This is a genomic window from Natronorubrum texcoconense, from assembly GCF_900100335.1.
In the GTDB taxonomy this organism is placed as follows: domain Archaea; phylum Halobacteriota; class Halobacteria; order Halobacteriales; family Natrialbaceae; genus Natronorubrum; species Natronorubrum texcoconense.
On record NZ_FNFE01000010.1, the window covers coordinates 56472 to 109438 of the forward strand.

A 52967-nucleotide genomic window follows, 5' to 3' on the forward strand; every position below is an offset into this window, starting at 1 on the left:
CCGGCCCCGAGCGCGACGGGCAACAGGAGCAGTTCCGGGGCGATTCGTTCGGCGACCTCGTCGATCTCGGTGATCTCGGCGCCGGGCGGGACGAGGAACATCGCCTGAAACAGCCACGCGACGATGGCAGCAGCGATGATACCGCCGAAGACGCCGGTGAACTGGTAGCGCATGCCCGTAAAAAACACCTCGCGATCGTTGACGACCGTGCCGATGGACGCGCTCAGCGCCGGGCCGATCAGCGGCGCGATGACCATCGAGCCGACGACGACCGCCGGCGAGTCGAGCATGAGTCCGACGGTCGCGACGATCGCACTGATCAGCGTCATCGCCATGAACACGCTGAACGTCGGCGTCAGCTCGTCCGCCCTGGTCAGTAGCTCCTGTCGGGAGATCTGTTCTTCCTCGACGGTTTCGGTAGAATGCTCCTCCTGAAGCTGCTCGAAGTTGCGAGAGATCACCGTTTCGGCGTCCACGACGACCGTGTAGGACTCCTCGTCGATCCCCGCCTCCTGGAGCGAATCGAGGATCGGTTCGACGGCGTTCGTCGGCACCGGAAACGACACCACGGCGTCGTACTCGCGACTGCTGCTCTCGTCGGTAACGACGTAGTCGATCCCTTCCTCGTCTAACAGGTCGAGTATCGTCTCCCGACTCCCGATCGGGATCGTGACCTGAATGTGACGCATTTCGTAGGCCTAGTCGCTCGGCGCGAAAATCCCTGGGTCGGAAACTGCATGGCTTCAATGTGGGACGGCGGACTCCGCGGCGGTGCTGTCGCTTCGGTCGACTGACTGCACACTCACGCGTCCGGATACGAAATCTCGAGTTCGTCGCCGTCCTCCGGGAGGAACACCTCGCCGTCGAACACCTCGCGGGCCTGCTCGAGGTGGTCCCCGACGTGGCCCGCGTACCGGGAGGAGAGATGCATCAGGGCGAGCCGGTCCGCCCCCGCTCGATTCGCGATTTCGGCGGCCTGTCGGGCCGTCGAGTGAGCCGTCTTCGCGGCCCGGTCGGCCCGGTCGTCGGCGAACGTCGCGTCGTGGATCAACAGGTCGGGCTCGTCCGCGACCTCGATCGTCGCCGTCGTCGGTCGCGTGTCGCCGGTGTAGACGATCGAGCGACCGGGGCGAGGCTCGCCGACGACCTGGTCGGGGTCGACGACGGTGCCGTCCTCGAGTTCGACGGACTCGCCGGCGTGGAGCTTCGAGAACTTCGGCCCGACCGGAACGCCCAATTCCTCGGCGCGGTCGCGGTCGAAGCGGCCCTTGCGGTCGTCCTCAACGAGGGCGTAGCCGACCGACCGGGCGTCGTGGTCGGTCTCGAACGCGCGGACCTCGTACTCGTCGGCGCGGTAGGCGACGTCGCCGTCGCCCACCTCGTTGATCCGCACCGGGAACGAGGGTCGGTTGCCGAGCGCGTTCACCAGCGACTTCAGCTGACGGCGCGTGCCGTGGGGCGCGTGAATCGCCAGCGGCTCCTCGCGGTCGTTGAACGCCATCGTCTGGAGCAGGCCGGGAATCCCGAGGACGTGATCACCGTGGAGGTGCGTGACGAACAGCTGCGAGATCGAGAATCCGGTGCCGAATCGCATCAGTTGGCGCTGGGTTCCCTCGCCGGCGTCGAACAGCAACTGCTCGCCCTCGCGAGCGACGAAGATACCGCTCGGGTTTCGCTCCGTCGTCGGAATCGCCCCGGCCGTCCCCAGAAACGTCACGCGCAGTGGCATCGATTGCTGTTCGGTCCGGCAGGAGTATACGGGCTTCGGATCGTATCGATATCGAACTGCGCGACTGTTTTCAACGAGTTGCAATTACCGAAACGAGCGAATCACCTCGACGTTTTACATCGATGGACCGTGAAACGACTCGTAATGGCGACCGAGTTCGACCGGGAATCGTTCCGCGACAGCCACTACAGGAAGCCCCTATGAGCGCCAAATCGACACTGGGAACCATCAAACGCGTCGGCGCGATCCTGATCGCGATCGCGATCGTACTCGCCGCGGGAATCGTCGTCGGGCAGGCCCCCGCCATCTTCGGCGTCGAGGACGACCCCGAAGCATCGATCGAGTTCGAAGACCAGCAAGGCGACGGCGAAAGCGTCGTGATCGGTGAAGTCACCCTCTCGGACGGTGGTTTCGTCGTTCTCACCGACGGCGGTGACGAGCCGCTCGCCGTCTCCGACTACCTCGAGTCGGGCACGCACGAGAACGTGACGATCGAGCGCGCGGAGGACGCCGAGGAGGACCTCGTCGGCCAGCTCACCGCGACGGTTCATCAGGATACGACCGGCGACGGCTACGCCTACGAGGAGACCGAGGGCCAAGAGGATCGACCCTACCTCGAGGACGGCTTCCCCGTCTCGGACACGGCGTCGGTGACGACGACCGTGGACGACGACGCGCTGTCGGACTCGTTCACCGTCGACTCGATCGACGCCCCCGCCGCGGCGACCACGAACGAGACGATCGAGATCACCGCCGAGATCACCAACCCGACGGAGCTCCAGACCCAACAGAACGTCGAGTTCCGCCTCGGCGGCACCGTCCTCGAGCAACAGGTGCTCGAACTGGACGGCGACGAGACCCGCGAGGTGACCTTCCAGATCGACACGGTCGGCGCGCCACCGGGTGAGCAGCCGATCGGTGTCTACACCGACGCCGACGGCGCCGTCACGACCATCGCCCTCGAGTTCCACACCGATCCCGCGGTCGAGGTGGTTGACGCGAGCGAGGAGAACGTCACGACCGACGTCGCGATCCCCGTCGACGGCTTCGTCGGCATCGAAGCCGAGGACGGCGGTCTCATCGGGACGAGCGACGAACTCGACCCCGGCGAACACAGCAACGTCACGGTCGAGTTCGACGAGGACGTCGAGGTCGACGACGACGAGGAGCTCACCGCAGCCCTCTACGAGGGCGAACCGGACGACGACGAGCCGACGCCGTTCGAGGACGAGGACGGCGAGCCCGTCGAAACGACGTTCACGATCGCGGACGTCGCCGAACAGGAGGACGCCGAGGACGAAGAGAGCGAGACCGACGCGTAGCGCACGACAATGCGATACCGTCGGCTGCAACTGTACGAGCATTCAACGAGACGATCCGTCGAATGCACCGCACGGCTTGCAGCCGACAGTACAACCGACCGATTCTTACCCGCCCCGTCCCTACCGACTGGCGATGGACGCGCCGCTGTGGACCGACACCCACGCCCCCGAGCTGGCCGAGTTGCCACAGGACGACGCTCGAGAGTACCTCGAGCGCGCCGTCGACGAGCCGATCAACCTCCTCCTACAGGGCCCGCCCGGCAGCGGGAAGACGGCGGCGGCGCGCGCACTCGCCCGCGAAGCGCACGCGGACCCGGACAACGACCTCATCGAGATCAACGTCGCCGACTTCTTCGGCCGGACGAAAACCGAGATCAAGAACGATCCCCGCTTCGAGCAGTTCCTCGTCGGCCGCTCCTCGCTGTCCAAACGGGACATGATCAACCACGTCCTCAAGGAGTCGGCGAGCTACGCCTCCGTTTCCGGCGAGTACAAGACGATCCTGCTGGACAACGCCGAAGACGTCCGCGAGGACTTCCAGCAGGCGCTGCGTCGGATCATGGAGCAACACCACCGGACGACGCAGTTTATCATCGCGACCCGCCAGCCCACGAAGCTCATCCCGCCGATCCGCTCGCGGTGTTTTCCCGTCTCCTTCCGAGCGCCCTCGAGTCCCGAGATCGTGACGGTGCTCGAGCGAATCGTCGAACGGGAGGGCGTCGAGTACGAGTCGGACGGACTCGAGTTCGTCGCGGGCTACGCGAACGGCAACCTCCGGCAGGCCATTCTGGCCGCCCAGACGACCGTCGAGGACGAGGGCGAGCTGACGATGCAGGCGGCCTACGAGACGATCGGCGAGGTCGGGCTCGAGGACGAGATCGAGGCGATGCTCGACGACGCCGAAGCGGGGGCGTTCACGGACGCCCGCAAGGCGCTGGACGATCTGCTCGTCGACGAGGGGCTCGACGGCGAGGAGGTCATCGACTCGATTCTCGGCGTCGCTCGCAAACGGTATCAGGGCGAGAAACTGGCCCGGATACACCGACTGGCGGCCGACATCGAGTTCGAAATGCACGAGGGCTCGAGCGATCGAATTCACGTCTCGCATCTGTTGGCCGAGCTGGGACGGAACGCCTGAGCGACCGTACCCTCGTCGTAACGAGTGTCGGATCGGCGACCGCAGCTCGACGACACGTAAGATCACAGCGGGAAATTAGCGGGGTTGAAACCACGCAAATCGGTCGGAATCCGTACGCTGCAACGGTTTATTTATCGTATAGTAATCAACAACAGCGTGCTACGATCGGATACGGATGAACGACTCGTTCGACACGCTGTACGGGGCGCTGAACCGACTCGACGAGGTAACCGATCCGATCTACCTCGACGAGGAGGAAGAGGAGCACTTCGACGCGTGTCTGTACGCACTGGACAAGATGGCTGAAGCAGCCATGGAAGCGGACGCGCTCGGCGAAGCACACCGGCACCAACAACTCCGACTCGAGATGGCGGACGCACGGCAACGGGGTGAAACCGTGGAGATTCGACGCTCCGATGCGCTCCGACTATCGGTCGCGCTCCGCCGGTACCGCGAACGACTTCGCGACCGCGGGTACGTAGTCAGCGGCGCGGTCCTCGAACGAACCGTGCACGTCATCGACGAGAAACTCGAGGAGACGACCACCGGGACGACGAACGAGCGTTGACGGATCGTTCGACCGTACCGGTGCATCCAACGGAAGGAGTCGAGTGACAGACACGAATCAGCGGAGAGAGTCGAGTCAGCGACGGAAGTTCCCAGAGTGAGACGTGCGGTTCAGTGCGTGTTTTCTTCACCCCCTCGTGCGAAGAGGGTCGTATGCCGACCGTCCTCGAGACGCACATCCAGAACCGATTCCGCGTCCAGCCGAACCACGCGAACAACAACGACACGCTCCACGGCGGCAACCTCATGAAATGGTTAGACGAGGTCGGGGCGATGTCGGCGATGCGCTTCGCCGGCGAGACCTGCGTCACCGCCCGCGTCAACGAACTCGACTTCGAGCGACCGATCGGGATCGGCGACACCGCGCTGGTCGAGGCCTTCGTCTACGACGTGGGTCGGACGAGTGTCCACGTCGGCTTGCGGGCGTGGCGCGAGGAGCCGAGAAGCGGCGAGACCGAACGGACGACCGAATCCTCGTTCACCTTCGTCGCCATCGACGAAGACGGCTCCACGGTCCCCGTACCGGAGCTTCGGGTCGACTCCGAACGAGGCCGGGAGCTCCGGGAGCGAATGCTCGACGTCGAAGACGGTACGTAGTACGACGGGACAGTCGAAAGGCTGCGATCAGTCCCGCGCTACCGACTCCTCGTCCGCCTCCGTCGGTTCCTCGTCCCCGTTTTCGTCTTCCGGCTCGGGCGGCTGCTCGAGTTTCCGCAGTCGCGCCATCATGATACGGGTGTTCTCGACGTCCTCAACGGTGATGCGAACGCCGTCGTAGGTGATCTCCTCGCCCTCCTCGACGAGTCGGCCCGCGCGGTTGAAGATGAAGCCGGCGATGGTCTCGAACTCCTCGCCCTCCGGCAGATCGATGTCGAGAGCCTCGTTGACGTCCTCGATGTTGACCTCCCCGCGGACGATGACGGTCCGCTCGTCGACCTCCTCGATCGGCTCGTCCTCGCCCGTTTTGAGGATTTCGCCGACGATCTCCTCGATCATGTCCTCGACGGTCACCAGCCCCTCGGTGGTGCCGAACTCGTCGATGACGATCGCCATGTGCATCCGGTTTTCGCGCATCTCCGTCAGCAGTTCGTCGACGTTCTTCGATTCGGGAACGTGGAGCGTCGGCTGGATGAGATCGTCGAGTTCCAGATCCTCGGCCTCGGTCTCGCCGTAGTTGAGATCGCGCACGAGGTCGCGGATGTGGACGACGCCCTGTACGTTGTCGAGACTGCCTTCGTAGACCGGGATGCGCGCGTGGCCGCTCTGGATACAGGTCTCGATGGCCTCGTCGATGCTCGCGTCTTTCGGAACCGCCGTCATGTCGAGTCGCGGCGTCATGACCTCCTTGACGATGGTGTTGTTGAAGCGGAAAATCCGCGTGAGCATCTCGTGTTCTTCCTCCGCTAAGACCCCCTCGCGCTCGCCCGACTCGATCATCTCCTGGATCTCGTCGCGGGTGACGTAGGGTGACTCGATTGCGCCCGTCGACCCCGTCAGCTTGTTCACCTGTCGAGTGAGGTAATCGAAGAGGATGATGAGCGGAAACAGCAGATACTCCGTGGCTTTCAGCGGCTTGGAGATGCGAATCGCCCACGATTCGGTGTTCTCGACCGCGTAGGATTTGGGCACGCTCTCACCGAACAGCAAGACGAGGGCGGTGATCCCGAAGGTGGCCAGCAACACGCCGACCAGGCCGCCGAAGTAGATGGAGAGGATCGCCGTCGCGATCGAGGACATCGCGATGTTGACGATGTTGTTGCCGACGAGAATCGTCACGAGGAGTCGGTGTGGATCGTCCTTGAGGGCCTTGACGAGCTCCGCTCCCGGAACCTCGTCTTCGACCATTCCCTCGAGGCGGTGTTTCGGCAGGTTGAACATCGCGATCTCCGAAGAGGAGAAAAATCCCGAAAGCAGGATGAGGACAACGACAGCGAGCGTGCCGAGAATCGCCACGGTCGACTGTTCGAACGCGAGATCCACGATGGGTACGTCGTAGGCAGCAAACACGACCTCGAGCAGCGGAGACAACGCCATTGATGTCGTTCATAATAGCTGGATCGGTTAACCGTTTACCATTTATGGCCTGGTTCGCCGGCGACGACACGTTTACCCACTCGTTTCCCCAACGAACGGCTATGGGAGCAGCCACCAGTGCAGACGGCGAGGCGCCGATCACGTTCTACCGCCTGCAGGCGTGTCCGTACTGTGAACGCGTCGCTCGACTGCTCGAGGCGTACGATCTCGACTACCGCTCGCGGTTCGTCGAACCGCTCCACTCGCGGCGAGACGTCGTCAAGCGCGTCGCCGGTGTCCGCACCGTCCCCGTCGTGGTCGACGAGACCACCGGCGTGACGATGGCAGAGAGCGCGAACATCGTCGACTACCTCGAGTCGACCTACGGAGGCGAGAACTAATGCCGGACTTCGACGTCGTCGATCTCGGACCAACGGATCACCTCGAGCCGGGTGACGAAGCGCCTGCGTTCACGCGACCGCTGGTGACCGACGAGTTCTGGGAGGACCGGACGCTCTCCGAACTCGCCGGCGAGGGCGGCCGAACGATCGTCGTCTTCACGCCCATGATCGGCTCGTTCGTCGCCAAGTACGTCTGGGACGAACTCGACGAGCGCGAATGGGTCGACCGCGCGGATCGTGTCGTCGGCGTCACCGCCTCGACACCGTACGCCGTCTCGCGGTTCCTCGACGAGAACGAGTTGCCGGTCGGCATCTTCGCCGATCCGGCCAACGAGATCGCTGCATCCTACGGGATCGCCCACGAGCTGGACGGGATGGCGGGGATCAGCGAGCCGCGACTCGCGTTTGTCGCACTCGATTCCGATCTGACCGTCGAGGCCGCCTGGGTCGCCACCGAGTGGCCCGAGTTCCCCGACTACGACGACCTCGAGGAGCGGTTAGGGCTCGAGTAGTCGGTCGACTCTCGACCGAAACTAACGGCTGCACGCCGCCAGCGGACAGGGCGGTACGCTTTTGCCGCGGACGGGTCGATACTGACGCATGACCGCGGACGCAGACGCACTCGAGCGCGCAGCGGCGGCGATCCGTGCGGGCGAGCTAGTCGTGTATCCGACCGAGACCGTCTACGGACTCGGCGCTGACGCGCTCGATGCCGACGCCGTCGAGCGCGTCTTCGAGGTGAAGGGGAGAGACCGGTCGAAACCGGTCTCGTTCGCCGTCCCGACGTTCGAGACGGCCGTCGAGGAAGGGTACGTTCGAGCGAGCGAGCGCGAACGGGCGTTCGGCGCGGATTTTCTTCCGGGACCCGTGACGCTGCTCTGTGAGCGCACGGACGCCGTTCCCGACGTTCTCACGGCCGGATCGGATCGCGTCGGGGTCAGAGTCCCCGACTGCGAGCCCGCGCTCGCGCTCCTCGAGCGCGCCGAACGACCGATCACGGCCACGAGCGCCAACGTCAGCGGGGAGCCGAGCGCCCGGCGAGTCGACGAAATCGGGGACCGTGTGCTCGAGGAAGCGGTCGTTCTCGAGGCCGATCCGAGCGAGTTCGACGCGACGACCGAAAGCACCGTCGTGGACGTCTCCGCGGGGACGATTCACCGTCGCGGTGCGCTGGCCGACGAGATCGAGGCGTGGCTCGAGGACCACTGACCGACGATCGAACCGCTAGTCTGCTACCTGTTCGGTAGCGGAGGAGACGTGCTCGTCGCCTCGAGCGCCGGTCACGAACTGGCGACCGCGCCCGATCGACTCGACGAGAAACCGCACGATATTCGTCGGACCGGTTCCTGCGCACGGTGCGCGATAACAGACGATCAGCGACCACATTATCGCGACGCCGGCCGCGCCGAGCGCCGAGAAAGTCATCCCCATCGTCGCGTAGGTGAACGAGTAGACGGCTCCGATCGTCATCGAGGGAACGCTCGAGCCGAGCGGGATCCGCGCGGCGGAATCGCGCACCGTCGGCGCGAGAAAGACGATCGAGAGCACGCTTCCGGCGAGGAAGACCAAATCTTGCCACATCATCGGTAGAACGCATTACTCAGTTTCGAGTAAAAGTGTCTCGGTCTCGGACCGGTACCACCGACGAATCGTTTCGAGGGAGTACCACTACGGCTCAAAATCCGAGCAGCGAGCGCAGCGTTCGCGTCCGAACGCCACACTGGGTCGCAAACTCGCAGGCGTCGCACTTCGACCGATTGGTCGTCCGGGCCGGCGGCCCGTCGAGTTCACGAACCGTCCGGAGCGCGCGGCGATATCGGGCCTTTCGCCGCGTCGTCAGTTCGACGGACCGAATCACGCCGTAGGCGGGGTACTCGAGCCAGACGCGCTCGACTTGCTGTTGGTGTTCCCAGGCCAGCGCCTTCGCGGCCGCGACGGCGTGGACCGACTGAGGCTCCCAGACACCCTGATCGGGCGGTTCGCCGGTCGACACGAGCACCGGCTCGAGCGGCTCCTCGAGGACCTTGTGGACGACGCCGTGGCAGTCGCGGCCGCTGGCGTAGACGTCTCGAGCGCTGGGCTCTCGGAGCCGGCTCCAGTGACCGGCGTCGGCGAGCCGATCTCGCGTCGCGGCGAGCCGGTCGCGGTATCGAACGGGCGAGACGGCGATCGGGTCCGACTCGAGCGCATTTGCGGGGGCCTTGAGCAGTTCCTCGTACCGCGTCTCGAGGGCGCGAATCGACTCAACCTTCGGCGGCGGCTCCCGTTCGTACTCGTCGTCCGTCCGCTGGTAGTAGCACTTTCGCGGGCAGTAGGCAGCGGTTCGCAAGTCGCTGAACGAGACGTGGGCTCGAGACACGAACCGTCTGGCCGCCTATTTGTATATAAATCTCCGGACGGCGGTATCGATTCGCTGGCCGGTGGATGAGGAGTCGTGTAACGCGCGCTCACTACACAGACGAGAGTACTATTTTCCACCTCGGGTTCGCTCGCTTCATCTTCGCGCTTAGTGAACGGAGCCGTTTTGATGATGATGTGATGAGGGCGAGCATGTTGCTACCGCTGGCGGCGATGATTTCCACGACCTCCCCAACCGATTCGTTCGCGCCAGAGGCGCTCACTCATCCCTCGCACATGTTCGAGCCGCGGTTCACCGTCGGTTCACCACGGCTCAGCGCGCGCCACGGCAACTGTATGATCGGGCCGAAGTGGTAACGCTTCGGCCCGTACTGAACGTAATACGTGTCAAAATTGTCACTGGTGGATTTGATAGCTCTTGCGGTCAGAAACGGTGCATAGACGACCGTGTTTGTGTACGGTGCAAGCAGTCGTACCGAGCGCGTCGCTGGCGCGCTCGGCCTCCGCCGACCCGAGAGTGAAAATTCGTTCGCTAGAACTCGACGTCCGTCTCCATCCCTTCGGTCGCGTCCTCGAGACCGTCCTCGCGGACGTCGGTCGTCATCCGCTCGGAGAGGTCCGCGTCGGCGAGGAGACTGTCGAACTCGTCGCGGTAGCGGTCGTTCGCCGCTCGCGACTCGTCTTCTGCCGCAGCGACGCGGCGGTAGCGCCGGATCTGGGCGGGACTGACGTCGTACTCGTCGGCGAGCGTGGCGTCGTCTTCCTCGCGATCGCGGATGGCGGCGAGGTCGACTTCGTCGGCGTCGTCCTCGCCCACGAGGTGTAACGACAGCCGTGCCTCGAACACGTCCGCCGGATCGACGCCGAAGTCGGCGGCGATCTCGTCGTCGCTGTCACCCTCGTAGAAGGCCTTCGCGACGCCGATGAGATCCTCGTTCGACAGCGACGTCTCGAACGCGTAGCGTTCGCGCATCTGCTGGACGACGCTCTCGAGGCGTTCCTCGGTCGTTCGCTCGTCTCGCTCGAGCGACCCGCGCGTGTTCTCCTGGGATTCGGTGACGGTTTCCTCGCCGTCGGTGACGTCGGTGAAGATATCTCGGAGTTCTTCTGTTTTTTCGTTCATGAGTGGACACTCCCGACGGGTGGCTATTTAAGGCTGTTGCCAGCTAGGATTGGAGGATCGAGACCAACACGGACGACTATTATAAACTCGGAATCGTGGCAAAATTTTCGCAAGAGGGCGTAGCGGTTGTCTTCCGGTGAGTGTGGCAAGAATTAAGTCTCCGCCCCCCACGTCATTGTACATGAACGTCATAGCACAATCGGAGGTGGGACGGGAGACCTACCTGGGGATCGGCAGCGTCGGCTACGCGCTGTTCTATCTCCTCGTGGTGATCACGCTCGCCGTCTTCGCCTACGGACTCTACCAGCGGTTCAGCCGGTACACGCAGGGTGACGACGACCCGTTCGACCGTCTGGACGACCTCCCGAATCGAATCGTCAGTTCGGCCAAGATCGTTCTCTCGAACGAGAAGCAGTTCAACAGGGATCTCTACGGCGGCCTGATGCACTCGTTTATCCTCTGGGGATTCCTGACGCTGCTGATCGCGACCGCGATCATCGGCTTCGAGCAGTACACTACGGAGCTTATCTTCGGGATCGTCTTCTGGGAGGGCGACTTCTACCTCGGCTACCAGTTCATGGTCGACGCCATGGGCCTGCTGTTCGTCGTCGGGATCGGGATGGCCCTCTACCGACGCTACTGGGTTCAGAACCACCGTCTCTGGGGCCGCCACACCTCGAACGAGGACGATATCTTCATCTGGACGCTCTTTGGTCTCGGCGTGGGTGGCTTCCTACTCGAGGGCCTTCGCATCTACATCACTGGCATGCCCGAACACGAGGTCGTCAGCTTCGTCGGCTACGGGCTCGCGATGCTGTTCGGCGCGATCGGCATCCCCACGACCGAAGCGGCGATGAGTGCGGACTACTCCGCCGTCGCGAACCTCGGCTTCAACGCCGAGACGCTCCACTGGCTGTCCTGGTGGTCCCACTCGTTGCTCGCCCTCTTTTTCATCGCGTGGATTCCCTACGCCAAGCCGTTCCACATGATCTCCTCGTTCGCGAACGTCGTCACGCGCGACGAGAAGGCCGGCAAGCGGCTTCCGAACGTGCCGGCGGACCTCGACGCGACCAACGCCGAATCCATCGACGACTTCACCTGGAAGGAGATCCTCGACCAGGACGCCTGTACCAAGTGCGGTCGCTGTTCCTCGGTCTGTCCGGCGAAGGCGTCCGATCGACCGCTCGACCCGCGTGACGTCATCCTCGACCTGAAGAAGTACCGCGAACAGCTCGACGCCGGCGGCGAGGAGAAGCCGATGATCGCCGACGGCGGGACGAGCGTCATCAACACGGAGACGATGGAATCCTGTATGGCCTGCATGGCCTGCATGGACGCCTGTCCCGTCGAGATCGAGCACCTGCAGTCCTTCACCCGACTGCAGCGCCAGATGACCGACCAGGGCGACATCGCACCGAGCATGCAGGACGTCTTCCAGAACGTCATGCAGAACGGCAACACGTTCGGCGACTCGCCGCGCAACCGCGGCGACTGGGCCGACGAACTCGAGTTCGACGTCCCCGACGCCCGCGAGGAAGAAGTCGACTACCTCTGGTACGTCGGCGACTTCCCGAGCTACGACGAGCGCAACAAGCAGGTCGCTCGCTCGCTGGCGACGATTCTGAAGGAAGCCGATGTCAGCTTCGGCATCCTCTTCGACGACGAGAAGTACGACGGGAACGACATCCGCCGCGTCGGCGAGGAGTTCCTTTACGTCGAACTGGCCGGCCACCACGTCGAAACCTGGGAGGACTGCGAGTTCGACAAAATCATCTGCACCGACCCACACTCCTACAACACCTTCAAGAACGAGTATCCGGAGGTCGACTTCGAGGAGTTCGCCGACGATCCGATGATGCCGTTCGAGTACGAGGAGTTCTGGAACGAAGACGGCGAGATCGATGTCCTTCACTGGACGCAAGCGGTCGAGGAACTCGTCGAAACCGGTGCGCTCGACCTCACCGGCACCGAACTCGACTACACGGTCACCTACCACGATCCGTGTCACCTCGGCCGGTACAACGACGAGTACGAGGCCCCGCGTGAACTCATCAAAGCCACGGGCTGTGAACTCGACGAGATGCCCCGCAACCGCGACAACTCCTTCTGTTGTGGCGGCGGCGGCGGCGGTCTCTGGATGGACTTCGAAGAGGAGCCCAAACCGAGCGAAGAACGGATTCGGGAAGCGCTCGAGGACACCGACAACGGCCCCGACGTCGAGAAGTTCGTCGTCGCCTGTCCGATGTGCATGACGATGTACGAGGACGGCCGCAAGACCGGCGGCTACGAAGAGGAGATCGAGATCGTCGACATCGCCGAGCTCGTCGTCGAAGCGATCGGCGCGGCGGAGGAAGCGAAGATCGAAGCCGCAGCCGACTGATCGCGATCCCACCTCGCCGAGTCAGTCGCAGTTTTCTGTCGCCGTATCTCTGCCTAAACGAAGGCGTTTCTAACAGTCCCTACTGGACGAACTACACCGACGATGGATCGATTCGGTCCACGAGTCCGTCGAAGTCGTCGTCGAAGCTGAGTACAGAATCGATATCGTTCTGTTCGACGATCGCGATCGTACTCGCGTCCGTGAAACTGAGCGAGTGATCGTCGTATCTCTCGAACGTCTCGAGCGTCTCTTCGAACAGTTCCGAGTCGATCTGTTTCAGTTCGATCCGATCCGGATACTCTCCACGCCCGAGAATCCGCTGTCCGATAGTCCACGCAGCGTCGTAGCTGCCGGTGCGTTTCCGTGTAAGTGTCACCGCTTCGTCGATCACGTAGTCGCTCGTATACGGTTGTCCGAGACGTCCTGCCAGGACAGCACGCATCGCATCCGAGGCGGTTTCGTGTCTCGCCGCGGCACTGTCGTGCTGTGCGAAGAATACACCGGTGTCGATGAAAATGCTCATTCGCCGTACAGCACGGTGTCGATGTCTTCTTCAGTCGTTTCGATACCCGAGTCGACGGTTCCGGACAGCCACCGATCGATCTCGTCCTCGGACAACGGTTCGAACTCGTCACGGAACGAGTCGATCAACTCGTCTCTCGACTCGTACGTGCTGGTAACGATTCGCTCGAGAAGGTCCTGTTGAGTTACGTTCTGGCCCGTCTCGAGACGGATCTCTGCCTGGAGTTCCTCGAGTCGGGATTTCGTCGTATCCGTAACCTTGATCGACGTGCTCATACATGTAGTAGTGGATTCCACTGGGAAAACTGTTCTCCCGAGACGGAGAGTCGAGTTCTGGAACTTTCTTAGTGGGTGCCGGTTGCTGATACTCGAAGCGAATCCGAGCCAGAAGACAGGAAAGACGGTTCAGTCCCGACAGTTAGTCGGAACAGCCGACGGACGTCGACGCGTCCGCACTCGCTGCGGTCGCAGCGACATCGGCCGCAGTCACGTCGCGGACAAACTCGAGGAAGTTGTCGAACACCAACTTCGCCTCGCAGGCTCGCTGGTAGTTCTCGTCGGTGATCTCCTCGAGGACCGTCTGGAGTCGCTCGTCCGAGAGATCCTTTCGGTGGACGAGTTCGCGGGCGGTCTTCGTGTCGTACTCGGGGTGGAACTGGACGCCGAACACGCGGTCCTTGCGGAAGCCGTGATTCGAGTAGTGGTTTTCGGCGAGCGGCGTCGCACCGGCTGGCAGTTCCGTCACCTCGTCGGAGTGGCTGGTGAAGGCGGTAAATTCGTCGTCGATACCCTCGAACAGGCGTGACTCCTCGAGTCGTTCGATCTCGCTGTAGCCGACTTCGTAGGCACCCATATCCTCGACGGTGCCGCCGAGGACGTCCGCGAGCAGTTGGTGGCCCCAACAGATTCCCAGGAACGGAATCTCTCGGTCGATCGCCTCTCCGACCCACGCTTTGGTCGCTTGCATCCACTCTTCGTCCCAGTACACCGACGACCGCGAACCCGTGACGACGGCCGCATCGTAGTCGAAGTCCTCGGGTACCTCCCCGCTCGTGGCGTCGAACTCGGACAGCGAGCCGTCGAGTTCGCGCCGGAAGTTTCGTGTCGTGTTCTCGTCCCGATGAGCTGCGTTCAGGACGGCAATACGAAGCTGATCCATCGTCCCGTATTCGCTACTCCGAGGGCATATGCTTTCCGTCCGCCACCGGGGTTGCCGCAACCACGGACGGCTAGGTATTTGCGCCTCTCGAGCCCTGTGGACGACATTCGTTTACGCTGATAATGACTGATTACCGGGGCTGGTACGTCCCGCCGGCGGTCCGGCTAAATTGGTCACCGGTATTGAACCAATCGTCGCCAAACTGACCGCGGTCGCCCGTATCCTCGTGTTCGTCGCTCTGAATTGCAGCGGACTCGTCCCGGTTTTCGTCGTCAGTTCCGGCAGCACTTACGTAGCCGTCGGCGAGGACGGCCCCCGACAACTCGAGTCGGCCGTCCGCCTCGCCCTCGAGGACGGATCCGTCGTCACTGACCAGTCGAGCACGACAGTCCGGGACCGGTCGGCCGACGCTGGGTTCGTCGCCAGCCGTTTCGTCCGCGTCGGTGTCCGTCGCGAACGACTGGCTGAAGGCGGTCGGACACTCGAGTCGACCGTACGCTCGAGCGACCGGGACGCCGGCTTCCCGGTACCGTTCGTGAACCTCGTCGTCCATCGATCCCTCGACGACGACCCGCTCGAGGGAGCCGACGCGGTCGGCGAATCCCGACTCGGCGGTCAGGTCGGAGAGTCCCTGATTTCGACCAGCGAGGAACGTCGCATCCTCCGCCTCGATGGCGGTCAGGGTATCGCCGGGATCGAACGCCCGATCGAGCAGGAGGGTGCCGCCGACGTAGAGCGTCGACAGTGCGGCGCGAACGAGCCCGTCTACGGCCGAGAGCGGCGTCACGAGCGGGACGACGTCGTCGCCCGACAGCCCCCACGCGACGAGGGTCGAGATGCAGTTCCACTCGAGGGCGCGTTCGGAGTAGCCGACGACCGGCCGGCCGTCGTCGCCGTGGAGGAACAGTAACGGGAGCTCGCCGCCCGACCCGTCCGTCGCTTCGAACGGGTCGCGGTCAGCCTCGGCCAGTTCCTCGAGCGTCACCGAGCGATCGAACGGGATCGAACGCACGAGGTCGCGCTGGGCGGCTTCCGAGACGACGAGGGCGGGATCGACGACGTCGAACGGGCGCTCGACGGAGGCGGGCGTCAGCCAGTGAGAGATCGGGAAAAACGTCGCGCCGAGTCGTCGGCAGGCGAAGAAGCACGCGAGCGAGGCGACTCGATTTCGCGTGACGAGACAGACGACGTCGCCGGTGTCGACCTCGAGCGCCGAGAGGTGTTCGGCCGTCCGCGTCGCCATCGCAGAGAGTTCGCCGTACGATATCCGGTGCTCGTGGATGGTCTCTGCGGGCGCGTACAGCCGTTCTTCGGAGATATCGACGACCGCCGTCCGGCCCGGGAAGCGTTCAGCCCGTCGTGCCAGCGAGAGCGTCACGACTCCGAGTTGGATTCAGAAGCACGTAGTAGATAGGGGGTCAAGCGCAAGCACGCCGCTCCGTTAGATTCCTCTGAAACGACCTCGTAGATATCGGTCTGCGGGAGCCAGCCGTACAATGCTGTTGCTTAGTGAACGCTCGGGTGTGGATGATGGATACCGCAGGCGAGTGTTCTGCAGTTGCTGGCGGCGATGAGTGTCACGCCCTCCCCAGCCGATTCGTTCGCTCACGGGCTCACGGCCGCCGGCCGTTCGCCTTGCCGCGGCGCGTTGCGCCGCGCTCTCGCTCACTCATCCCTCGTACGACTTCGGCTCACGGTTCGCTCTCCGCTCACCGAGAGCCAGCGCACGCCACCGCACGTTGCTCGGTCGGTCCGGAGCGGTAACACCTCTTCTGTACGTGCCGCCGATGGAGTCAAGAGTGCCGACGATTCGTCGAACGCGATCGAGTGCCGCCGAGTCGATTGGAGGAGAATCACCGTCGAGCTCAGTGGCCCCGAGACGTCGATGCAGTCTCCTCGAGCCGTTCGTAGAGAACGTACGAATACACGATCGTCACGCCGGCGGTCAGCAGCAGCGGAACGAGGAGGAAATAGATGGCGTACGCGTCGAACACCAGTCCGCCGAGCATCACGAGCGCGGCGAGTTTGAACAGTCTGCTCCCGAGTACGTGGGTCCGGTTCCAGACCGTCTCACTGCTGAGCGTCCACGGTGTTCGAATGCCGACGAACCAGTTCTGTTTCGCGTTCTCGAGCACGATACCGACGAAGTAGAACAGGGGTGCAAGGCTCGCGACGATCAGCGCGGTGAAGTCGAACTGGTAGCCGAGGTTGAACGCGATAATGCCGACGTGGACGACGAAGAGAAACCCGGTGAACAGGACGACGAACCAGTCGTACGACGGGCGGAACGCCTCGATGTTCGCTCGATTCGGATCGATTCGCGGGAGCAAGGCGAACACGCCGAGAAGACCGGCGGAAAGTGCCGGCAGAAAGACGAGTGCCGCCGTCTTCGACATCGTGCCGTCGGGCTCCCCGGCAGCGTTCCAGTGAGAGACGACCTGGTCGGGGAGCGAGGGTGTCGCGAGGAGACTCGCCGCCCCGGAGAGAACGACGATGGCGATCGCGACCCCGAACCGATGAACGCTGTTCATGAGTACACCACTGTCAGGCGTCCTGATGAGTATACCGACTCTCACGATCTCGAGTCGAAGCGAGAGAGCGCAGTGCGATCGCCGTCGTGTACTACGCTGGTCACCCCAGTGTATCACTCGAGACTCGAGTCCGCCCCGCCGAGCACCTCACTCGTCGTCCACGCGTGCCTCGAGAAAGCCCATGATCCGATCGTTGACCGTCCGCGAACGCTCGACGAAGCAGAGATGTCCGGCCCCATCGAGTCCCTCGAACGCCCCGCGCGGAAGCCCTCGAGCGAGCGACCGTCCGGCCGCAGGCGCGACCAGTTCGTCGGCCCCGCCGTGGATCACTCGCGTCGGCTGGGTGACCTCGACCAGCCAGTCGCTCGCGTCGAACCCCTCGAGGGCCGCGACCTGTGCTTCCCAGCCCTCGCGGTCGGCGTCCCCGTCGGCCCGCCAATCGACGATCCCCTCACACACCTCCGGCTGGGCCTCGCAGAACTCGTCCGAGAGCCCAGCCTCGAGCGAGTCCCGCAACGCCGCGCGGTCGTCCGGCGGCGCGAACAGCGCCTCGAGGTCGAACTCCTCGCCTCGCGACGCGGTTCCAAAGAGCGTCAGCGTCTCGACGCGGTTCGTCTCTCGCGCGGCGCGCAAGGCGATCGCGCCGCCGAGGCCGCAGCCGACGAGGTGGGCCTTCCGGATCTCGCAGTCGGCCAGGACGGCCTCGAGATCGGCGACGAGGGTCTCGAGGTCGTACGGTCCCGGCGGAGCGTCGGAGCGCCCCGTCCCGCGGAGGTCCCAGACGACGACCTCGTGGGGGCCGGCGAGGGCGGCGTGTTGCCAGCCCCACGACCAGCCGCCGAGCCCGGCTTCGGGAACGAAGACGATCGATTCGGCGCCGCCACCCGCACCCGCGCGAGCGTAGTACAGCGAGACGTCTCCGTTCGACGCAGTTGACATACCGGAACTGACGGGGCGAGCAAGGCGAGAGTTTCGGTTCGCGAACGCGTTCGATACTCGAGTCAGTCCGACAGAAACGCCCTGGCCGCCTCGGCGATCGTTTCGCTCGCCGTCAGCACCTCCGGCCACTCGATCGACTCCTCGGGGAAGTGCGCCTGCTGGATGTCGCCGGGACCGAACACCACCGTCGGAATCCCCGCGTGGACGTAGTGGCGGCTGTCCGCGCCGTAGGTCGCGCCTCGAGGCTCGATCTCCGGCAGATCCATCGTCTCCATCGCCTCCTGTACCGCCCGGACCACCGGCTCCTCGGCGTCGGTCTCGGCGGGTTCGAACTGGATCGAGAATCGCTCGAATTCGGGCGGGTTCGAATCGAAAAAGGGGTCCTCGGCGACGATATCGGACAGTCGCTGCTCGAACTCCCGTTCGACCTCGTCGACCGTCTCGCCCGGCGCGACGCCGATCCGGAGCTCCGCGGTGAGTTCGTCGGGCACCGACGACGCCCAGTTGCCCGCCTCGACGCGGCCGACGCAGACGGGCCACGGAATCGGGAACTCCTCGTAGAGCGGGTGGGTGACGCGCTCGCCGCGCTCGGTCTCGAGATCGTCGAACGCCCGTCGAATTCGCTCGAACGGCGGGAGGACGGACTCCCCGTGCCAGCGCGTCGCCGCGTGGGCCGACCGACCCTCGAGGCGCAATCGTTTCATCAGACTCCCTTCGGTGGCGATCACCGGCCGACACTGCGTCGGTTCGGCGACGATCGCCGCGTCCCGCGAGAAGGGGTAGGGGTTCTCGAGCGCCGCTGCTGCCGCGCCGATACCACCTTCCTCCTCGCCGACGACGCTCTCGACGACGAGCCGGCCGTCGAATGCGGACTCGATCGATGCGAGGTGTCGCGCTGCAAAGACGCAGGCCGCGAGCCCGCTTTTCATGTCGGTCGCGCCGAGGGCGGTGAGCGTATCGCCGTTGCCGGAGCTCCACCGCGGCTCGAACGGATCCCCCTCCCAGCCGTTGCCCGGCGGCACCACGTCGACGTGGCCGTTCAGCACCAGCGTCTTCCCCGCGTCCGGATCGCCGAACTCGAGGACGCCGCCCACGCTCGGTCGGTTCGCCGTCTCGAGGTCATCCGGATCGTCGGGAAACGACGGATGGGCGGCGAGCGCTTCGGGGTCGGCCTCCCACTCGTAAGTCTCGAAGCCCCACTCCTCGAGGGTGTCGGCGAGCCACCGCTGGGCGGCCGCCTCGTCTCCGGCGGTCGTCTCGAACCGACACAGCTCGTCGACGAACGACCGTAGCTCGTCGTCCCACGCTGTCGAAAACTCCATATACGACGCAGGAAGAGGGTGGTCAAAATACCAGTGGGAATCCGGCCACGTTCGTGTCGGACGCCAGTGAGTACCCACGGGTCGACGGTCGAACACGGAACGATCGACCCACCAGAAGTGAAGCGAGACGAAAAACAGGGATGAAAGCTAGCGGCGCCGGCTCACGCCGACTGGTGCCGTTCCCACCACTGTTTGACGTACGGGCCGAAGATGAGAAGCACGATCAGGATGCTCAGCACCAGCGACAGCCATCGTCCGTACTCGAACGGATTGACGAAGATCATGAACGAGCCGTCCGAGAGCTGCATGGCGGTGTAGAGGTTCCCCTCGGCGATGTCACCGAGGACGACCCCGAGGACGAACGCGATCACCGAGTAGTTGTACCGGACCATGTAGAAGCCGATTACCCCGAAGACGATGATCGTCAGCACGTCGATCGGGTTCCCCCGCAGCGCGTACGTGCCCAGGAACGAGAGCACGACGACCATCGGGATGATATAGTTCGTGTCGATCTTCGTCAGGTAGCTGAGTCGTGTGACCATCGACAGCCCGACGATCAGGATAACCACGTTGCCGACGAGCAACGCCAACAGCAGCGTGTACGTCAACTGGAGTTCGCCCGACGGGTCGAACATGCTTGGCCCCGGTCTGAGACCGTGCATGAGCAGGCCGCCGATGAGTACGGCGGTCGAAGAACTGCCCGGAATACCGAACGAGATCGCGGGCACGAGCGAGCCGGCCACGGTCCCGTTGTTGGACGCCTCCGAGGCGATTACACCGACCTCGTTTCCGGACCCGAACGAGTCGGGATCTTTCGACGAGCGGACCGCTTCGGTGTACGCGACGAAGTTCGACACCGTCGCACCCGCACCGGGAATCGCACCGACGATCAACCCGATGTTCGCGGACTTGAAGACCGTCACGGGATGTTTGAGCGTCGTTACGACTCCCTCCTTGATTCCCGCCTTGTCGATTTCGACGTCACCCTCTGCGATGCCGCCTTTCTGCCCGGCGAGTTTCATCATCTCCGCGATCGCGAACAAACCGATCAGCACTGCCACGAAGTCGATCCCGTCGTACAGGTACAGCGATTCAGCGTACCGACGATCGAGCGAGATCGGTTGGGCGACGCCGACGGTCGTGACCAACAGCCCAGCAGCGCCGGCGAGCAGCCCCTTTGCAGCCGATCCCTTCGTGACAACGGTGATCATCGCCAACCCGAGGATCGCGACGAGGAACCGTTCCGGCGTCCCGACTGCGAGGACCATCTGGATCAGTCCCGGCGAGAACAGGATCAGCGCCGTGATGGTGAACAGTCCGGCGATTGCCGAGGCGGTAGCGGAGATCGCCAGCGCCGTGGCCGCTCGCCCTTGCTTGGACATCGGATAGCCGTCGAACATCGTGGCCGCCGACGAGGATACCCCCGGCGTGTTGATCAACACTGCGGCGATCGAACCGCCGTACATCGAACCACTGTAAACCCCGACGAGCAGGATGATCGCGCTCGAGGCCTCCATCGGGAGCGTCAACGGCAGAATAATCGCCATTCCCAGCGGTGGGCCGAGTCCGGGAAGGCCACCGACGATGATCCCGATGATGACGCCGGCGAGCAGCCAGATCATCGTCTCGGCAGTCAGTAGCATCTCGATCGCACCGACGAACGATTCCACCGTCATCCGAGCAGAACACCCCACTGCAGCAGCTCGATAGCGTGTGGGAACAGGTTAGTGTGCGGCGAGACGCTGAGCAGGTCGGCCGGTGTCGGCGGTTGCCACCCAGTGAGCCAGCCTCGAGCGACATCTCGTTCGACGAAATCGTAGAACGCCTGGGAGATCATGAAGCTGAGAACGACCATCGCGACCGCTTTGAGAACGTCCATTCGAACCCAAAGCGTCCAGAGCGCGACGAAAATTGGTGTTGCATAAAGCATCCCGATCGAAAACGTCAGCAACATGTACACCGTACAGAGCGCGCCAGTAACGATGGGGCCCCGCGGATCGTCGATTTCGTAGACGTACATCGCGGCCGATCCCTCGTCCTCCGATTCCGCTTCCTCGTCAGTCTTTGACTCGGATGTGTCTGCTGTGCGCTCTTCGGTCGAGTCTGCGTCGGACTCGGGTTCTTCCTCGAGCGTCGTATCGGCATCCTCGTCGGTCTGTTTCGGTTGGCTGTCGTCGCCACCCATCACCTGGACGGGTTCCGCAACGAACGACTCGACTGCGGCGCCGAATCGCTCGCGAAAAACGATGGCAACGACGAAAAGAACGACGCCCGAAATCAGATAGAAGAGGCCGTCTCCGGTGTCAACGAATGCGCTCCCACCCACGTAGGCGAAGTATCCACCCAGGAGAGCACCGGCGAGCGGTCCGACAACCGTCAGATAGTTCCGTGCGAGCAAGAGCACCGAAAACACGACCGTCGCGCCGGCCATGAGTTGCGGGAACCGTTGTGCGGCCGGAGCGAACTCGGATGCCCCCAAATACATGTACACACCGGTAATGAGGAACAACACCAGCAACACGTGTTCCATCGTCGGTCGTTCGCCCAACACTTTCTCACCGCCATCTGCGATGGTAGCGAGAACGGGGCGAATACGCTGACTGACCGCGTCTAACGCTGTGTGTTCCTGATCCATAGTGACTCTCGTCCGACGGTTCCGGCTTCGAATACGACACGTTCGACGCTGACATCCCGTTTCCGTCTCTGCGTCGGGAGTCGGCGTGTACGAGTGTGACTGTTGTTTCGTTCAGCGTATAACATTCCTGATGTTGGATTGTAGGATTCGTCTGTAGTTTCCCCTGCGTGTCAGCCCCAATCCCTCCGAAAGAGAGTGGGTTGGGTTAGTCGTCGTCTGCCTCCTCAGCCATTCTCTGGAACTCGTCGAAGCCGCCGATCGCTTCGTCAACGTTCTCTTCTATCGCGTCGACGCTTCCGACGTACTGTTCCGCAGCAGCGTCCATATCGCCGTACTCGACGATGTTTCCGGTCTCCTCCATCCACTCCTGGGTCTCTTCGTGTTCACACGCGTACTGAATCGCCTCGGAGAGTTCTTGGCGCTCGTCTTCCGGCGTGTCCGGCGGAGCAACCTGCACCTGATAGAACTCCGTGATCCAGGCCAGACTGTCCCCGTAGTTGGTGATCGAGTCGATACCCGGGAACACGCCGTCGAGATCGATATCCATGAGGTTGACGACGGCGGATGCCTCGCCGGACTCCTCGGCCGAGACGGCGGACGTGTTCGTCGCGAAGCCAGCGCCGACCTCGTCGCTGATCACGGCTTCCTGAGTCGGTCCACCGCCATCGTACGGGACGGCGTTGTCGTACTCGAGGCCGTACTCATCTCTGAGCAGCAGGGTCGTCAGATGACTATCACTTCCGGCGCCCTGGTAACCGAAGCCACTGATGTCGCCGTCTTCGTACGCATCGCGGAGACCGTCGAAACTCTCGATCTCGTACTCATCGTTCACGATGAGCGTGTAGCCGAAGATCCCGGAGTAGGCGATTGGCTCGAAATCGTCCGGATGCCAGTCGTCAATCTCCGACGCTCGCCAGGTAAAACTCCATCCGGCGGGGTTTACCGTCCCGAACACGCTGCCATCGTTCTCCTGACCGTGGAGCCACTCGCTGCCGATCATACTGCCGGCCCCTTCGCGGTTTTCGATCTCGATCGATCCGTCGAGTTCTTCCTCGGCGAGCGGTTGCATCTGCCGAGCGTACGTGTCAGTTCCGCCGCCTTCTCCCCACGGGATCATCCAAGTCCGCGAATCGTCGTCGCCACCGAGACAGCCTGCAAGCCCGGTCATTCCCACTACACTTGCCGCACCAGCGGATTTGACGAAAGTTCGTCTGTCCATGCTAATAGCTTCCAAGAATCAGTAATTGATAACCTTTTCGCCAGAGATCGTTCATGAACGGGTGAGATGATTCTGCACTTATTATTGTTGTGAGACAGCTAATCAGTAGTCACATATGGTGTTCTATCAGAGAAACGGTGACGTCTAACAAGAACTGTCCAGTAGCGTAAGACGAATACGTATATCACTTCGACGGTCCATTCCCCCGCATGGACGCACGGACCGCAAAGTCACGAGTACGGGAATCAATCACCGCGAGAGAGGATGAGCTGCTCGAAACGCTCGAGCATCTCGTCGCCGAAAAGTCCGTCACCGGAAACGAAAATTGTGGACAGGCCGTCATGCTCGAGGAGTTCGACCGACTCGGCCTCGAGGTCGACACGTGGGAGCCGGACGCCGAGGCGCTGTCGGACCATCCGGGCTTCTTCCGCACCTCCTCGTACGACGACCACGGCTACGAGGGCCGCGAGAACGCGGTGGCGACGGTCGACGGCACGGGCGACGGGCCGACGCTCGCGCTCTCGGGCCACATCGACGTCGTGCCCGCCGATCCGGAGTCGGCGTGGGAATCCGACCCGTGGACGCTCCGCCGCGAGGGCGACGAGATATACGGTCGCGGCGTCTCGGACATGAAGGGCGGACTCGCCGCCATCCTCCTCGCCGTCGAGACCCTCGCCGACGAGGGCGTCGACCTCGCGGGCGACCTCTACGTCCAGAGCACGATCGAGGAGGAAGCCGGCGGCGTCGGCGGGCTCCTCTCGGTGCTCGAGCGCGGCTACGTCCCCGACGCGGCGATCATTCCGGAGCCCTTCGGTCTTCCGAACGTCGGCATCGCCAGCGCCGGCGTGATGTTCTTCGACGTGACCGTTCCGGGCAAGAAGGCCCACGCCGCGTGGGGCCACCAGGGCGTCAGCGCCTTCGACAAGGCGAGTCACGTCGCGGCGGCGCTGAACGAGCTGAACGAGCAGCGCCAGGCGAGCATCGACTTCCCGCCGGCCTACGGCGCGGATCCGTCGCTCGAGGGCCACGTCACTAACATCAACATCGGCGTCGTCGAGGGCGGCGACTGGCCCGCCTCGGTGCCCGCCGAAGTGCTCATGAAGGGGCGCGTCGGCTGGCCACCGGGCGAGAGCCGCGCCGACGTTCGCGAGGCGATCGAAGGAGCGATCGAGGCCGCAGCCAGCGAGGACGAGTGGCTCGCCGAGAACCCGCCGACGGTCGAGTGGACCGGCTGGAACGCGGCGCCGCACGAGGTGCCGCGCGACGCCGATATCGTCGAGATCGTCAAGGGCAACGCCGAGTCCATCATCGGCGAGGAAGGTACCTTCGTCGGCGGCAACGCCGCCTTAGACGAGCGGTTCTACCAGCGCTACTACGACGTCCCCGTCGTCACTGCCGGACCCTACGGCCCGAACCTCCACGGCGTCGACGAGTACACGACGGTCACGTCGCTGCTCGAGACCGCACAGACGCTGGCGACGTCGGCGATCGACTACTGCGGCGTCGCGGAATCGACGTAACGACACAGCGCAATAGGACGGTCGAAACAGCGCTCAGCCGCTGAACGCTGGCAAGTACGCGTGCGTACTAATCGTTGAACCATCTCACCCCCAATCGTTATAAGTTAGAAAAATGAACAGTGATCATGAAATATATACCACACATATCAAAGATAATTGTAGGATTCGTACTAGCTCATTTCTTCTATCAGTGGGCCACTGGGTCGGAAATGCCTTTCAACGAAGCCCTGTTCATGTATGCGTTGGCAGGTGGCTTTCTATTTCTTGCCATTCACGGGTTTTTCACGGGGATAGAAACTGCAACGTCGGGTGTGGACGAACCCTAATTTGAACAGTAAGGTTTGAAAATCGTGGCACGCAGTTTGACGGTATGTGATTCTACAGTGCTGAGCGAGAGCTTCGTTCCAGTTTCTGATAAGTAAAACTGGTCTCCAACTGCTGTTTCGGACCTGACCTGGGTGAACGTGTCGTCAGACGTCTTCCGGCAGAGACGGAACGAACGATCAGTCGGCCAGAGCGGGCCGAAAGGAGCGTCCTCGAGTCGTTCGAAACGGTTCGAATCGGCCATTCAGGCGTCCTGGACCTGACGCAACACGTCCGGCGCCTCCTCGAGCGCCGCGTCCAGATCCTCGACGTTCGGCCCGCCGCCCTGCGCGAAGTCCGGCGGGCCGCCGCCGCCGCCACCGACTCTCGAGGCGAGTTCGCCGACGACCTCGCCGGCGTTGACGCCCGACTCGTCGGGAACGGCGACGACGAACTGCGCACCACTTTCGCCGCTGCCGAGCACGGCGATCTTGCCCTCCTCGACTAAGGCGTTCGCGGTCGCGCGCAGTTCGCCCATGTCGGCGTCGATGCGGTCGACGACCGCGGTCGTCTCGCCGACGTCGACCTCCTCGCCGCCGCCTCCGCCGCCGGCTCGAGCGGCCGCGAGCTGTTCTTTCAGGTCCTCGATCTCCTTGCCACGGCCCTTCCACTCCTCGAAGAACCGCTCGGCGGTCTCGGGGACGTCCTCGGGCGAGACGTCGAGGATCTCGGCGGCCCCGTAGAGAGCGTCCTCCGTGCGCTGGGTGGCCTCGAGCGCGGCCTCGCCCGCGGCGAAGGAAATGCGCTCGACGCCGTCCTGGACGCGCTCCGTGCTCAGGACCTTGATCGTGCCGATCTCGCCGGTTCGGGCGACGTGGGTGCCACCGCAGGCCTGGACGTCCTCGTCGACGCTGATGAGACGGATCTGCTCGCCCGGCGGAATGCCGCCCTGGTAGAGGTCGAAGCCGTGTTCGGCCTCGGCGTCGTGGCGGTCTGGCCACTCCTGGGTGACCGCGGTGTTGTCCATCACGATCTCGTTGGCCAGCGACTCGATCCGCTTGACGTCCTCGCGCGAGATGCGCGCGTAGTGGCGCATGTCGATCCGCGAGCTGTCGACGCCCTTCTGGGCGCCAGCCTGCCGGATGTGGTCGCCGAGGATCTGCCGGGCCGCGTGGATGACGATGTGGGTCGCCGTGTGGTGGCGCATCAGCTGTCGGCGGCGGGTCGCGTCGAGCTGTCCCTTGACGAACTCGCCCTTGCCGAGGCTCTCGTCGGTCCGGTGGAGGATGACGCCGTCTTCGATCTGGACGTCTTCGACCTCGGCGGTCGCGTCGTCGGTCGAGAGCGTCCCCGTGTCGGCGGGTTGGCCACCGCCTTCGGGGTAGAACATCGTCTGATCGAGAACGACGTCGTAGCCGTCCTCGCGCTCGAAGACGTCCAACACGACGGCCTCAAACTGGGTGCGCTGCTGGTCGTCGTAGTAGAGCTTCTCCGTCTCCGGAAGGTCCTCGAAGCGCTCGTCCTCCTCCTCGTCGGTCGCCTCGGCGGCCTCGGGCGTGTCGTGACGTTTCGCGACGAGACTGTAGAAGTCGTCGGGCACGTCGACCTCGGCGCCGGCTTCGTCGGCGATTTCGGCGACCATGTCGGGCTGGATCCCGTGGGAGTCGTAGAGCTCGATCAGCTCGTCGACCGGGATCGGTTCGCCCCTCTCCGCGTACTCCTCGGCCATCGCTTCGACCCGGCGACCGCCGCGCTCGAGCGTCTCGCGGTACTTCTCGACTTCGGTGCGGACGATGTCGCGGATCGTGTCGCGGTTCTCGTACTCGAGCCGTTCGGCCTGCATGTCGACGAGTTCGTCCAGCGGCGCGTCGACGCCGACGGTGTCACAGAGCCGCTTCGTTCGGCGGAGGACCATCCGCGCGAGGTAGCCCGTCCCGACGTTCGAGGGGACGATGCCGTCGCCGAGCATGTACGCGAGGGTTCGACAGTGGTCGGCGATGGCGTAGATGGACTCGAGGGGCTCCATCAGCGCCGTCAACTCGTCGACGTCGACGCCGAGTTCGTCCGCGATCTCGCCGCGAGCGGTCTCCATGTCCTCGGCCTCGTCGATGTCCATGTGGCCCGCGAGCTTCGCGGCCCGGTGGAGGAGCGCTTCTTCCTCGTCCGTGTGCTCGAGGCCCGCGTTGTCCTTGAGGAACGCGATCATGTCGGGGTAGACCGCCTCGTACACCGTCGGGGTGCCCTGGGCGACCCAGGTCCAGCGCTCGAGTCCGTAGCCCGTGTCGACGATGTAGGTGTCCATCGGGCTGTAGCGGTTCCCGTCTTTCATCTCGTACTCGCCATCGGCGTCCTGCTCCATCGACATGAAGACGAGGGTGGCGAGTTCGACGCCGCGGTAGATGACCTCGATGGCGGGCCCGGCGTTGCCGCCGCCGACCCACGGGTCCTCGATGTAGATGACCTCGTCTAAGTCGACGCCGAACGACTCGAAGAAGCCGTCGCAGAGTTCGACGGTCTTGTCCTTCCAGTAGACCTCGCCGTAGTAGGCGTACTCGTCCTCGTCGACGTCCTCGCGCGTGTTGAACGCGTGGTGGGCCATCATCTCGAAGGCCATCGTGTGTCGGCCGGTCTTCCCGACGTTGTCGATGTCCTGCATCCGGATGCAGGGCTGGGAGACCGTCAGCGGATTCGCCGGCGGCGGCGTCTCGCCGCTCGTCACCAGCGGCTGGAAGTCGTAGATCGACGCCTGCGTGAGCAGGACGTCGTCCCGCCAGCGGTTCGCCGCGACGGGGTAGGGCTCGATCCGCTCGTGGTCGTGGCTCTCGAAGTACGAGAGAAAGGCCTCCCGCATCTCCTCGAGACTGTACTCCTGGTCGAAGCCGGGGTTCTCGATGAAGCCGTACTCCTCACACGGCGGCTCACCGCAGGTTTCCCGGTCGTGATCGCGGGTCCAGAACTGCGCACCGCAGGAGGGACACTCCTTGCGCTCGAATCCCTCCTCCTCGAAGTACTCGAGACGGTACGCGTCCGCCAGTTCGCTCATTACACGTCTCTTCGCGAGCCAGCGCCTAAAACAGTTCCGCAACGTTCATTTTCCGGATATCGACGGACGGGAGCGTGGTGTGTCCTCGAGCGACGACGACCCCAGCCGGTCTATAATGTGAAGGGGAAGACATATAGTGGAAGCGGAATACTCGGATAACAAGTGCTATTCGAATGAGAGGTATAGACCGGATCGAACGACCGCAGCCCTTGAAGTGAGACGATGCGAACGAGACGCTCACTGCTCCGAACGGCTGTGGCCGCGGGTGCCGGCACGCTTCTCGCGATCGCCGCGTTACCGTCGCCACCCGACTCGACGCCGATCGATCGAACCGTCGAAGGATCCGAGACGCCGCCCGCGGTCGACGACTGGACCGACGAGCCGATCACCGGCGAGACCGACACGCCGATGGTCCGGTACCAGTACCGACCGATCGAGGACGGTGCGGATCCGAACGAGTTCGACGCCTTCGTCGCGACGGCACCGATCAACGTCGTCCTCGTTCCGGACGACGAGGTCGACGGCGACGGACTCGAGCGCGTGATGGCCGTCCTCGAGGACGAGGGCTGGCTCCGCGATCCCGAGGAGTACACCCGCTACGCCTGGGATCGACAGGAGTCGACCTTCGTCCGCCAACAGGCGACGGCCGCGGAAACCTACTACGGGACCAGCGGCCGCCTCCACGTCCGCTGCTGGTCGTTCGAGGGAATCGTCTCGATGCAGGCTCACGAGGACACCGGCGCTCGGCCCGAACACGGGATCGCCTCCTACGACCGCGGTCTCGAGGCGATCGAATCGATCTTCGACGCCGCCGGCTGGGCCGTCGCCTCGGACGCCATCGATCTCGACAACGAGCAACGCGACTACGACGGGCTGGCATCCGTCATCACGGAGGACGCGTGAGCACCGACGACCGCTACGGGTTCGGTCGCCGGCCCACCGTCGGCGACGTCCTCGAGCACCCGTTATTGGGACTCGAGCGCGGCCGGACGGAGATCGCAATCGCCGGACTGCTCGGCCTGACCGCGCTCTTCGCCGTCAGCTACGCCGGATCGACGGTCGCCGTCGGCGGCGCGCCGCTCGAGACGCTGACGACGCAGTTCGACACGCTCACCAAGCTCCTGATCGCGCTCGCGACGGCGACGATCACGATCCTCCCGTTCGTCTACGCGGTCTGGAACGGCGGTCCGCTCCTCTCCTTTGCGATGCCGCTCGTGCCGGTCTTCCTCGGCGACGTCGCCGCGGGTCAGTACGTCCTCGGGGTCGACGCGGTGATCGCGCTGACCGTCGGCGCCGCGGCCTGCGCGCTTGCGATGTTCGCGACCGACGTCCGACAGGTGGGATCGCTTCGCCCCTGGACTACCGTCGAGATCGACGCCGTCTCCCTGCTGGTCGTCACGATGACGGTACTCGTCGCCGCCGCGGGCGTCGCCCAGTTCGCGGCCGTCGCACCGCCGCGAAACCTCGAGTGGTACGCTCCATTCAGCGTGCTCTGGCTCGTCCCGGCGGGAATCGTCGGCGCCTACTGGCAGGCCGCGGTCCGAACGACTGTCGCCACCCAAGGCGATGAGACGGAGATCGAGTCCTGACGGCTGGGCGACGGGAGCCGTTCCTCGAAACCGATCGCGACGGCTCGACGCTCGACACCCCAGTGCATTTTTATCATGCTGGAGGGTCACGTCCACACGATACTCGACCGTTCCATGACCCATCCGCCGCGATCACGACCGCGTACGGTGCTCTACATCGCCGAAGCGGCGGCTGCGGCTCGCGACGGGGCGGCCGCACTCGAGGCCGTCGACTCGGGTCCCGACCGAACCGTTCAGCCGCTGTCGACGAGCGCGACCGACCAGCTTCGGAGCTGGGCTCCCGAGGCCGACTGCGTCGTCTTCGCCGAGACGCCGACGACCGCGGCGGGGGCGAGTCTGCTCGAGATCGTCGACGCCTGCGGACGGACGCCGCTGGTGCTCTTCTGCGAGCGGAGCTACGCGCCGACAGCGGCACGCTCGACCGACGGCATCGCCGGCTACGTGCGCCGGGGGACGGACGACGCGGTGGCCCACCTCGCCGACGAGATCGAGTGGGTGTGCCACGGCGCGGCCGTCGACGGTGACGAGACATCGCGAGAAGAGGCAATAGCCGAGACGGGACGCGCAGCCGATGTGCAGCCGAACGACCCTGCCGAGACGACCGCGGACGAGACAGCTAACACGACCGCGGATGAAACAACTACTACGAACGCGGATGAGACGGCCGATACACGGACGGCCGAGGAACCGCTCGCTCTCGAGCCCGTCCGGCCGGGTGATGTCCTCGGGTCGGCAGCCATCGCCGAGTCGAACGATTCCGCCGAGACGGACGAGCGAGCAGCCGTCGTCTCGAGCCTCGAGTCGTCGACCGAACTCGCCGCCTGGCGGGACCACGAGAGCGGGCGCGAACGATGCTACGAACTCCTCGTCGAGTTCGTGGCCGACGCCTGTGGAACCGACTACTGCTGGCTCTCGACCGTCCACTTCGGCGAGTGCACCACCCGGGCCGCGACGGACGCAGTTCCCGACGACACGCTCGAGTCGATGCCGCTCGAGGGACCGGTCGGCGACGCCTTCAGAACTGGCGAACCGCTCCGGATCGAAGACACCGAGGACGCGGCCATCGAACCGCCGTTCGAGGACGCCGCCTCGCTGTGCGTCGCCCCAGTCGCCGACGTCGGCATCGTTCAGATCGCCGACACCGAGCCGAGCGCGTTCGACGAAACGACCGGGGAGCTCCTCGCGGCGTGCTGTCGGTACGCGGCGGCGATCCTCGAGCGAGCCGAGACGCGGACGCGACTGCGCGCCGAGCGCGACCGATTTGCGGATGGACGCGACCGACTGGCGGCCGAGCGGGATCGGATCGGGGACGAACGCGATCGACTCGCGGCCGACCGAGACCGACTGAATACGGCGTTTACGAGCCTCCCGGTTCCGGCGCTTCGATACGAACTGGTCGACGACCGAGCCGTCGTTCGGGCCGTCACCGGCCGGTTCACGGACACCTTCGACGTCGATCGCTCGGCGGTCGTCGACAGCGCCATTGGCGGCGCTGACGACGGCAACAGCGGCAGCAGCAGCAGCAGCAGTACCGACGGCGCTGATGGCGACAACGGAATCGGCGCTGACGAAGTCGGCACTGACGGCGACGGCGATATCGATGACACTGACCGCGAGACGACCGTACCGCCCGGACTCGAGGACCGAGCGCTGACCCTCGCCGACGCGGTCCGTTCGACCGAGCAGCGTCAGTTCGTCAGTCGCCGCGAAACCGCCGACGGCATCCGGACGTTCCGGCTCACCGTCGCCCCCTGCTCGACCGTTCCGGATTGCGAACCAACCGACGACACCGTCGCTAGCGACGAACCTACCGAGGGCGTCGTCGTCTACACCGACGTCACCGACGCGAACCGGATGGAACGCGAACTCGCCGCCGTCGAACACCGCCTCGAGACGATCGCACAACTCGTCGACGAGGACGTGCGGACGCCGCTGAACGTCGCTCGCGGCTACCTCGAACTCGCCGCGGAGACCGGCGATCGAGAGCACTTCGACGAGATCGACGACGCGCAGGAACAGCTGTTAGCGCTCGTCGAGCAGTTACTGACGATCGCTCGACGGGACGACGTGCTCGTCGACACCGAACCGGTCGCACTCCACGACGTCGCCAGACGGGCCTGGGTCGTCGTCGAGACCGGCGGCGCGCGTCTCGTCACCGAGGAGGATCTCGTCCTCAAGGCCGACAAGAGTCGGATCCAGGAGCTGTTCGAACACCTCTTTCGGGCGATCGTACACGGCGAGGAGACGACCGAACACGACGGCAGCGGGCCGAAGTGGCGCGCGGATGAGGGGACGATCGACGACGAAGCGATCACCCGTATCACGGATGAACAGACGGTCGTCTCCGTCGGAACGGCCGACGACGGGTTCTACGTCACCGGCCGATGGGACGGCGCCAACCGGGCCGTCGCCGGTGTGAAGTCGGGAGCCGATCTCGGCCGTCTGGCGACGTGTGACGGCGCCGGCTTCGGCCTCGATCCCATCGAACGGATCGCCGACGCTCACGGCTGGGATATCGGCATCGCCGAGGACGACGACCGCATCGCGTTCGCGTTCCGCGGAGTCGAGTGCGACGCCGACGGAAGCTGACCGAGGGGTCGAGTGCAACGTCGACGGCACCTGACGCGGACGTCGGCGAGGCGGCCGATCAGGACTCGTTCTCGAGCGCCAGCGACGCCAGCATCGCCTCGAGCTGGAGTCGCTCGTTCGCACCCTCCGTGATCCGGTAGTCGACCTCACCGAGGCGCTCGAGCAGGCGAACCGTCGCCTGCTCTGGGATGTCGAACTCCCACGCCGAGCGGTGGAGCTGGTCGATAACGTCGCCGCCGGCCAGTCCGCGATCCATCAGGAGATCCTCTAAGGCGGCGCGGGCGGCGGTGAAGTCGCCCTCGATGGCGTGTTCGACCATCGCCTCGACCTCCTCCGGCCGAGCGGTGGAGGTGATCGCGAAGACAGTTTCCTCGTCGACGGTTTCGCCCATCACGGCGGCGGCCTGCAGCCCGTTGATCGCTTTTCGCATGTCGCCGTCGGCCGCGTAGACTAAGGCGTCAACACCGTCGTCGGTCACCTCGATGCCCTCGTTTGCCGCGATTTCGCGCACCTGTGCCTCGATCGCTTTCTCGGAGAGTTCGGTAAAGCGGAAGACCGCGCAGCGAGACTGGATCGGGTCGATGATCTGACTCGAGTAGTTACACGAGAGGATAAAGCGCGTGTTGTTCGAGAACTGCTCCATCGTTCGGCGGAGCGCTGACTGAGCGTCGGACGTGAGGGCGTCTGCCTCGTCCAGAAAGATGATCCGGTGGTTGTAGCCGCCGAACGAGGAGCGCGCGAAGTCCTTGATCCGATCGCGGACGACGTCGATTCCGCGCTGGTCGGAAGCGTTCAACTCGAGAAAATTCTCGCGCCAGTCACCGTCGTAGACCTCACGGGCGATAGCCTGTGCAGCGGTCGTTTTACCCGTTCCCGCCGGCCCCGCAAACATGAGGTGCGGCAGTTCGTCCTGCTCGACGTAGTTCTGCAGGCGCGGGACGATGTTCTCGTGGCCCTTGATCTCGTCGAGCCGTTCCGGCCGGTACTTCTCGATCCAGACTTCGGTCTTGCCCGGTGTCGGCTCCGCCGCCTCGGCGTCGGCCTCGCTCATACCGGGCGAAGGGGTGGCCGAAAGATAAAACGACCGAACCCCGCCGTCGGTCGCGGGGGCCTCGAATCCGTCGCAGTCGAAGCGAACGGCTATTCCCGTCTGAGAACGGTCACCGGCCGATCGGACTCGAGAATCACGCCCTGAATGACGCTCCCGAACAGCACCTTGCCGGTCGCCGAGCGGTCCCGTCCCGCCATCGCGATCGTGTCCGCGTCGACCTCGCGGGCGATGCGAACGATTTCGGCCGTCGGATCGCCGTGTTCGCGTCTGACCGTGACGGCGATGCCACGCTCCTCGAGTACCTGCGCGACCTCGACGACGTGGGCCGGGAGGTCGGTCTCGTCGTAGAGGTCGCTCGAGCGAACGACCCCCGCTTCGTCGGCCGCCTCGAACTCCTCGAAGACGCTGAGTAAGACGACCTCGACCGTCGACTCGCTGTCGGGGAGGGCCGTGACGTAGTCGGCCGCCTCGAGGCTCCGATCGCTCTTGACCGGCAGCAGAACCGTATACATACGCGTATCGTCGACGCGGCCACGTATAGGGATTCGGGGCGCGACGGAGCCGCCGAGCGCGACGGGGCTCGTGGCGGTTCCGGCGGCCGAAAGCGTTCGGTTCCGAAATCGAGGGACGATCACGGGCGCCGGATAGTGTACTAAAATGAAATTATAGTGACGTGTTTATCTCGCTACTCGACGTATGTGTATGTATGACAGGCAGTAATCGTATTCGAACACTTCTCGTCCTCGCCGTACTCCTCCTCGTCGTCGTCGGAACGGTGCCGATTGCGGTCGCCGCCCAGTCGGAGAGTCGAAGCGGCGGCACCGTCGTCGTCGAGGAGGGAGAGACGGTCGACGAACTCGAGGCGTTCGCGGGAACCGTCGTCATCGAGGGCACCGTCACGGGTGACGTCAGCGTGGTCGCCGGCAGCGTTCAGATCGACGGCGCGGTCGGCGGCGACGTCGAAGCCGTCGCCGGGAGCGTGCAAATAGCCGGCGCCGTCGATGGCGACGTCGAAACCGCTGCTGGCAGCGTCGAGATCACCGACGGGGCGACCATCGGCGGCGACCTCTCGGCCGGCGCCGGCAGCGTCCTGATCGACGGGACGCTCGAGGGAGACGCGAAAGTCGGAGCCGAGACGATCCAGCTCGGCGACGACGCGTCGATCGCGGGCGATCTGCGCTACGGCGGCAGCCTCGAGGGGAACACCGACGCCGTCGCCGGCGAGATCACGGAGGACTCCTCGATCGGAATCGACCTGACGGGAACGGCCGTTCCGATCGCGTCGTGGCTGTTCGCGGCGTACGTCCTCGCGTTGAACCTGCTGCTCGGCGCCGCGCTGCTCGTGCTGTTTCCCCGGTTCTCCGACGGGGTCGCGGATTGGGTCGCGACCGATCCCCTGCGCATCGGGTTGACGGGGTTCGGCCTCCTCGTCGCGATTCCCGTGTTATTGGTCGCGATGGCGATCACGATCGTCGGCATTCCGTTCTCGGTCGTCGGCGCGTTCGGGTTCGCGCTTCTCGTCTGGATCGGGATCGTCTACGGCCGGTACGCCGTCGCCGCCTGGCTCCTCTCGCTGGTCGACGTGGAGAACCGTTGGCTCGCGCTCGTCCTCGGACTGGTCGCCGGGGCAGTTCTCGCACAGCTCCCCATCGTCGGGGGCCTGCTCAACCTGCTCGTGCTCTTGCTCGGTCTCGGCGCGCTCGGATTCGGACTGTACGCCCACCGTCAACGAGTCCGCGAACAGGGGTCCCGCAACGAGAGTAGTCCCGACGGACCGACGGCCGACTGAGGAAACGGCGATGGTGGCGACGACTGCTCCGTTCCGTTCGAGTGCGTCCCGAACCGAGCGACGCGCTCAAGTCGGTCGCCTCGTAACGACGACTATGCGCGTCACCGTCGATGTCAAGGGCGAGGAGACACACGAGATCGATCTCGAGACGGTGTCCGCTGGGAGCCCGAACGGCGGTGCGGGAACCGGCGGATCGACGCCGACCTATCAGGAGCTGCTGGCCGAGATCGATCTCAGTCCCCACGAAGTGAGCGTGCTCGTCGACGGGCGGCCGGTGCCGGAGGATCAGCCGGTCGAGAGCGACCACGTGACGGTGTTGCGGCTGATCAAGGGCGGGTCGAAACCACCTATCGACAGGAACCGCTGAAAGCCCGAGCGTTTTGAGGGCGAGCCTCGTAGCCGGAGCCATGACTGGTGACGCCGCGAAACTAACGCTCGAGAACGTCGGCCCGGGACCGGATCCGCTCACGCTGGCGGAGCTGGCAGCGCCGGTCGAGCCGGCCGATCCTACGACGACCGAGGAGGCCGATACGGCTCACGAGTCCATCCTGCTGTTGCTCCATCGCGACCACCACGCCGGGCAGTGTCGCCGACAGGTTCGGGCCGTCGCCGACCGCTACGAGGAGTTCCGCGAGCGGGGCTGCCAGGTGGTCTCGGTGGTTCCCGAACCTCGCGAGCGCGTCGAGCAGTGGCAAACGCGCTACGAGCTCCCGTTTCCGCTCTGTGCCGATCCGGAGGCGACCGCGGGCGAGACCTTCGACCAACCGGTCCGCCTCGGGGCCCTCGGCGAACAGTTCGACGTCGTCGGTCGAATGCCCGTCGCGATCATCTTCGACATCGACGACGACGGGGAGATCGACGTCGCCAACGCCTACCGCGGGCGAACGAATCTCGATCGGCCCGACATCGACGAGTTGTTGGCCACCATCGACGGACGAACGTAACGGATGGACGGCCACGTCCGCACCGCCACCGCCGACGACGCACTCGATGTGAGACGCATCCTCGACGCGGCCATGCTCGAGCCGGGCGACGTCGAAACCCGAATCGAGAACGCGGACGTGCTCGTCGCCGGCGATCACCGCGGCGGTCTCGAGGCGAACGACGGCAGCGAACGGATTCTCGGCACCGTGGTTCTCGAGTCCAACGACGACGTCTACGGCGCGCACGTCTCGGCTGTCGGCGTCCGCCGCCGTCACCGAGGGAAGGGGATCGGCCGCGCGCTGATGGAACGGGCGCTCGAGCGCGAGGGTCGGCTGACGGTCCGCTTCGACGACGGCGTCCGTCCGTTTTACGAGTCGCTCGGGTTCTCGATCGAGTCGATCGACGACCAGCGGTATCGTGGCGTCACGGCGCTCGACCGGTCGTAACGGCCGATCGAGTCGACCACGGCCGTTCCCGTCGGTGCTCTCGGAGACGCAGCCGTCCGGTTCGGTCGAGCGAAGCGTGCGACGGACGGCCGCAGGGTTATCCCCCTCGCTCGCCTACGTCAACAGATGGCAGACGACAAGAAATCCCGAAACAAGCAGGCGGACGACGCCGAGCGACGCCAGCGGGAGCGGGAACTGCAGGAGGCGCGCGACCGCGACGACGAGCCAGAGCCGACGGACCCCGAGCAGGACGACCAGCTCGGCGAACTCGACGACTCACTCGAGGCACACGAGTATCCGACGACCGTCGACGATCTCCGCGGAGCCTACGGCGACCACGCAGTCGAAACGGAGGACGGGTCGAGACCCCTCGAGGACGTCCTCGAGCCGGTCGACGACGAATCCTACGACTCCGCGGACGACGTTCGGGATCGAATACAGGGTCTTGTTCACCGCTGAAAGAGCCGTTCTCCGCTGTTTCCCGCTCTGGCTGTCGGCGTTTCGCTCGCTTCCGCGTTCTCGCTCGCGAGATCGTAATCCCCCCTTGCAGGCGTGTTCCGGCGGAGCTTTATCGGACAGAACGTGGTACGATCCGTCGCATGGCTCTCGGACGGATACTCAGCGGCGACCCATCGAAACGCTCCAAACTCTACCTCGCGATCGGCGGCCTCTCGCTCGTCAAGGCGATCGCGGTACGCAACGACCGGAACCGGTTCCGCCGGGAACTGGTCGACGCCGGCCTGTTCATCGGCGTCGGCATCGCGTTACGGAAGTACAGTCAGCTCAAGGACGAAAAGCGCGCGGAGCTCGAATCGCAGGTCCCCGACTGGGCGATCTCCGCCGCGACCTCTCCGGCCGCAAAGCAGGGCGTCCGCACCGTCGCGAAACGACGCCTTGGCGGCGAGCCCGAACAAGATCCAAGCCTTCGCGACCGGGCTCGAGGCGTCATCTCGAGCTAAATCGACGACCGACGGCAGCCCGTTCCTTGCCAGTTTCGTTCAGTTCGAAATCGGCTCGAGCGACGCCGTAAAGTGCCGCAACTCGCGGTTTTCGGGCTCGGAGACGATCTCGAGTCCCGACACCGTCTCCTGGTTCTCGAGAACGGTCTCGGCCGTCTCGACGACGTGCTCGAGGTGCTCTCGGTGGTAAGTGCGACGCGGAATCGCGAGTCGAACCAGTTCGGGGCGGTCGGTATCCGGAAACGCGAAACTGCCGAGCTCGACGCCGCGAACGCCGCCCTCTCGGTACAGCGCACAGACCAGCGCCTGCCCGGGGAACTCCGCGGACGGAACGTGGGGAAGCGCGCTCGCCGCGTCGAGATAGACCGCGTGGCCGCCCGGCGGCGTGTAGATCGGCACGCCTGCGTCCTCGAGCAGTTCGGCGAACGTTCGGACCTGCTCGAGGCGATCCGCGACGTACGCCTCCTCGACGGCTTCCCGGAGGCCGACGGCCATCGCGGCGACGTCTCGGCCGGACATCCCGCCGTAGGTGGGAAAACCCTCGTAGAGGATCGCCCGCTGTTTGCAGCGCTCGAAGAGCGCGTCGTCGTCGGTCGCGACGAAACCGCCGGCGTTGACGAGTCCGTCTTTCTTGCCGCTCATCACGAGCGCGTCGGCGTAGCCGAGCTGTTCGCGGGCGATTTCGGCGACCGTCGCGTCCGAAAACTCCGCCTCGCGGTCTCCGACGAAGGCGGCGTTCTCGGCGAACCGGCAGGCGTCGATCACGAACGTTGCGCCGATCTCGTCCGCGAACTCGCGGACGCGTCGGGTGTTTGCGACGCTGACCGGCTGACCCGCCGCCGAGTTGTTCGTGATCGTCAAAATCACAACCGGCACGCGTTCCGCACCCACCTCGTCGACGGTCGACCAGGCGCGGTCCAGCGAGAAGTTCCCCTTGAACGAGCCGTCGACCGTCAGGTCGTGAGCGCGGTCGACCGGACAGTCGACCGGATCGGCCCCCTGATTCGCGACGTGAGCACGCGTCGTGTCGAAGTGGGTGTTGTTGAGCACGACGTCGCCGTCCTCGAGCAGCGAGCCGTAGAGGACGTTCTCCGCGCCGCGGCCCTGATGGGTTGGCACGACTCGGGAGAAGCCCATGACGTCCCGGACGGCCGATTCGAGTTCGTCGAAGCTTCGCGATCCCGCGTAGGACTCGTCGCCGCGGAGCAACGCGGCCCACTGCTGGTCGCTCATCGCGCCGGTGCCGCTGTCGGTCAACAGATCGATGAAGACCTCCTCGGCGGCGAGTTCGAAGACGTTGTAGCCGGCCTCCTCGAGCGCTCGCTCGCGGCGCTCGCGTGAGGGTAACTGAATCCGCTCGACCACTTTCGACTTGTAGGCAACCATACCCACTCAACGCCGGCGCGCGTGTTCAGTCTAGCTGGAATCTCGTGTTCGCTGGCGACTCGAACCGTCCGCTCTCGGACGGTTCGGTGCATCGATGGACGGAGTCGACGATCCGAACGACGACGGGGCTCGCGACGACAGCGGCAAGGTCGGCCACTCGAGCGGTGACGGGGCTATCGCAGACCACTACCGGAGTCGCGATCCGCTCCGAGACTCAGCGGGCGTCGGCCTCGAGACCGCCGAACGCGTCGTTGGTGACCCGCGTCGGCGTCGGATCGGGACCGACGAGTTCCAACCCGTCCGCGGGTTCGGATCGAACGGTGAGCTTCGCGGTCGAATCGGCGGTCTCGGCCGTTCGTTCGGCATCGGTGGCGTCCGTCGCCTCGAGACCGTCGTCGGCGTCGGTTCCGTTCTCGAGCGACGAATCGCCCGCGACGAGGTCGCCGAGTTCGGCCGCCGCCGACTCGATCACGTCGCCGTCGTCACGGACGACCACGTCTGAGTCGCCGACGAACTCGAACCCGAGGTCGTCGACGTCGGGCGCGGGTTCGTCGGAATCGGCGTCCTCGGATTCGGTATCCGTCCCGTTCGACCGTTCCGCCGTCTCTTCGTCCGCGAGGTCGGCGAACAGTTCGGCCGCCGTCGTATCGTCGACGTCGAGTTGGTCGTCCGGGATCGTATCGTGGGCGCCGCCGCCGTCCTCGAGGTCGTCGGGAGATTCCACGCCGAACTCGGCGAGAACCGCATCGGGATCGGGCTCGACGTCCGCGAACACTTCCGTACCAGTCGAATCGGTGCTCATGACAGTCTCTATGACACTCATCACTTTCGTTACGAGGGCGTTACCAGTGGTTCATGGACGGCTACTGGGGCGACTCGAGTCGGATCGGTACCCCCGAGTTCCGACTAAAAGTCAGCTCATCGAAAGTGATATTTATCGGTTCTCCATTGCACCGAATATGTTTGGATTGAAACTCGTACTAGTCGGAATGAACCTCGTGCTGGCGGCAATCTTTTTCGGTACTTCCGGTGGGCTGTTGGCGTACGGCGGTCTCGCCCTATCGATACTCGGGTTGTTCGTCGGCTCTAATAGGGTCTTAGACAGCCCGAATTAACATTCCATGGCAGAAACACTAGTGTCAGTTAACTCAGATATCGTATTACGGGTACGGGAAGCCGGATTCGTCCACCGACCAGAGAAAACAGCGATTTCGTCGACACTCGAGTCCGTCGTAGGTGCTACCGGACTAGGAATTGGGAGCATCGAATGGGAGTGAAAAGGTCGTCGACTCGCTAGGGTACTGGTGCAGTCTACTTCGATGATGTTCTCAACGAAATACAGTTAAAAATAGGCAAGTGTGTAACATCAGATTTATAAATCTGGTGATGGGTTCAACGCACATGATAGGTCTGAAAATCACATTGTTTGGTATAAATCTCGTTCTGGGAGCGATATTCCTCGGCGAAGGCGCGTGGGGGTTAGCGTATCTCGGGATGTTCGTCTCGTTGATCGGGGTATTCGCCGGTTCAAATGGCACGCCACCGACATCGGAGTAACACGAACGGACGCGCCGAACCATCGGTAGCCGTGTTCGATATGTCGAACGTCCATCTCTTGCCAACGTCGGAGAAACGATGTAATCTCGAGTCCCGAGCGACCGAACCTAGAACAGATCCTGGGTCAACTCGAGCGTCTTCTCGCGGTCGTCCCACTCGACGAAGAGAGCGACGCTGGTCGCGCTCGTGATGATGTCCTGGAGGTGGATCCGCTCCTCGGCGAGCGGGTTGACGATCTCGCTGATGATCCCCGGCTGGTTGGGGAGTTCGCCGCCGGTGACGCGGACGACGGCCGTCGGCGAGTCGACGGTGACGCTCGAGAGTTCGTCGCGGGCGATGACCTCGCGGTGGAGGATGTTCTCGGCGCGTTCGGCCTCCGCTTCGTCGATGTAGAACGTGACCGTGTCCATCCCGCTGGCGACGGCGTCGATGTTGATGTCGCTCTCGGAGAGCGCCTCCGAGAGGTGGTTGAAGATGCCCGGCTGGTTGCGAATCGCCCGACCGGCGACGGTCAGGCAGGCCAGCGGTCGCTCGCGCAGGTCGACGAGGTTCTTGAACTCGCCTTCGATGCTCGTCCCGCCCGAGAGCAGATCGCCGTGCTGGTAGTGGACGACGCGGACGTCCAAGTTGCCGCCCTTGTACGACAGCGCGGAGGGCGCGACGACTTCGGCTCCGCGGAACGAGAGGTTCCGGAGTTCGTCAACGGAAATCTCGCCGACGTTGCGGGCCCCTTCGACGACGTGTGGGTCGCCGGTCATGACGCCCTCGACGTCGGTGACGATGACGACTTCGTCTGCGTCCATGTACTTGCCCATCATCACGGCCGTCGTGTCGCTACCCCCGCGACCGAGCGTCGTGATCGAGCCGTCCGGCCCTTCCGCGAGGAAGCCCGTGATGACCGGCACCGTGGTGTCGAGATCCTCGGCGACCTCGAGCGCTCGCTTCTGGGTCTCCTCGACGTCGACCTCGCCGTACTCGTCGGTGACGACGGGCCAACCGTCGGCGCCGGGTTCGAAGAAGGTCGCGTCGATACCCCGAGCCGACAGGGCGGCTTTGAGCATTCGAACGGACGTTCGCTCGCCCATGCTGACGATCTGGGCGCGGTCGGCTTCGTCGGTCTCGAAGGTGATCTCCTCGAGCAGGTCGTCCGTCGTCGATCCCATCGCGCTGGCGACGACGGCGATCTCGTGGCCGTCCTCGACGGCCGCCGCGATCGAGTCCGCGGCGCGATTGATGCGATCCCCGCTTCCGAGGCTCGTTCCTCCGAATTTGGCTACAACGCGCATACTGACACCTCGTCCGCGACCGGCGTGGCGATCTCGTGGCTCATATGCCAGACCGTTACCAGAGCGCGCAGATAACTGTGTCCCATCGTTCGTATTTTTACCACTGCTCGCGACGCTCTCGAGGACGGACCAGTTGCCTCGAATCGCCGTACTCCGGACGGGTGACCGACAGGTCGCGCGGTCGGAAGGCCCACCGGTTCACCGGCTCGAGATCGATGCGTCGAGCGACGATCGCCCGCGTCGAATCGGAGCTGAAACGACGCTGTTGCGGGCGGGATTTATGTTTGTGCGTGGCATTACCACACCCTAATGAACGTACGGGACGCTCTCGAGGCCGACGCGGACGCGCTGGCGTCGATCGCCGACTCACCGACCGACGTGATGCGAAACCTGGTTCACGATCGGACGGTGCGCGTCGCCGAAGACGGCACGCACGACCCGAACGCGGACGTGTCGGGATCGCAGTACGACGGCTCCGATCCGGAAGATCTGCTGGGGTTCATCAGCTTCGACGCGAAAGAAGACACCGTCCACGTGACCCAACTCGACGGCACGAGCGACGCGTGCAAACGGCTGCTCGCCGAACCCGTCCGGTTCGCCGAACGCGAGTCGATGAACGTCGAAATGCTGGTTTCTCCCGAGACGACGGGCGTCGAGGACGCCGCCGAAGAACTCGGCTTCGAACGTCGCGGTCAAGGGCCGCGGTTCGAAGGCGCACCGACGGTCCGGTTTCGACTCGAGCCGTAGCGTCTGACCGTCGTCGGGCCCTTCAGTTCCCCTCGGTCCCGTTCCGTCGCAGGTCGTCGACCGAGTCGACCTGAATCGCAGCCATCAGCCGAGCAGTAGAATGATCGTATAGCCCACCAATCCGGCAGCGAACGCCCAGAACCGACTTTCGCGGTCCGCCGGCAGCTCCTCTTTGATCACGTTGAGGATGACGCCGCCGGCCAGAAACGCGAGCAGGAGACTCAACACGAGTTCCGGTACGCCGACGAGCGCGCCGACCGCCGCACCGCCGAGGATCGAACCGGCGAGCAGCCAGCGACCGACCCGATCGTAGGCGGCCCGGTGATGCTCGCGCAGTCCGTAGTCGTTGACGACGAAGTGGACGCCCATCGCCACCGCGTAGAGCAGCAGACTCGAGACCCCGGTTTCCTCTCGGTGAAGCAAGAGATAGCCGATGAGTCCGTTGTACAGCGCAAAGGAGCCGATGTGGATCCAGAACACGCCGGATACCGCTCGAATCGTCCGTTCGCCGGCGCTCGCTCGTCGGCCCGGCCGAGCCTGCGAACGGCGAACGATCTGCTCGAGACCGTAGAAGAGCGTGAAGCCGACGAGTGCCGCGACGAACAGCGACCGCTCGTGCGTCGCCGCGAGGATGACGTTCGTCGGCTCGAACGCCTCGACGACTCGAGACTGGTGTTCCGTGACCTCCGGAAGCAGGTGGACGAAGACGTACGCGACGGAAATGCCGCCACACAGCGAGAGCCATCCGCTTCGAGGTATCCCGCGGAGGAACTCGAGCCGTCCGGCACCGACGTGCACCGCCGCCAGTCCGCCGGCAACGAGCAACGCGCCGAGCGTCGAGAGCATTGGGTGACAGTTAGCGGAGAGCGGCAATAAAAGACGACCAGCGTGCGACGATCGGCTCGAATACTCTCGAGAGCGAGATTAGCTGAACTTCTGAACCGTCACGTCGAGCGTATCGAGATCGACGATGGGCGCAAAACCGGCGTCGGGGTCGATGTTGACGCTCTTCTGGAAGTCGGTCTGGGACTGCCAGCAGCCGGAGTTGATCGCGAGCACGTTGTGGTACTTCCCGAAGCCGAGTTTGTGGACGTGACCGGTGTGGAAGATGTCGGGCACCTCCTCCATTACGAGGAAGTCCTCCTCCTCGGGTGCGAGTCGCGTGTGACCCCCGAACTGGGGCGCGACGTGGCGCTTCTTCAGGAGGTGGAACATCGCCTTGTGCGGGTCGTCGTAGCTCGCCTTCTCCTCGGGCAGTTCCGCGATCACTTCGTCCAACGAAACGCCGTGGTACATCAAGACGGAGACGCCCTCGAGCGTCACCGTCGACGGATTGCTGACGATCCGCGAGTCGTGGGCCGACATGATCTCCCGGAGGTTCTCGTCGAATCCGGGCTGGGGTTCGGCGAGGCGCACCGCGTCGTGGTTGCCCGGAATCATCACGATCTCGATGTCGCCGGGCACCTGTTTGAGGTACTCGTTGAACACCTCGTACTGCTCGTAGATGTCGACGACGTCGAGCTCCTCGTCCTGGTTCGGGTAGACGCCGACGCCTTCCACCATGTCGCCCGCGATGAGCAGGTACTCGACGTGTTGGGCCTCAGGGGTGTGTAGCCAGTCGGCGAAGGCGTTCCAGGCGTCGTGCATGAACTCCTGGCTTCCGACGTGAACGTCGCTAATCAGCGCCGCCTGCACGTGGCGATCGGCCGTCGACGGCTTGTGTGTCCGGGGAACGTCCGGGAAGTACATCGAGTCGACGAACGCGATCCCGGAGTCGTCGGCGAGGGTTCCCTCCATCGCCAGCACCTCGTCGCAGAGCAGTTCTTCCACCAAATCGGCGTACTCCCGGTCTTTCATCACCAGCCACGGGAACGTTCCCGTCGCGTCCTCGAGTTCGATCAGCCAGTGGCCGCTCGCCGTCGAGCGGATGTCGTTGACCAGCCCGACCATTCCGACCTCGCCGCCGCCCGGCATCTTCTGGATGGCCGTCGCGGGACGGTGGTTGACCCGGCCCCGCAGTTTCGATCCCAGCTTCTCGAGTCGATCCCGAAAGACGGCGACGAAATCCTCGTACTCGCCCGTTCCGGTGCTGTCACCGGTCATATCTCCCGCGATCTCGAGCGAACGCAGCTCGGGATCGACGGACCGGTTCGCGGTCCCCGACCCCTCTGTTTCGACTGGAGCTGCCCCATCCACGTCTGACGGATCGGCCGTTCGATCTCCAGTCGAAACGGAGGGGTCTCCGTTGTCAGCTGTGACGGGTGGTTGCTGCCCGCCCGCTGTCGGTTTCGCGTCCGCGTCGGTCGTCGAGAGGACGGCTTCGACGTGGTCGGTCCGAACGACCAGCGCGTCCGCCGGCAGCTCCTCGACGACGCGCTCGAGGGTCGCCTGCGGGTCGTCGGCCGACGCGAGTTTCGTGACGGCCTCGCGTTCGGCGTTGTACCCACGACTGGTGAGTTCGCTGACGATCCGAGCGGAGGCCTCGAGTGGCACACGATTCGCATTCGCGAGCGGGGAGAAAAGGATATCGTCATGGGAGTGTTCTCGAGACCGTTCCGTTTCGCCGAACGGCGGACGAGACGGCGACCCGACCGTCCACTGTTCCCACCAGTAGAGTTATTCCCGTAACTAAAATAGCAACGCGAACGAGTGATTCAGGTGTGTCCGTCTTCCATCGCGCCGGTCCGGTCATCGTGCGAAATGACTACCGCAGTGTTCGCCGCATTCGATCCGGGGTGTCGGAGCAGAAGGTTGATTGCAGGCCCCAGCAAAACGGGTGACGATGAGCGGTTCTAACCCCGGTGACCCGCCCGACGATCCCGACGAGCGTGGTGACCACACCGGTAAGCGGGGTGATCCTGACGGTGAGGGACGCCGGGATTCGGACGCAAACACGGGTCGAGATCCGGACGGTGACGCAGGCCAGAGTCCGGACGCAAACACGGGTCGAGACCCAGTTGCCGACGCGAAGCGAGATTCGGCCAGCGGGAAGCGAGATCCGGCCACCGCGAATCGAGAGTCGACCGGCACCTCCGCCGGGACGGCCGACGCGGCCGCTACCGACGACCGGGTGACGATCGAGGACGACGGCGTCGTTCACTGGTTCCTGAAATCCAACGACGGGAACGTCGTCTTCGTCCGCGATATCCTGAGCAGCGTCGCTATCGTCGCCGTGATCGGACTCCTTCTGTTCGCGCTCAGCGGGGTCTGGCCGCCGCTGGTCGCCGTCGAGAGCGGCAGCATGGAACCCGATATGGAGCGAGGCGATCTCATCTTCGTCATCGACGAGGATCGGTACGTCGGCGACGATCCGGCCGGTGACACCGGAATCGTTCCCCTCGAGAACGGCGTCGAAAACGGCCACGAGCGCTTCGGTCAACCGGGCGACGTCATCATCTTCCAACCCAACGGCGACGAGCGACAGACGCCGATAATCCACCGGGCACACTTCTGGGTCGAGGAGGACGAAAACTGGGTCGATACGAAAGCCGACGAGGAGATCATCGGCGAGACGACCTGCGACGATCTCCAGACCTGTCCAGCGAACCACGACGGGTTTATCACGAAAGGCGACGCCAACAACGGCTACGACCAACAGTACGGCAGCTTCAACGAGCCACAAAGCGAGGTCGTCGACCCCGACTGGGTCACCGGCAAGGCGAGGTTCGGAATTCCGTGGCTCGGCCACATCAGACTGACGTTCGACTCGATTCTCGGCGGGATGCTCGCTCCCTCGCCCGTAATCGAGACCGATCCAGCGGGGCTGACCGGACTCGACTCGAGCGCCGCACAGGTCGGTCTCGTCGGAACCACCGGCGCTGCCGGAGCGACTGGCGGAATTGCCGTCGCGGTTAACCGATACCGCGACTGAGCCTGCGGATCCGACTCGACTGCGCCCCCGATTCGCCCGTTTTCTACGTTTGTTTCTACGCGAGTGCGACGGCTTCGAGACGAATCTCCACTACGGACCATCCGTTCGAGTGGAAGCGAACCAGAGGGGCGGCGCTGAGCCGAAAACGAGGGCCACCTGTCCAGTACAGATCATCGAACACGGATCGGTGAACGCGCGAATCGAGCGACGATCAGCCGTCGGTGTCGATCTCGAGTCGGAGCTTGTCGCCGTCCTGGACCACGTACTCGCTCGGATCCACAGATTCGTCGTCGACCAGAAACGTCAGTTTGGTGTCCTCGTCGGTACCGTCGTAAATCGTTCCGTCGATCGTCACGACGTAGGATCCGTTCGCACGCGTACACTCGAAATGGGGAAGAAGATCGATACCCTCGGCGAACGTCACCGGCTCCTCGCCCTCCATGTACCAGTACTCGTCTCGCTCGTGGAGGTGAAAATCGATCGAGTGATTCTCGGCGTGTTCGGCCTGATAACGGTCGGCCTCGAGATCGATGGGGTTGCCATCGACTACGACCTCGATCTCGCCGCGCTCGTACTCGACCTCGCCGTCGACGAATACACAGCCGGCGAGCGAGACGAGACTCGCCGTCGCACCGAGAACGGCCCGTCGTTTCATGTCGAATCGAAGTGAGCGCACGTATATCGGTTCGTCGGTGACTCCCGAGGAGAGGGAGTCCGGGGGGGACGGGTTTCCAGCGGAACGGGAACGGAAGAGTGTAGGGTTCCAGTCGAACGATACTCGGAGGGTCGAAGATCTCGAGCAGAATGAATCCGGAGGAGTACGGCTACGGAACGAGCTAGTTCTCGAACCGTGCCTGGACGAACGGCTGGACGTCGTCGATATCGCTCAGTCGGGAGTCAGAGAGGAGGACGGCCTCCGTCTCGTCGATCGGTACCGAGAGACTGATCTCCTTGGTCCGGCCGTAGCGGCCCTTCGAGACGACGACGGCGTTGACGATGCCGAGCATGTCGAGTTCGCTGATCAGGTCCGTCACCCGGCGTTGAGTGAGTACGTCGGCGTCGATCTCCTCGCAGAGACGTTTGTAGATGTTGAACACCTCGCCCGTGTTGATGCTGTGGACGCCGTTTTTCTCGAGCAGGATGATCGCGAAGAGGACGAGTTTCGACTGCGTAGGGAGCGTGCGAACGACCTCGACCACGCGGTCGAGTTCGATCTTGTCCTGTGCCTGTCTGACGTGTTCCTCGACGATCGTCTCCGTCTGGGAGCGCTCCGCCAGTTCGCCCGCGGTCCGAAGGAGATCTAACGCGCGGCGCGCGTCACCGTGTTCCTGTGCCGCGAAGGCCGCACAGAGCGGGATCACGTCGTCCGACAGCGCGCCGGGCTTGAACGCGACCTCCGACCGGTGTTCCAGGATATCGCGCAACTGATTCGCGTCGTACGGCGGGAAGACGATCTCCTCCTCGCCCAGCGAGGACTTGACGCGCGGATCGAGGAAGTCGGTGAACTTCAGGTCGTTCGAGATTCCGATGATGGAGACACGGGAGTTCTCGAGTTCGGAGTTCATCCGCGAGAGGTTGTACAGCGTATCGTCGCCGCTCTTCTCGACGAGTTTGTCGATCTCGTCTAACATGATGACGACGACCCGTTCGTCGTAATCGACCGCGTCGAAAAACACGCTGTAGACCCGGTCGGTGGGCCACCCCGTCATGGGGACTTCCTCGAAGGACTCCTTGTCCGCCTCGAGGTTCTCGATTTTCGTCTCGACCTCGCCCCTGGAGTCGAAGGGGGTCGACTCGAGCGGATGGGCCGCCGGCAACTGATCGTTCCCGTCCACATCGTCGTCAGGGACCGCAGTCGCTCGATCGGGGGACTCCGTATCGGCGAACCGGTCAGATTCTGCGAGATCGTCTGAAACGACCGTCTCGTCGTCGAACTCCGGCTCGGCATCGGTGTCGAACTCCGGCTCGACGGCGGCGTCGGTCATGTACTCGTCGAGAGCCTCGAGCAGCTCCTCGAGTTCGGCGACCCGGTCGTCGATTCGGGCCTCGTTCTTCTCGATGAACTTGTTCGCGAGCTGTGCGAGCACGCGGTACTGCGTGTCCGTGACCTCGCAGTTGATGTACTCGACGTCACACGGGACGCTGTACTTCTGGGAGGTGCTCTCGAGTTCCTTGCTGACGAACTTCGCGCTGGCCGTCTTTCCCGTTCCGGTCTTACCGTAGATGAGGATGTTCGACGGCGTCTCGCCGCGGAGCGCAGCGACAAGAATCGTCGCCATCTTGTTGATCTGATCGCTTCGGTGGGGGAGTTCGTGCGGCGTGTAGGACGGCCGAAGCACTTCCTTGTTCTCGAAAATCGGTTCGCCGCTGAGCAGATCGTCGAACAGGCCCTGACTCGACGCTTCGTCGTCGAGATCGGATCGCTCGAGGTTCGAGAACCCGGGACTCTCGTCGCTATCGACCTCCTCTCCGCCTCTCGGTTCTGAATTGTCGTCTGACATCCGTCGTGTACATACCCCCTTGCTTCGAGTGGAAGACCGGACCCTAAATCAGGAATATTGCGCGGTAGATAGCCCGACTGGGGCAACCTCCTATTCCAAGCACCCAACCTGGGTCCAGTTGATGCAAACGAAACAGAGGAAAACCATGCTATTAAATTCTTCCCTTCCATCCACGGCCGTTTTCGAATCTTCGGAGGAACGAGCCCGTTAGCCTCTGAGAAAAACGATTTCATGTAACGAGCGCGTCATCGAGCCGCTGGAGTGAGATAGAACGTACGTTTCAGGTCGACGGACCAGTAGTCAAAATTCAGACACCCTTCGAGCAGTCACCAGTGGGCGGGAACCGAGCAAAGAAGTATCGAAAATGTCATATTTTGAGAGTCCCCGATGTTCGGTTGGTATCGACCGAAAGCCGGACGGGAAACGAAACTCGAGGTAATCGGAAGCGATAGCGGTGATGTACCGCGGCGACCAACCAGGCAGACCCTCGAGAACGGAGAACCGTGGTCGTCGTACGGAAGGAAATGGTCGATCGATTCGGTGGCGAGCAAACAAGTGTCGGAGAACGCGAGGGCGAATTTCGAAGCGTGCGAATAGGATGGCAGAGCGAGTGCGATGTGGCTCGAGTGCATCAGTATGTCTGAGGTGGAGAAGGGAGATCAGTCTTCGAGTGGTCGAACGACGTGAAAGAATAGTGTGTTAGGAGATGTCGCGAGACCCATGTTAACAATATTCTGTGGAGGGGGAGCCCCCCACCCCTTCGTTTCGGGTGGAACGAGTCAACAGAGGGGGTGGGGGGAGGGGGTGTCTCTAGGACGGGAATCTTTAAGATAGTGGGTGAGGAACACGGTCCGTAGCACTAGCAAAACGCATTTTTTACTAGAGAAAGTGGATATGGTTACTAGTCCCTACTAGAATTGTCTCTCTCACCGTCTCGAGTTACTAGATCACTCCCTTTTACCGAATTCCCTCCGCTGAATCCTTCTCGCTCCGGTCTCGAGCCGATCTTACGTTCTTTCGATGGGATCGTGATCGATTTCCCCTACTCTCCCACCACCTCTCTCGACACTCTCCAGTTGAAACGAAGGGGTGGGGGTGTTTCGCTCTGGTTGTCTACTGCTACCATTCCACACACATACCTACCGAATTCATCGAACCCTCCCTACTGGTTCATGTACTCTCAAAATCACTCTGATGTCGTGCTTTCTTCGATCCCGTGAAACTCACACACAGCTGGTTCGCCGTCGTCGCATCGCTGTCGTAGCCGGACCAACACTCATCATCGAACGGACACACCGCGTAGCAGTAGTTGTCCCGAGTCGATGGTACTCGTTCTAACCGATGAATCAGTACACGTTGTGAAGTTCGCGCGTACCCGCGTATGTCCGTAATACGTCGTGCGTAGTGTTGCCCAGCTTGACGACTCCGACGAGCAATTACGGCACTCGACAACTCCGACGAGCAACTAACCGAACGGTGCCGACGCGGAACGCCGTACGATGTCCGATCGAACCCCTCACCGAGCGGAACGGACTCCTTCTCGCGTTGAATTGTCTACACGTCTGACGTAGGCTTAAGTGAATTCAGTTTGTAGTACGCGCAACTGCACCCCGCGGTGCTGGAGGGCCCCACTGATGGGACTGTTCACAGAACTCAAAGATAGTATCTCTCGGGTTACGGACCGCCTGTTTTCGGAACAGGAACCCAAACGAATCGGCATCTACGGTCCGCCGAACGCAGGAAAGACAACGCTTGCCAATCGTATCGCTCGTGACTGGACCGGTGACGCCATCGGCGCGGAGAGTCACATTCCACACGAAACACGGCGCGCGCGCCGGAAGGAAGGCGTCGAAATCGAGCGCAACGGCAAGTCGGTGACCATCGACATCGTCGACACCCCCGGTGTCACGACGAAAGTCGACTACGAGGAGTTCACCGACGAGATGGAAGAGGACGACGCCATCCGTCGCTCGCGCGAGGCCACCGAAGGCGTCGCGGAAGCGATGCACTGGCTGCGCGAGGACGTCGACGGCGTCATCTACGTACTCGACAGCGCCGAGGATCCGATCACGCAGGTCAACACGATGCTGATCGGCATCATCGAATCTCGAGATCTCCCGGTTCTTATCTTCGCGAACAAGATCGACCTCGACGACTCGAGCGTCAAGCGGATCGAGGACGCGTTCCCACAGCACAAGACCGTCCCGCTGTCGGCCAAGGAGGGCGAGAACATGGACGAAGTGTACGAAAACATCGCGGAGTACTTCGGGTGAACGAGGATGCCAAAAGCAACTAACGCGGACGACCCGGACGCTCCCAACGGTGTCCAGATCGACCTGATCAGCGGCGAGCGCATGGAGAACATGGCGACGATGGAGAAGATCCGGATGATCTTGGACGGCGTCCACGACGGCAACATCGTCATCTTGGAGGAGGGGTTGACGCCCGACGAAGAGAGCAAACTGATCGAGGTAACGATGTCCGAGATCAGCCCCGACGAGTTCAACGGGATCGAGATCGAGACCTATCCGAAATCCACGACGCGTGACTCCTCGCTCCTCGGCCGGATCATGGGTGGGGACGAATCGACGGCTAAACTGACGGTCATCGGACCAGCGAACCAGATCGAGACGCTTCACAAGGACGAAACGCTCATCAGCGCGCTCGTCTCTCGAGACTGATGTCACACGAATAATGCCACACGAATGTACGAACTGCGGCCGCACGTTTCCCGACGGCTCCAAGGAGATGCTGTCGGGCTGTCCCGACTGCGGCGGGAACAAGTTCCAGTTCGCCCCGTCCGGACGGGCGACGAGCGGGTCGTCCGGGTCGACTGCGAGGAAGGTAGCCGATTCGGGCGCGGGAACTGTAGAGTCACCCGACACAGCCGCGGACCCCGACACCTCCGGAACCGTCGGACGCGCCGCAGAAACCGTTCGTGGGTGGATGTCGTCGGAATCGGACGACTCGAGTACTGAACCGGAGTCGCAACCGACAGCGTCGAATCGCTCCGGGTCGTCGACGGTCGACGATCGCTCCACATCGACGGCCGGAACTCGGTCCGGATCGGCGGACGCAAACCGATCCCAACGGGCGGATGCGAACCGATCCCAACAAACCGAAGCCCAACAGACGGATCGATCGTGGCCCGGCAGCGACGGGTCGATCGAACCTGACGAGCGTTCCGAACCGGGCGAGTTCGCCGAGTGGCCGGAGACCGCCCGTCGGCCCGAAGACCGTTCGACACCCCCGGGCGACGCTTCCAGTGGAATCCAAGGGGACAACGCTGGGGCCGGCTCTGTATCTCCCCCCGCTGATTCGATCGACGACGGCGGATCGCTCGAGGACGATGGGACGCTGACGGACGGGCCGACGCTCGCGGAGAGCGAGAACACGGCACAGGCCGACGCCCGAAGCGAGGTCGTGTCGACGGACGACCTCCCCAGCGACGTCGATCGGACCACTGCACCCGAAACGGGGGCCGCTGGACCGTCGGGATCACCCGACCCCGCAGACGGTACCGGTGAGCAGCCGCCGGATCACGGCCGCGTCGTTAGCGAACCGTCGGGAGACCAACCGTCGATCGAGGAACTCCGCGCGGAGCTCAACGAACAGTTCGAGAGCATCAAAATCGTCAGCCCTGGACAGTACGAACTCAACCTGATGGAGCTCTACAACCGTGAGGAGTACATCATCTCGCTGCAAGAAGACGGTCGGTACGTCATCGACGTGCCGGACTCTTGGCGCTCGGACGACGACTCGTAGCGATTGGAGGACGACTCGTAGCGATTGGAGGACGACTCGTAGCGCTCAGGCGATGATCCCTGATAGTCGGACGACGTTTGCTGGCGGTCCCGACTCTGTACGGTTTGGCGAGGGTTCGCCGATCGTGTCGCCTCCGAGCCATCGCCCGACCCCCATTACTTCGACTGCAAACCCTACTGTTCGAGACTCTAATGGATAATAACACAAGACCTTTGCTCCAGACGAACTACTGGTCTTCTGCCGTTGCTCCCGGTTCGAACGCGTCTCCGTCACGGTCCGAGAT

At 63.7% G+C, this 52967-nt stretch carries 50 protein-coding genes (1 of these 50 only partly in view); 24 read left to right on the forward strand and 26 right to left on the reverse strand.

All coding sequences use genetic code 11. The features are described from left to right. Positions 1-689 carry the 5' portion of a TIGR00341 family protein gene (locus BLT08_RS21755; protein WP_090312255.1) on the reverse strand. The gene continues 667 nt to the left of window position 1, outside the view, so the window shows 689 of its 1356 coding nt (coding positions 1-689); its start codon is at positions 687-689; its stop codon lies off the left edge, out of view. A gap of 113 nt (positions 690-802) precedes the next feature. Continuing rightward, a complete protein-coding gene (gene rnz, locus BLT08_RS21760) occupies positions 803-1729 on the reverse strand; it encodes a ribonuclease Z (protein ID WP_090312257.1) in 927 nt (308 codons plus the stop codon). Positions 1730-1929: 200 nt separating this feature from the next. Between rnz and BLT08_RS21765 the strand changes: the two genes are divergently transcribed. The 4 genes from BLT08_RS21765 (at position 1930) to BLT08_RS21780 (ending at position 5353) form a co-directional block, all read left to right on the forward strand. Then, positions 1930-3051: a DUF7282 domain-containing protein gene (locus BLT08_RS21765; protein ID WP_090312259.1), complete on the forward strand. Its 1122-nt coding sequence runs from the start codon at positions 1930-1932 to the stop codon at positions 3049-3051. A 133-nt stretch (positions 3052-3184) separates the two neighbouring features. Then, positions 3185-4189: an AAA family ATPase gene (locus BLT08_RS21770; protein ID WP_090312261.1), complete on the forward strand. Its 1005-nt coding sequence runs from the start codon at positions 3185-3187 to the stop codon at positions 4187-4189. 175 nt (positions 4190-4364) lie between these two features. Further along, the gene (locus BLT08_RS21775) at positions 4365-4757 is read left to right on the forward strand and encodes a hypothetical protein (RefSeq protein WP_090312262.1); all 393 of its coding nucleotides are present in this window, start codon (positions 4365-4367) and stop codon (positions 4755-4757) included. A gap of 152 nt (positions 4758-4909) precedes the next feature. Further along, the gene (locus tag BLT08_RS21780; RefSeq protein ID WP_090312264.1) at positions 4910-5353 is read left to right on the forward strand and encodes an acyl-CoA thioesterase; all 444 of its coding nucleotides are present in this window, start codon (positions 4910-4912) and stop codon (positions 5351-5353) included. 27 nt (positions 5354-5380) lie between these two features. Here BLT08_RS21780 and BLT08_RS21785 read toward each other — a convergent pair whose 3' ends face one another. Beyond that, positions 5381-6790 (reverse strand): hemolysin family protein, encoded by a 1410-nt coding sequence (locus BLT08_RS21785; protein WP_090312267.1) that lies wholly within the window; start codon positions 6788-6790, stop codon positions 5381-5383. A 101-nt stretch (positions 6791-6891) separates the two neighbouring features. Here BLT08_RS21785 and BLT08_RS21790 point away from each other — a divergent pair, with 101 nt between their 5' ends. The 3 genes from BLT08_RS21790 (at position 6892) to BLT08_RS21800 (ending at position 8379) form a co-directional block, all read left to right on the forward strand. Next, a complete protein-coding gene (locus tag BLT08_RS21790) occupies positions 6892-7170 on the forward strand; it encodes a glutathione S-transferase N-terminal domain-containing protein (RefSeq protein ID WP_090312352.1) in 279 nt (92 codons plus the stop codon). Beyond that, positions 7170-7682 (forward strand): redoxin domain-containing protein, encoded by a 513-nt coding sequence (locus tag BLT08_RS21795; RefSeq protein ID WP_090312270.1) that lies wholly within the window; start codon positions 7170-7172, stop codon positions 7680-7682. Before BLT08_RS21790 ends, BLT08_RS21795 begins: the two co-directional genes overlap by 1 nt. A gap of 88 nt (positions 7683-7770) precedes the next feature. Then, a complete protein-coding gene (locus BLT08_RS21800) occupies positions 7771-8379 on the forward strand; it encodes an L-threonylcarbamoyladenylate synthase (RefSeq protein WP_090312272.1) in 609 nt (202 codons plus the stop codon). Between the two features lie 15 nt (positions 8380-8394). Here the strand turns inward: BLT08_RS21800 and BLT08_RS21805 are convergent, their stop codons facing one another. The 3 genes from BLT08_RS21805 to BLT08_RS21820 form a co-directional block, all read right to left on the reverse strand. Then, on the reverse strand, positions 8395-8754 hold the full coding sequence (locus tag BLT08_RS21805) for a hypothetical protein (protein ID WP_090312274.1): 360 nt from the start codon (positions 8752-8754) through the stop codon (positions 8395-8397). A 91-nt stretch (positions 8755-8845) separates the two neighbouring features. After that, entirely contained in the window at positions 8846-9529 is a 684-nt protein-coding gene (locus tag BLT08_RS21810; protein ID WP_090312276.1) for a CRISPR-associated protein Cas4, read from the reverse strand. Positions 9530-10060: 531 nt separating this feature from the next. After that, a complete protein-coding gene (locus tag BLT08_RS21820; RefSeq protein WP_090312280.1) occupies positions 10061-10651 on the reverse strand; it encodes a conditioned medium-induced protein 4 in 591 nt (196 codons plus the stop codon). Positions 10652-10832: 181 nt separating this feature from the next. Here BLT08_RS21820 and BLT08_RS21825 point away from each other — a divergent pair, with 181 nt between their 5' ends. Then, entirely contained in the window at positions 10833-13031 is a 2199-nt protein-coding gene (locus BLT08_RS21825; protein WP_090312282.1) for a (Fe-S)-binding protein, read from the forward strand. A 91-nt stretch (positions 13032-13122) separates the two neighbouring features. On the opposite strand, the gene BLT08_RS21830 is transcribed toward BLT08_RS21825, so the two are convergent. The 10 genes from BLT08_RS21830 to BLT08_RS21875 all read right to left on the reverse strand — a co-directional run bounded on the left by BLT08_RS21830 (position 13123) and on the right by BLT08_RS21875 (position 23358). Then, positions 13123-13554 (reverse strand): type II toxin-antitoxin system VapC family toxin, encoded by a 432-nt coding sequence (locus BLT08_RS21830; protein WP_090312284.1) that lies wholly within the window; start codon positions 13552-13554, stop codon positions 13123-13125. Next, positions 13551-13829: a hypothetical protein gene (locus BLT08_RS21835; protein ID WP_090312286.1), complete on the reverse strand. Its 279-nt coding sequence runs from the start codon at positions 13827-13829 to the stop codon at positions 13551-13553. The genes BLT08_RS21830 and BLT08_RS21835 overlap by 4 nt, the downstream gene beginning before the upstream one ends. A 142-nt stretch (positions 13830-13971) precedes the next feature. After that, entirely contained in the window at positions 13972-14712 is a 741-nt protein-coding gene (locus BLT08_RS21840; protein ID WP_090312288.1) for a type 1 glutamine amidotransferase, read from the reverse strand. Between the two features lie 130 nt (positions 14713-14842). Continuing rightward, complete coding sequence (locus BLT08_RS21845) at positions 14843-16090, reverse strand: class I adenylate-forming enzyme family protein (RefSeq protein ID WP_090312290.1); 1248 nt, start codon at positions 16088-16090, stop codon at positions 14843-14845. A 487-nt stretch (positions 16091-16577) separates the two neighbouring features. Further along, positions 16578-17243, reverse strand: coding sequence for an SdpI family protein (locus tag BLT08_RS21850; RefSeq protein WP_090312292.1), 666 nt, complete (start codon positions 17241-17243; stop codon positions 16578-16580). 147 nt (positions 17244-17390) lie between these two features. Then, positions 17391-18182: an alpha/beta fold hydrolase gene (locus BLT08_RS21855; RefSeq protein ID WP_090312294.1), complete on the reverse strand. Its 792-nt coding sequence runs from the start codon at positions 18180-18182 to the stop codon at positions 17391-17393. A 62-nt stretch (positions 18183-18244) separates the two neighbouring features. Then, positions 18245-19504: a M20/M25/M40 family metallo-hydrolase gene (locus BLT08_RS21860; RefSeq protein ID WP_090312296.1), complete on the reverse strand. Its 1260-nt coding sequence runs from the start codon at positions 19502-19504 to the stop codon at positions 18245-18247. Positions 19505-19665: 161 nt separating this feature from the next. Beyond that, on the reverse strand, positions 19666-21180 hold the full coding sequence (locus tag BLT08_RS21865) for a tripartite tricarboxylate transporter permease (RefSeq protein ID WP_090312298.1): 1515 nt from the start codon (positions 21178-21180) through the stop codon (positions 19666-19668). After that, positions 21177-22139, reverse strand: coding sequence for a hypothetical protein (locus tag BLT08_RS21870; RefSeq protein ID WP_090312301.1), 963 nt, complete (start codon positions 22137-22139; stop codon positions 21177-21179). The genes BLT08_RS21865 and BLT08_RS21870 overlap by 4 nt, the downstream gene beginning before the upstream one ends. Positions 22140-22344: 205 nt before the next feature. Beyond that, positions 22345-23358 carry a Bug family tripartite tricarboxylate transporter substrate binding protein gene (locus BLT08_RS21875; RefSeq protein WP_175529412.1) on the reverse strand — a complete coding sequence of 338 codons (1014 nt, stop codon included), beginning with the start codon at positions 23356-23358 and terminating at the stop codon, positions 22345-22347. 209 nt (positions 23359-23567) lie between these two features. Between BLT08_RS21875 and BLT08_RS21880 the strand changes: the two genes are divergently transcribed. After that, positions 23568-24878 carry an ArgE/DapE family deacylase gene (locus BLT08_RS21880; RefSeq protein WP_090312304.1) on the forward strand — a complete coding sequence of 437 codons (1311 nt, stop codon included), beginning with the start codon at positions 23568-23570 and terminating at the stop codon, positions 24876-24878. Between the two features lie 125 nt (positions 24879-25003). Continuing rightward, positions 25004-25204, forward strand: coding sequence for a hypothetical protein (locus tag BLT08_RS22755; RefSeq protein WP_139171349.1), 201 nt, complete (start codon positions 25004-25006; stop codon positions 25202-25204). A gap of 242 nt (positions 25205-25446) precedes the next feature. On the opposite strand, the gene alaS is transcribed toward BLT08_RS22755, so the two are convergent. After that, positions 25447-28224 (reverse strand): alanine--tRNA ligase, encoded by a 2778-nt coding sequence (alaS, locus tag BLT08_RS21885; RefSeq protein WP_090312307.1) that lies wholly within the window; start codon positions 28222-28224, stop codon positions 25447-25449. 222 nt (positions 28225-28446) lie between these two features. Between alaS and BLT08_RS21890 the strand changes: the two genes are divergently transcribed. From BLT08_RS21890 to BLT08_RS21900, 3 genes are all read left to right on the forward strand, one after another. Next, a complete protein-coding gene (locus tag BLT08_RS21890; RefSeq protein ID WP_090312310.1) occupies positions 28447-29127 on the forward strand; it encodes a hypothetical protein in 681 nt (226 codons plus the stop codon). Further along, a complete protein-coding gene (locus BLT08_RS21895; protein WP_090312313.1) occupies positions 29124-29813 on the forward strand; it encodes a hypothetical protein in 690 nt (229 codons plus the stop codon). The genes BLT08_RS21890 and BLT08_RS21895 overlap by 4 nt, the downstream gene beginning before the upstream one ends. Positions 29814-29927: 114 nt before the next feature. Next, on the forward strand, positions 29928-32402 hold the full coding sequence (locus BLT08_RS21900; RefSeq protein ID WP_090312354.1) for a GAF domain-containing sensor histidine kinase: 2475 nt from the start codon (positions 29928-29930) through the stop codon (positions 32400-32402). A 58-nt stretch (positions 32403-32460) separates the two neighbouring features. Here the strand turns inward: BLT08_RS21900 and BLT08_RS21905 are convergent, their stop codons facing one another. Together BLT08_RS21905 and BLT08_RS21910 are read right to left on the reverse strand one after the other, a co-directional pair. Then, a complete protein-coding gene (locus tag BLT08_RS21905) occupies positions 32461-33453 on the reverse strand; it encodes a replication factor C small subunit (RefSeq protein WP_090312315.1) in 993 nt (330 codons plus the stop codon). Positions 33454-33542: 89 nt separating this feature from the next. Continuing rightward, positions 33543-33965: a universal stress protein gene (locus tag BLT08_RS21910; RefSeq protein ID WP_090312356.1), complete on the reverse strand. Its 423-nt coding sequence runs from the start codon at positions 33963-33965 to the stop codon at positions 33543-33545. Positions 33966-34159: 194 nt separating this feature from the next. Here BLT08_RS21910 and BLT08_RS21915 point away from each other — a divergent pair, with 194 nt between their 5' ends. From BLT08_RS21915 to BLT08_RS21940, 6 genes are all read left to right on the forward strand, one after another. Continuing rightward, the gene (locus BLT08_RS21915; RefSeq protein WP_090312318.1) at positions 34160-35242 is read left to right on the forward strand and encodes a bactofilin family protein; all 1083 of its coding nucleotides are present in this window, start codon (positions 34160-34162) and stop codon (positions 35240-35242) included. A gap of 94 nt (positions 35243-35336) precedes the next feature. Further along, positions 35337-35609, forward strand: a complete 273-nt coding sequence (samp2, locus tag BLT08_RS21920; protein WP_090312359.1) for a ubiquitin-like small modifier protein SAMP2 — start codon at positions 35337-35339, stop codon at positions 35607-35609. Between the two features lie 40 nt (positions 35610-35649). Then, on the forward strand, positions 35650-36186 hold the full coding sequence (locus BLT08_RS21925) for a redoxin domain-containing protein (protein WP_090312321.1): 537 nt from the start codon (positions 35650-35652) through the stop codon (positions 36184-36186). A gap of 3 nt (positions 36187-36189) precedes the next feature. Then, on the forward strand, positions 36190-36612 hold the full coding sequence (locus tag BLT08_RS21930; RefSeq protein WP_090312322.1) for a GNAT family N-acetyltransferase: 423 nt from the start codon (positions 36190-36192) through the stop codon (positions 36610-36612). 126 nt (positions 36613-36738) lie between these two features. Beyond that, positions 36739-37071, forward strand: coding sequence for a DUF5789 family protein (locus BLT08_RS21935; protein WP_090312325.1), 333 nt, complete (start codon positions 36739-36741; stop codon positions 37069-37071). A 140-nt stretch (positions 37072-37211) separates the two neighbouring features. Continuing rightward, on the forward strand, positions 37212-37571 hold the full coding sequence (locus BLT08_RS21940; RefSeq protein WP_090312327.1) for a DUF3824 domain-containing protein: 360 nt from the start codon (positions 37212-37214) through the stop codon (positions 37569-37571). Between the two features lie 39 nt (positions 37572-37610). On the opposite strand, the gene BLT08_RS21945 is transcribed toward BLT08_RS21940, so the two are convergent. The 3 genes from BLT08_RS21945 to BLT08_RS21960 form a co-directional block, all read right to left on the reverse strand. Further along, positions 37611-38957 carry a tryptophanase gene (locus BLT08_RS21945; RefSeq protein WP_090312330.1) on the reverse strand — a complete coding sequence of 449 codons (1347 nt, stop codon included), beginning with the start codon at positions 38955-38957 and terminating at the stop codon, positions 37611-37613. A 214-nt stretch (positions 38958-39171) separates the two neighbouring features. Further along, on the reverse strand, positions 39172-39759 hold the full coding sequence (locus BLT08_RS21950; protein ID WP_090312333.1) for a hypothetical protein: 588 nt from the start codon (positions 39757-39759) through the stop codon (positions 39172-39174). A gap of 862 nt (positions 39760-40621) precedes the next feature. Further along, positions 40622-41800, reverse strand: coding sequence for an aspartate kinase (locus BLT08_RS21960; RefSeq protein ID WP_090312336.1), 1179 nt, complete (start codon positions 41798-41800; stop codon positions 40622-40624). Positions 41801-42109: 309 nt separating this feature from the next. Here BLT08_RS21960 and BLT08_RS21965 point away from each other — a divergent pair, with 309 nt between their 5' ends. Continuing rightward, positions 42110-42547, forward strand: coding sequence for a hypothetical protein (locus tag BLT08_RS21965; RefSeq protein WP_090312338.1), 438 nt, complete (start codon positions 42110-42112; stop codon positions 42545-42547). An 84-nt stretch (positions 42548-42631) separates the two neighbouring features. On the opposite strand, the gene BLT08_RS21970 is transcribed toward BLT08_RS21965, so the two are convergent. Together BLT08_RS21970 and BLT08_RS21975 are read right to left on the reverse strand one after the other, a co-directional pair. Further along, positions 42632-43393 carry a hypothetical protein gene (locus tag BLT08_RS21970; protein WP_090312341.1) on the reverse strand — a complete coding sequence of 254 codons (762 nt, stop codon included), beginning with the start codon at positions 43391-43393 and terminating at the stop codon, positions 42632-42634. 78 nt (positions 43394-43471) lie between these two features. Then, positions 43472-45040: a DNA-directed DNA polymerase II small subunit gene (locus tag BLT08_RS21975; protein WP_090311811.1), complete on the reverse strand. Its 1569-nt coding sequence runs from the start codon at positions 45038-45040 to the stop codon at positions 43472-43474. Positions 45041-45329: 289 nt separating this feature from the next. Between BLT08_RS21975 and BLT08_RS21980 the strand changes: the two genes are divergently transcribed. After that, the gene (locus tag BLT08_RS21980) at positions 45330-46418 is read left to right on the forward strand and encodes a S24/S26 family peptidase (RefSeq protein WP_090312166.1); all 1089 of its coding nucleotides are present in this window, start codon (positions 45330-45332) and stop codon (positions 46416-46418) included. A 211-nt stretch (positions 46419-46629) separates the two neighbouring features. Here the strand turns inward: BLT08_RS21980 and BLT08_RS21985 are convergent, their stop codons facing one another. Both BLT08_RS21985 and BLT08_RS21990 read right to left on the reverse strand, forming a co-directional pair. Continuing rightward, on the reverse strand, positions 46630-47073 hold the full coding sequence (locus BLT08_RS21985; RefSeq protein WP_090311813.1) for a hypothetical protein: 444 nt from the start codon (positions 47071-47073) through the stop codon (positions 46630-46632). 181 nt (positions 47074-47254) lie between these two features. Beyond that, positions 47255-48919, reverse strand: coding sequence for a Cdc6/Cdc18 family protein (locus BLT08_RS21990; protein ID WP_090311818.1), 1665 nt, complete (start codon positions 48917-48919; stop codon positions 47255-47257). A gap of 1634 nt (positions 48920-50553) precedes the next feature. Between BLT08_RS21990 and BLT08_RS21995 the strand changes: the two genes are divergently transcribed. From BLT08_RS21995 to BLT08_RS22005, 3 genes are read left to right on the forward strand one after another with little or no spacing between them, the layout of a single operon-like run. Beyond that, positions 50554-51192: an Era-like GTP-binding protein gene (locus BLT08_RS21995; protein WP_006092808.1), complete on the forward strand. Its 639-nt coding sequence runs from the start codon at positions 50554-50556 to the stop codon at positions 51190-51192. A 6-nt stretch (positions 51193-51198) separates the two neighbouring features. Then, on the forward strand, positions 51199-51600 hold the full coding sequence (locus tag BLT08_RS22000) for a DUF2073 domain-containing protein (protein ID WP_006092809.1): 402 nt from the start codon (positions 51199-51201) through the stop codon (positions 51598-51600). A 13-nt stretch (positions 51601-51613) separates the two neighbouring features. Then, complete coding sequence (locus tag BLT08_RS22005; protein WP_090311820.1) at positions 51614-52684, forward strand: OapC/ArvC family zinc-ribbon domain-containing protein; 1071 nt, start codon at positions 51614-51616, stop codon at positions 52682-52684. The last annotated feature ends 283 nt before the right edge of the window (positions 52685-52967 follow it).

What these genes read in the sequence shown, in the direction of transcription:
- rnz (WP_090312257.1), bottom strand. Translation starts at nt 1,729, where the DNA reads ATGCCACTGCGCGTGACGTTTCTGGGGACGGCCGGGGCGATTCCGACG.
- BLT08_RS21765 (WP_090312259.1), top strand. Translation starts at nt 1,930, where the DNA reads ATGAGCGCCAAATCGACACTGGGAACCATCAAACGCGTCGGCGCGATC.
- BLT08_RS21770 (WP_090312261.1), top strand. Translation starts at nt 3,185, where the DNA reads ATGGACGCGCCGCTGTGGACCGACACCCACGCCCCCGAGCTGGCCGAG.
- BLT08_RS21775 (WP_090312262.1), top strand. Translation starts at nt 4,365, where the DNA reads ATGAACGACTCGTTCGACACGCTGTACGGGGCGCTGAACCGACTCGAC.
- BLT08_RS21780 (WP_090312264.1), top strand. Translation starts at nt 4,910, where the DNA reads ATGCCGACCGTCCTCGAGACGCACATCCAGAACCGATTCCGCGTCCAG.
- BLT08_RS21785 (WP_090312267.1), bottom strand. Translation starts at nt 6,790, where the DNA reads ATGGCGTTGTCTCCGCTGCTCGAGGTCGTGTTTGCTGCCTACGACGTA.
- BLT08_RS21790 (WP_090312352.1), top strand. Translation starts at nt 6,892, where the DNA reads ATGGGAGCAGCCACCAGTGCAGACGGCGAGGCGCCGATCACGTTCTAC.
- BLT08_RS21795 (WP_090312270.1), top strand. Translation starts at nt 7,170, where the DNA reads ATGCCGGACTTCGACGTCGTCGATCTCGGACCAACGGATCACCTCGAG.
- BLT08_RS21800 (WP_090312272.1), top strand. Translation starts at nt 7,771, where the DNA reads ATGACCGCGGACGCAGACGCACTCGAGCGCGCAGCGGCGGCGATCCGT.
- BLT08_RS21805 (WP_090312274.1), bottom strand. Translation starts at nt 8,754, where the DNA reads ATGATGTGGCAAGATTTGGTCTTCCTCGCCGGAAGCGTGCTCTCGATC.
- BLT08_RS21820 (WP_090312280.1), bottom strand. Translation starts at nt 10,651, where the DNA reads ATGAACGAAAAAACAGAAGAACTCCGAGATATCTTCACCGACGTCACC.
- BLT08_RS21825 (WP_090312282.1), top strand. Translation starts at nt 10,833, where the DNA reads ATGAACGTCATAGCACAATCGGAGGTGGGACGGGAGACCTACCTGGGG.
- BLT08_RS21830 (WP_090312284.1), bottom strand. Translation starts at nt 13,554, where the DNA reads ATGAGCATTTTCATCGACACCGGTGTATTCTTCGCACAGCACGACAGT.
- BLT08_RS21835 (WP_090312286.1), bottom strand. Translation starts at nt 13,829, where the DNA reads ATGAGCACGTCGATCAAGGTTACGGATACGACGAAATCCCGACTCGAG.
- BLT08_RS21840 (WP_090312288.1), bottom strand. Translation starts at nt 14,712, where the DNA reads ATGGATCAGCTTCGTATTGCCGTCCTGAACGCAGCTCATCGGGACGAG.
- BLT08_RS21850 (WP_090312292.1), bottom strand. Translation starts at nt 17,243, where the DNA reads ATGAACAGCGTTCATCGGTTCGGGGTCGCGATCGCCATCGTCGTTCTC.
- BLT08_RS21855 (WP_090312294.1), bottom strand. Translation starts at nt 18,182, where the DNA reads ATGTCAACTGCGTCGAACGGAGACGTCTCGCTGTACTACGCTCGCGCG.
- BLT08_RS21860 (WP_090312296.1), bottom strand. Translation starts at nt 19,504, where the DNA reads ATGGAGTTTTCGACAGCGTGGGACGACGAGCTACGGTCGTTCGTCGAC.
- BLT08_RS21865 (WP_090312298.1), bottom strand. Translation starts at nt 21,180, where the DNA reads ATGACGGTGGAATCGTTCGTCGGTGCGATCGAGATGCTACTGACTGCC.
- BLT08_RS21870 (WP_090312301.1), bottom strand. Translation starts at nt 22,139, where the DNA reads ATGGATCAGGAACACACAGCGTTAGACGCGGTCAGTCAGCGTATTCGC.
- BLT08_RS21875 (WP_175529412.1), bottom strand. Translation starts at nt 23,358, where the DNA reads ATGGACAGACGAACTTTCGTCAAATCCGCTGGTGCGGCAAGTGTAGTG.
- BLT08_RS21880 (WP_090312304.1), top strand. Translation starts at nt 23,568, where the DNA reads ATGGACGCACGGACCGCAAAGTCACGAGTACGGGAATCAATCACCGCG.
- BLT08_RS22755 (WP_139171349.1), top strand. Translation starts at nt 25,004, where the DNA reads ATGAAATATATACCACACATATCAAAGATAATTGTAGGATTCGTACTA.
- alaS (WP_090312307.1), bottom strand. Translation starts at nt 28,224, where the DNA reads ATGAGCGAACTGGCGGACGCGTACCGTCTCGAGTACTTCGAGGAGGAG.
- BLT08_RS21890 (WP_090312310.1), top strand. Translation starts at nt 28,447, where the DNA reads ATGCGAACGAGACGCTCACTGCTCCGAACGGCTGTGGCCGCGGGTGCC.
- BLT08_RS21900 (WP_090312354.1), top strand. Translation starts at nt 29,928, where the DNA reads ATGACCCATCCGCCGCGATCACGACCGCGTACGGTGCTCTACATCGCC.
- BLT08_RS21905 (WP_090312315.1), bottom strand. Translation starts at nt 33,453, where the DNA reads ATGAGCGAGGCCGACGCCGAGGCGGCGGAGCCGACACCGGGCAAGACC.
- BLT08_RS21910 (WP_090312356.1), bottom strand. Translation starts at nt 33,965, where the DNA reads ATGTATACGGTTCTGCTGCCGGTCAAGAGCGATCGGAGCCTCGAGGCG.
- BLT08_RS21915 (WP_090312318.1), top strand. Translation starts at nt 34,160, where the DNA reads ATGACAGGCAGTAATCGTATTCGAACACTTCTCGTCCTCGCCGTACTC.
- samp2 (WP_090312359.1), top strand. Translation starts at nt 35,337, where the DNA reads ATGCGCGTCACCGTCGATGTCAAGGGCGAGGAGACACACGAGATCGAT.
- BLT08_RS21925 (WP_090312321.1), top strand. Translation starts at nt 35,650, where the DNA reads ATGACTGGTGACGCCGCGAAACTAACGCTCGAGAACGTCGGCCCGGGA.
- BLT08_RS21930 (WP_090312322.1), top strand. Translation starts at nt 36,190, where the DNA reads ATGGACGGCCACGTCCGCACCGCCACCGCCGACGACGCACTCGATGTG.
- BLT08_RS21935 (WP_090312325.1), top strand. Translation starts at nt 36,739, where the DNA reads ATGGCAGACGACAAGAAATCCCGAAACAAGCAGGCGGACGACGCCGAG.
- BLT08_RS21940 (WP_090312327.1), top strand. Translation starts at nt 37,212, where the DNA reads ATGGCTCTCGGACGGATACTCAGCGGCGACCCATCGAAACGCTCCAAA.
- BLT08_RS21945 (WP_090312330.1), bottom strand. Translation starts at nt 38,957, where the DNA reads ATGGTTGCCTACAAGTCGAAAGTGGTCGAGCGGATTCAGTTACCCTCA.
- BLT08_RS21950 (WP_090312333.1), bottom strand. Translation starts at nt 39,759, where the DNA reads ATGAGCACCGATTCGACTGGTACGGAAGTGTTCGCGGACGTCGAGCCC.
- BLT08_RS21960 (WP_090312336.1), bottom strand. Translation starts at nt 41,800, where the DNA reads ATGCGCGTTGTAGCCAAATTCGGAGGAACGAGCCTCGGAAGCGGGGAT.
- BLT08_RS21965 (WP_090312338.1), top strand. Translation starts at nt 42,110, where the DNA reads ATGAACGTACGGGACGCTCTCGAGGCCGACGCGGACGCGCTGGCGTCG.
- BLT08_RS21970 (WP_090312341.1), bottom strand. Translation starts at nt 43,393, where the DNA reads ATGCTCTCGACGCTCGGCGCGTTGCTCGTTGCCGGCGGACTGGCGGCG.
- BLT08_RS21980 (WP_090312166.1), top strand. Translation starts at nt 45,330, where the DNA reads ATGAGCGGTTCTAACCCCGGTGACCCGCCCGACGATCCCGACGAGCGT.
- BLT08_RS21985 (WP_090311813.1), bottom strand. Translation starts at nt 47,073, where the DNA reads ATGAAACGACGGGCCGTTCTCGGTGCGACGGCGAGTCTCGTCTCGCTC.
- BLT08_RS21990 (WP_090311818.1), bottom strand. Translation starts at nt 48,919, where the DNA reads ATGTCAGACGACAATTCAGAACCGAGAGGCGGAGAGGAGGTCGATAGC.
- BLT08_RS21995 (WP_006092808.1), top strand. Translation starts at nt 50,554, where the DNA reads ATGGGACTGTTCACAGAACTCAAAGATAGTATCTCTCGGGTTACGGAC.
- BLT08_RS22000 (WP_006092809.1), top strand. Translation starts at nt 51,199, where the DNA reads ATGCCAAAAGCAACTAACGCGGACGACCCGGACGCTCCCAACGGTGTC.
- BLT08_RS22005 (WP_090311820.1), top strand. Translation starts at nt 51,614, where the DNA reads ATGCCACACGAATGTACGAACTGCGGCCGCACGTTTCCCGACGGCTCC.